The following is a 56,989-nucleotide window of genomic DNA, read 5'->3' as shown; positions in this document are numbered from 1 at the left end:
CACCTCGGGGCAGTTCATGGTGGTCCCGAACCGCTGGGGCGACGAGGGCGACATCACCTTCTACGGCTCGTCGTTCATCTCCGACCCGTTCGGCCGCGTCCTCGTCGAGGCACCACGGGACGCGAGTGTCGTGCTCGTCGCGGACCTCGACCTCGACGCCCGCACGGAGTGGCTCCGGCTCTTCCCCTTCTACGTCACGCGCCGTCCGGACCTGTACGGCACGCTCGTCGCCCCCGTCGAGGAGGAACGCCACGCGTACGGCGCACGCGACGCGATCGACGCGGCCATCGCCGTGGCGGCGACCCCCACCGGACGCGAGGTGCGCGCATGACGTGGGCCATGCCTCCCGAGACCGGGCCGCAGGAACGCACCTGGATGGCGTTTCCGCGGCCCGGGCTCACGCTCGGCGACGACCCGGCGAGCGCCGAGGCGGCGCGTGCCGTCTGGGCGGCGACCGCGAACGCGATCAGCGAGTACCAGGCCGTCACCGTGGTCGTCGACCCGGTCGCGCGCGACGACGCCCGACGCCTCCTGTCCGGCGCCGTGGACGTGCTCGAGGCGCCCCTCGACGACTTCTGGATGCGCGACATCGGTCCGACGTTCGTGGTCGACGACGTGACCGGGGCCCGTGGCGCGGTGGACTGGGTCTTCAACGGCTGGGGCGCGAACCCGTGGTCGACGTGGACGCGCGACGCCGAGGTCGCCGCCACCGTCGCCGCGGCCGCGGGCGTGGAACGGATCCCGTCACTGCTCGTGAACGAGGGCGGGGCGATCCACGTCGACGGGACCGGACGCGTCCTCGTCACCGAGACGGTCCAGCTCGATCCCCGACGGAACCCCTACGCCGACCGCGCGCGGGTGGAGCAGGAGCTGGCGCGGACGATCGGCGCGACCGACGTGGTCTGGCTGCCCCGTGGCCTCACCCGCGACTACGACGGCTTCGGCACCCGGGGGCACGTCGACATGGTGGCGACCTTCGCCGGCGCCGCGATGGACACCGTGCTGCTGCACGCCCAGCCGGACCCCGGCCACCCGGACCACGTCGTGATGCCGATCGTCCGACGGGCGATCGAGGAGGCCACGGACGCCACCATCGTCGAGCTGCCCGCACCCGCGACGCTCGCCGACGCCGACGGACCCGTCGACTGGAACTACGTGAACCACGTCGTGGTGAACGGCGCGGTGATCGCGTGCGGGTTCGGGGAGCCGGCGGCGGACGAGCGGGCGCGGGGGATCCTCGCGGACGTGTACCCGGGGCGGGAGGTGCGGACGATCGACGCGCGCGAGGTGTTCGCGCGGGGCGGTGGGCTGCACTGCATCACGCAGCAGGAGCCCTCGGCGCAGTAGACGTCAGGCCGCCGGCGCCCCGAGCCCCACCCGCGGCTGCAACCAGTCGAGCCCCGCGGCGAGCGCCGCCCGCGCCGTCACCCAGCTGTGCCGCCCACCCGGCACCACCCACGTGGCGACGTGCATCCCCGCTGTCTGCGCCCGCTCGGCCATCACGGGCATCACGGGCCCGTAGGTGGTGTCGAGGGCCCCGGCCGCGAAGAACGCGTTCGAGTCCCGGAACGGCGCACCGGCACGCAGCAGTGCCGCCGGCTGCGCAGCCGCCCACGCCGCGCGGTTCCCACCGAAGCCCTCGTCGACGGTCTTCGTCTCGCTGCCGAGCGTGGGCCCGTCCTCGCCGGAGACGTCGATGAGGTTGCCGAACCGCGAGGGGTCTCCCGCCCCGAGCTGGATCGCGCACGTCCCGCCCTGCGAGAACCCGCCGATGGTCCACGCGGACGCCGCCGTCTGCACGCGCAGGTGGCTCGTCACCCACGCCGGGACGTCCTCGGTGAGGTAGGTCCGGCTGTTGCCGAGCGCCCCGTCGACGCACATCGGGTTCGCCGACCGCGGGCCGAGCTGGTCGGGGACGACCACGATCGGTGCGAGGCCACGGTCGACGGTCGCGAGCGCGTCCATCGTCTGCTCGATCGCCCCGCCGGTCTGCACGTCCTCGGGACCGGCTCCGCGGGACTGGCCGGAGAGGAGCACGTCGACGGGCAGCGCCGGTGGGTCGGTGGTGAGCGCGGCCGGGGGCAGGTACAGCAGGGCCTGGCGTGCGACGAAGTGCGATCGCGTGGCCGGGATGGTCACCCGGAGCAGCCGCCCCTGCGTCGGCAGGTCGGCCGGTGCGGTCCACGTCCTCGCCAGGTCGACGCTCGCCGGCGCGGGAGTGGACCCGGGTGCCTCGGCAGCGGGGATCCCGCCGGCCGCGGTTGCGAACGGGGCGTGCGCGGAGGGGCGGACGCTCGGCACGGTCGTCGCGCGGGCCGTGGAGGCGCGGCTCGGCTCCGCGACGACGGCCCGCCCGCCAGCGGCGGAGCCCGTCCCACCCGCACCGGTCGCGTGGGCGACGCCCCACCCACCGGCCGCGCCGAGCGCGAGGCCGACCACCAGCCCCGCGGCGATCAACCCTCGTGTCCGTGTCATCGGTCGTCCTCGTCCGTCGGCGTCCGGCCCGGTGCCGGTCGTGCCGAGCCGATCGTAGGGAGCCGTGCCGGGAGTGCGCCCGCGGTTCCGGCACCGTGGCTGAGCATCTTCCCGGCCGGTCCCAGGCTCCGGTCGGCAAGCGACACCGCGTACATCCCTGCCTCGCATCGTGTACTCCGTGGCGGGTCCGACGCTGCCCACGGCGTCGGTATCGTCAGCGGATCGGTCCACCCGATCAGGTCCGCGCACCGCCGCGCGGACCCCGGCCCCCGCAGCTCCGGTTGCGAGCAGGAGGAACTCCCCATGGCGTCACCGACCATCGTCACCGCTCCGCCCGGCACCGCGCGCGGTGGGTCCCTGAAGCGGAGTCTCGGGCTGTGGGCGATCGTCGGACTCGGCCTCGGGTACATGACGCCGACCGTGGTGTTCGACACCTTCGGCATCGTCTCCGGCGAGACGAACGGCGCCGTGCCGAGTGCGTACCTCATCGCCCTCGTGATCATGCTCCTGACGGCGATCAGCTACGGGAAGATGGTCCGCGTCTACCCGGCCGCGGGTTCGGCCTACACGTACGTGCGGGAGTCGATCCACCCGAACGCCGGCTTCATGGTCGGCTGGGCGTCCCTGCTCGACTACCTGCTGCTCCCGATGGTGAACGCGCTCATCATCCGCCTGTACCTCGAGCAGGTCTTCCCGGCACTGCCCGCGTGGGTGACGGTGGTCGTCTACACGGTGTTCGTCACGACGGTGATCTGCCTGTCGATGCGCGGGACGTCGAACCTCAACATGGTCCTGCTCATCGGGGCGATCCTCGCGATGATCGCGTTCGTCGTCTTCGCCGTGATCGAACTCGTCGACGGTGCCGGTGCCGGCACGGTGGTCAGCGCCGAGCCCTTCGTGCACGACGGCGTGACGATGTCGGCGCTCCTCACCGGGGCGACCGTCGTGTGCTTCTCGTTCATCGGGTTCGACGCGGTGACGATGTACACGGAGGAGGCGAAGAGCATCCGCATCATGCCGAAGGCGATCCTGCTGACCGTCCTCATCGGCGGGCTCATCTTCCTCGTCTCGGCGTACTTCGCCCAGCTCCGCTTCCCGACCAACGCCCCGTTCGGCGAGTTCACCGACGACCCGCTGCCCCAGATCGGGCTGCTCGTCGGCGGCAGGGTGTTCCAGGCGATCCTCGTCGCCGCCGGGTTCGTCGCCGCGCTCGCCTCGGGCTTGGCCTCGCACGCCAGCGTCGCCCGCATGCTGCTCGTGATGGGCCGCAACAACGTCCTGCCGAAGAAGGTCTTCGGCTACGTGAGCCCGAGGACCCGCACGCCCATCCCGAACGTCGTCATCGTCGGGGCGGTCACGCTCCTCGCGATGACGTTCTCGCTCGACACCATCTCGGCGTACATCAACTTCGGCGCCCTCATCGCGTTCACGTTCGTCAACCTCACGGTCATCGTGCACTTCGCCTGGCGCGAGGGCCGCCGGCGCACCGCACGCGACCGGTTCGCCTTCATCGTCCTCCCCGGGGTCGCGATGCTGCTGACCGGTGTTCTCTGGTCTCAGCTGCACGCCGACGCCCTCATCGCCGGCGGTGTCTGGGCCGCGATCGGCTTCGTGTACCTGCTGGTGATCACGAAGGGGTTCCGGATCCAGCCGAAGGGCTTCGACGAGAACCAGCCCGTCACCGGCGTCAACAAGCAGCTGACCGACCAGGTCTGAACCACACAGGAGACACGATGAACGACACGGCCACCGTCTACGCGGTCACCGACCCGGCCACCGGCCAGACCCTCGCCACGTTCCCGACGATCACCGACGACGAGCTTCGCGCGGCGATCGACACCGCCGACCGCACGCACGCCCAGTGGTCGCGCACGAGCACCGTCGCCGACCGCGCCGCGCTGCTGCACCGCGTCGCCGAGCTGTACCGGGAGCGTCGGGACGACCTCGCCGCCACGATCGTCCGCGAGATGGCGAAGCCGATCGACCAGGCCGTGGGCGAGGTCGACTTCTGCGCCGACATCTACGACTACTACGCGGACCACGCCGAGGAGTTCCTCGCCGACCAGCCGATCACCCTGGCGGACGGCAGCGAGGGCAGCGCGTTCATCCGGAAGTCCTCGATCGGCGTCCTGCTCGGCATCATGCCGTGGAACTTCCCCGCGTACCAGATCGCCCGGTTCGCCGGTCCGAACCTCGTCATCGGCAACACCGTCCTCCTCAAGCACGCCCCGCAGTGCCCGGAGTCCGCACTCGCGATCGAGCAGGTCTTCCACGACGCAGGCTTCCCCGAGGGCGCGTACACGAACGTCTTCGCCACGAACGACCAGGCGGCCGACGTCATCGCCGACCCCCGCGTCCAGGGCGTCTCCCTCACCGGCTCCGCACGCGCCGGTGCCGCCGTCGCCGAGATCGCCGGCCGCAACCTCACCAAGGTCGTCCTCGAGCTCGGCGGCTCGGACCCGTTCGTCCTGCTGTCGACCGACGACCTCGACGCCGTGGTCGGATCAGCCGTCGCCACCCGCCTCGAGGGCAACGGCCAGGTCTGCAACGCCGCGAAGCGCTTCCTCGTCGCCGACCACCTGTACGACGACTTCCTGGCCAAGTTCACCGACGCGATGGCCGCGGTCTCGCCCACCGACCCGACCACGCCCGGTGCCGAACTCGGTCCGCTGTCCTCCCCCGCCGCTGCCGACCGGCTGCAGGAGCAGCTCGCGGCCGCGACCGCCCAGGGCGCCACCGTCGTCACCGGCGGCCAGCGTCAGGGGAACGCCTTCACCCCGACGGTCCTGACCGGCGTCACGCCCGACAACGACGCGTACCGCGAGGAGTTCTTCGGCCCCGTCGCCGCCGTCTACCGGGTCGAGGACGAGGACGCCGCGATCACGATCGCGAACGACACCCCGTACGGCCTCGGCTCGTACCTCTTCACGACCGACGCCGAGCAGGCGCTGCGCGTCGCCGACCGCATCGAGGCCGGGATGGTCTACGTGAACATCGTCGGCGCGGACAGCCCGGAGCTCCCGTTCGGCGGCGTCAAGGCGAGCGGCTTCGGCCGCGAGCTCGGCCCCCTCGGGGCCGACGAGTTCGTCAACAAGAAGCTGATCCGCATCGGCGGCTGACGCCCGCGACCCGGCCCACGGGCGGACGGGAGGCGCGGTGCCCGCCGGCACCGCGCCTCCCGTCCGTCAGATGGTCTAGACCAACGCCGTGAACGACGCGTCGCGCACCAGCACGGTCGACGCGTCGTCGCCGACGGCCTGGTCCGGGTCGCTCGACAGCCCGAGGGACCAGCGCCCGCCACCCGGCTTCTCCGGCAGGGTAAACTCGACGGTGGTCTCCGACGCGTTGAGCAACACCGCCACGGTGTCGTCGCCCTGCTGCAGGACGAGCATGACCGCCCGGTTGCCGCCGTCCGCCCAGTCGGCGTCGTCGAACCCCTTCGCGTCGGCACGGAGCACGTCGACCGTGGACGCCGAGTCGCCCGGGGCCGTGCGGTACCACTCGGGACGCAGGGACACGTGGTCGCGGCGGAACGCGATCGCCTCGGTCGTGAAGGCGAGCAGGTCCCGGTCGGCCGCGGCCCAGTCGAACCACGAGATCTCGTCGTCCTGGCAGTAGGCGTTGTTGTTGCCGCCCTGTGACCGGGCGATCTCGTCGCCGCCGAGGATCATCGGCACGCCCGCCGACAGCAGCAGCGTGCCGAGGAAGTTGCGGCGCTGCCGGTTCCGGTAGTCGTTCACCACGCCGTCCTCGGTCGGACCCTCGACGCCGCCGTTGAACGAGGTGTTGTCGCTCTCGCCGTCATTGTTGTCCTCGCCGTTCGCCTCGTTGTGCTTCTCGGCGTACATCGTCAGGTCCGCCAGGGTGAAACCGTCGTGGGCGGTGACGAAGTCGACCGAGCACAGCGGCGAGCGCCGTGACCCCTCGTAGACGTCCGGGCTGCCGAGCACCCGCTGCACGGCGTCACCGAGGGTGCCCGCATCGCCGCGCCAGAACGCGCGCAGGTCGTCGCGGTACTTGCCGTTCCACTCCGACCAGTCCGCCGGGAAGCCGCCGACCTGGTAGCCGGCGGTGTCCCACGGCTCGGCGATCATCTTCACCTCGCGGAGCACCGGGTCCTGGTGGATGATGTCGAGGAACGCCGAGTGCTTCTCCGCCTCGCCGCCCTGACGGGTCAGCGTCGTCGCGAGATCGAAGCGGAAGCCGTCGACGTGCATCTCCTCGACCCAGTACCGGAGCGAGTCCATGACGAGGCCGAGCGCCGCGGGGTGCGACACGTTGAGGCTGTTGCCCGTGCCGGTCGTGTCGAAGTAGTTCGCCTCGTCGCCCTCGACCAGGCGGTAGTACGACTCGTTGTCGATGCCCTTGAACGAGAGCGTCGGGCCCATGTGGTTGCCCTCGGCCGTGTGGTTGTAGACGACGTCCATGATGACCTCGAGGCCGGCGGCGTGCAGGGCCTGCACCATCGCCTTGAACTCGGCGACCTGCTGGCCGGCGGTGCCGGACGAGGAGTACTCGTCGTGGGGGGCGAAGAACCCGATGCTGTTGTAGCCCCAGTAGTTGCGGAGGCCCTTGTCGGCGAGGGTCGAGTCCTGCACGAACTGGTGCGTCGGCAGGAGCTCGACGGCGGTCACCCCGAGGTCGGTGAGGTGCTTGATCGCCGCCGGGTGCGCGAGTCCGGCGTACGTGCCGCGGATCTCCTCGGGCACGTCCGGGTGCTGCTTCGTGAAGCCCTTGACGTGGACCTCGTACACGACCGTGTCGGCGAGGGCCGTGCGGGGTCGCGCGTCGTCGCCCCAGTCGAAGTCGCGGTCGGCGACGACGGACTTCGGCATCGCAGCGGCCGAGTCGGTCTCGTCGATCCGCTCAGGGTCCTGCATGTCGTGGCCGAACAGTGCCTGGCCCCACTGGTACGTGCCGTCGACGGCAGTGGCGTACGGGTCGAGCAGCAGCTTCGCCGGGTTGTGGCGGAGGCCCTTCGCCGGGTCCCATGCGCCGTGGACGCGGAAGCCGTAGCGGGTCCCCACGGTCACGTCCGGGACGACGTCGTGGAAGGTGTAGCCGGTGCGGTTCGTGAGCTCGGTGCGGTGTTCGGTGCCGTCCTCGTCGAACCGGCAGAACTCGACGCGCTCGGCGGTGCTGGAGAAGAGAGCGACGTTCGCGCCGCCGTCGACGAGTGTCACGCCGAGCGGGGTGCGGGAAGAAGTGGTCATGTCGTCGTTCTACCGGTCGGCGACTGTGTCCCCGGCTCGCCGACGTACCCCGTCGCCGAGCGTGGTGCGCAGCGCAACTCCGGTCCTAGGATCGCCACGTGACCACCGGTGTCCCGCGCTCCCGCCCCGTCCTCGTGACCGCTGCCGTCGTGCTGTGGCTCGTGCTGTTCGCGTGCGACCTGGTCACACGACTCGTGGACCTGCCCGGAACGGTGTCGTCCGGTGGCCCCTGGGCCCTCGTGCCGGTCGCCATCGGCCTGGCGATCCTCGGCTGGTTCGTGTTCGGTGCACTGCGCGTCGGCCGCGGCTCCGGACGCGCGCGGTTCTGGATGGCGGTGCTCGGTGTGGTCGGAGCCATCGGCGCCCTCCTGCCGCCGTACGGACTCACCACCGCGAACGGCGTACTGGGTGCCGTCGCCGCGTTCCTGCCGTACCTGCCCGCTGCTCGCGGGTACTTCCCGCCACGCCAGCGCCCTGCTGCCCGGGTCGCGCAGCCGCGGGTGGTCGGTTGGGACCCGGACACCGGCGAGCCCATCCGCGCCGCCGACTGACGAGGGCGCGGACCGACGCTGTCCTGCTCCCGGTCCTTCGTGGCAACTGGACGAAGCGCAGGAGGACTGGAGGCGCGGTGCGAGCTGACACCGCGCCTCCTGTCCGTCAGCGGGTCGCGTCAGACCGCGATCCGACCACCGTCCACCGGCACGACCGCGCCGTGCACGAACGAGGCCGAGTCGGTGGCGAGGAAGACGATCGCCTCGGCGATCTCCCTGGCCGTGCCCGGCCGGCCGGCCGGACCGGCAGCGGCGAGCTGGTCGAGGCTCTCCCCCATGGCCGCGGTGCCCTCGGTGCGGGTCGGGCCGGGGCTCACGGCGTTGACGCGGACCCCGGCGGGGCCGAACTCCGCCGCCCACGACTTCGTCAGCAGGACGAGCGCCGCCTTCGTCGAGCCGTACAGCCCCATGCCGGCCGCACCGAACTCGGCGACCATCGTCGTGACGTTCACGATCGCGCCCGCACCGCGCTCCGCCATGCCCGGAGCGAGAGCAGCGACCAGGAAGTACGGCGCCTTCACGTTGACGTCGTAGACTTCGTCGAAACCCTCCGAGGTGGTGTCAGCCGTCGCGCCGAAGGGGAAGATGCCCGCGCTGTTGACGAGCACGTCGACCTGGCCGCCTCCGATCGCGAGTGCCGCCTCGGCGAGCTCCTTCGCGCTGGCGGCGTCACGCAAGTCCGCCCGGACGAAGTCGGCCGTGCCCCCGGCCGCACGGATCCCCCGTACGACCTCATCACCCCGCTCGGCGTTCCGGCCGGAGACGACGACGTGCATCCCCTCCGCGGCGAGGCGTTCGGCGGTGGCGCGGCCGATGCCGCTGGTGGATCCGGTGACGAGGGCGGTGGTGGTCATGGTCGATGTCCTAACTGAACAGATCGGTTTGGTTGAACTGCTGGTAACTGTACAGATCAGTGCAGTAAAGTCAAACCATGTCCGACACGTCGACCCCCCGAACCCGCCGCCGACCCGCGTACGAGCGCGCGGTCGCCACGGCCGACCGGCTCTTCTACGAGCAGGGGATCCACGCGGTCGGGGTGGACCAGGTCGCTGCCGAGGCGGACATCTCGAAGGCGAGCCTCTACACGCACTTCCGGACGAAGGACGACCTCGTGCTCGGCTACCTGCAGGGACGGAGCCGGTCGTGGCAGGAGCACGTCGCCGCCGAGCTCCCCGGGCGCGGGAGCACGCCACGCGACCGCGTCCTGGCGGTGTTCGACCTGCTCGGGGAGTGGTTCGCGGCTCCGGGCTACCGGGGCTGCCCGTTCATCAACGTCGAGGCGGAGTACGGCGCCGGGCACCCCACGCACGAGGTGACGCTCGAGCACCGCACGTGGGTCCGGGGACTCTTCACGTCACTGCTCGCGGAGGCCGACGCGGCCGATCCGGACGGCACGGCGCTGCAGCTCTGCCTGCTCTACGACGGTGCGATGGCGAGCGCGCAGGCTGATCCGTCGCGGCCCTGGGCGGCGGCGGCGCGGGCGGCCGCCGAACGGCTCGTCGGCGCCTGACCGGGCGGGATCCGCTGGACAGCACCCGGGGTCAGAGTCGACCCGGCACGAGACGCAGCCGCGGCGGCCGGAGCTGTGCCAGCGTGCTGTCGGCAGCGCACCGGTACCGGATGACGTCGTCGTCGATGGGGGCGGAAGCAGACTCGGCCGGAGCCCACAGCAGCTCGTCCCGGTCGTCCCGACCGCACGGCCGGACCGCTGGGCGCTCGAGGATCGCCGTCCAGACTTCGGAGACCCGCTCGGCGGCCCGACTGTCCAACACCACGCGGAAGCCTCCGGACTGCAGCGAATCCGTCCGCCCACGACGCCGGAGCCCGATCGGCACGTCGAAGGCCGGCCACCGGTCCGAGGCCGCGAGGTGCCGCAGCCAATCGTCCACCGGGAGCCGGTCGATCCACCGGAAGGCGATGGTCGAGTTCGCAGCGACCACGGCCTGGTGGCGGTCGACGCCGTCCACCAGGAACACCCCCTGGTTCCGCAACGGGAACCGCACCCGCCGACGACGAAGTGCGTGTGCGGTCGCCAGCACCTCACGCGATGAGTGGTTGACGAGGCGTCCCGATACCACCACCTCGACGTGCAGGCGCTCGTCACGTGCTCGTCGCGGCGAGACGCCCTCGCCCGGAACGAGGCCGGGGTCCGTCTGGGCGCCGGGCTCCCAGACCTCCGTGTCGGTCGCCCACCGGTACGTGACCGCGTCGAGCACCATGTCGACGGTCGGTTGCCAGGAGCCGACCCACGCGGCGTGCCCGAGCTGGTTCTGCTGATCCGCCGCGCGCTCGGCCGCCCGACCCGCCCGCCATGCGACGACGGCGGACGCGACCGCCACCGGGACACTCACCGTCGCGGCCACCGCACTGATCGCCGCAGCGGTCATCTCGTCCATGCCACGATCATCGCAGGGGCCGCCGACGCCGCGCGGGACGACCAGGGCGGACTACTGCGGGTCGGCCGGCTCGCCGCCCGAGTCGTGGTCGCTGTCCTGCTCCGGGTCCTTCGTGGCGTCGCCCGAGGGCGAGCCGTCCGGCAGGTCCTCGGTGTACTGCCGCTCGGCGTCGGTGGGGTCGCTGGTTCCGCTGGTGTCGCTCATGTCCCGGACCGTACGCGCGCTGCGTCCGGTGTCCGTCCAGGACGGGCGTCGGTCAGCGGACGAGCCGCACGGTGGAGCCGATCGGGCCGAAGCTCGACGTGGCGCCGTCCGGGACGAATCCGTTCCGTCGGTAGAAGGCGTGGGCACGCGGGTTGTCCTCGGCGACCCACAGCGACGCCGGACGGTCACCGAGGACCGCATCGAGGAGCGCTTGACCGCTGCCGTCGCCGTGGGCGCGCCCGAGCACGTACAGCATCGTGAGTTCCTCGGGTCGGACGGCGTCGGGCTCGGTCGACGCCTCCACCGCGGCGAAACCGACGATCCCGTCAGCGCCGTCGGCCACCACGGCCGCGAACGTCCCCTGGGCGAGGTTCGCGCGCCACATGTCGAGCCGCCGGCCGAGGTCGAACCACGGGTCGGTGTCCGGGTCGTCCACGAACCGGCCGTAGGTCTCGCGCCACGATGTGGTGTGCACGCGCGCGATCCCCTCGGCGTCGGCGGTCGTCGCCGGGCGGATCACCACGGCCTCGTCGTGCGGGTCTCCCATGGGACGACCGTACCGGCCGAACCCACACCGATGACGGACGGGAGGCGCGGTGCCAGCCCGCACCGCGCCTCCCGTCCGTCTCGGCGTGGGTCTACTGCACCGCCGGCTGCGGCAACGAGGCGAGGATCTCCGCCGCCGCTTCGCGGCCCATCCGCACCGCCCCGTCCACGTGCTGGTACCCGTGCCCGGCGAGGTCGCTCGACGCGAACCGGATCGGGCCGACGGCAGCGCGCTGGTCGGCGCCGTACCGGACGAGGCCGCCCAGGTCGAAGCTCGCCGCGTACGCGCCGCGGGTCCACTCCTCGGTGCCCCAGTCGCTCTCGTAGTAGACGACCGGTCGACGTGCCTCGTCGCCGTAGTAGTGCGCGAGCGAGTCGAGCACGCGGGCCTTGCGCTCCTCGGCGGAGAGGGCGAAGACGTCGTCGGCGTGCTGGTCGGACACGAACCCGACGAGCGTGCCCTGCTCCTGCCCGTACGAGGTGTTGTCGTACGCCTCGTGCACGAGCTCGTACGGGCTGAACGCGGTGCCGGACAGCCCGGCGCCGCGCCAGAACGGCCGGTCGTAGACGGCGTGCACCTTGATGACGAACCCCATCGACAGGTGCTGGTGCAGCTGGTGCTGGCGACGCGGCAGCGGCGGCTCGTACGAGATGCGGGAGTACAGGGGCGGCGGGACGGCCACGAGTGCCTGGCGGGCACGGACCTCGATGCCGCCGTCGGCGAGCGCTGTGACGCCCTCGTCGTCCCAGCGCAGGGTGCGCACCGGGGCGTTCAGGTGGACGTCCGCACCGAGCCGGGCGGCGAGCCGCTCGGACACCTGCTGCATGCCGCCGACGACGCGCTTGTCGAGGATGAAGTCGGCGTCGACGAGGTTCGAGAAGCTCCCGGCCGAGGCGGCCATGAGCAGGGCCTGCAACGCCGAGAAGGCGTGTGCGGGCTTGGTCAGCATGGCGCCGGCGATGAAGAGCTCGACGTTGTCGGTCGCCACCCGGTCGTCGCTCAGCGTGTGCAGCCAGGCGCGGAACGAGGTCTCGTCGAGCGCGGCGGCGTGGGGTGCTTCCCAGGGGCGTGCCGGGTCGACCGTCGCCACGTACTCGTCGACGACGGCGACGAGCCGTTCGATCTCGGCGGCGGTGGCCTCCGGCAGCGGGAAGATGTCGCCGGTGTACTCGGTGCGGGTGCCGTGCTCGTCGATGTAGACGCTGGAGCCCTCGCGGTAGCGGTCGTACGTCTCGAGTCCGAGTTCGTCGAGGGTCTCGAGCAGGGCGGTCTGGTCCGGGGAGACCCACTGGCCGCCGATCTCGAGGGTGACGCCCTCGATGTCGTTCGTCCACGTGCGGCCACCGACGCGGTCGCGGGCCTCGAGCACGGCCACGCGGTTCCCCTCGGCGACGAGGCGGTTCGCGGCGATGAGGCCGGTGACCCCGGCGCCGATGACGACGACGTCCTTCTCGATGGTCATCGCTGCGCTCCCTTCGTGCGCCCGAACGGGTCGGGCGTCAGCGTGTACATGGTCTCGAGGTACTCGGCGATGCCCTCGCCGCCGCCCTCGCGTCCGAGGCCGGACTGCTTGACCCCGCCGAACGGTGCCGACGCGTTCGAGACGACACCGGTGTTGAGCCCCAGCATGCCCGTCTCGAGCCGTTCCGTGAGGCGCTGTCCGCGCGCGGGGTCCTCGGTGAACGCGTAGCCGACGAGCCCGTACTCGGTGTCGTTCGCCGCCGCGACGGCCTCGTCCTCGGTCGAGAACGTCCGGATCGCCAGGACGGGTCCGAAGATCTCGTCGCGGAGCAGGTCGCTGCCGGGCTGCACGTCGGTGATCACGGTGGGCGCGTAGAACGTGCCGGGGCCGTCGACGGGGTGGCCGCCGGTCCGGAGGGTCGCACCGCGGTCGAGGGCGTCGGTGACGAGCCGGTGCGCCTTGTCGACGGCGCGCTGGTCGATGAGCGGGCCGATGGCGACGCCGTCCTCGGTCCCGCGGCCGACGGACATGGCCGCGACGCGGTCGGTGAGCCGACTGGCGAACTCCTCGGCGACGTCCTCGTGCACGAGGAACCGGTTGGCCGCGGTGCACGCCTGCCCGGTGTTCCGGAACTTCGCGGCGAGCGCCCCCTCGACGGCGAGGTCGAGGTCCGCGTCGGCGAACACGAGGAACGGGGCGTTGCCGCCGAGCTCCATGCTCGTCCGCAGCACGTTCTGCGCCGCCTGGGCGAGGAGGGTCCGGCCGACCGGCGTCGATCCCGTGAACGACAGCTTCCGGAGTCGCGGGTCGGCGATGATCGGCTCGGACAGCGCACCGGCGTGCGTGGTCGGCACGACGTTGACGACCCCGGCCGGCACGCCCGCCTCGACCAGCAGGTCGGCGAACAGCAGGGTGGTGAGCGGGGTGAGCTCGGCGGGCTTCACGACGACCGTGCACCCGGCGGCGAGCGCGGGGGCGATCTTGCGGGTTGCCATCGCGAGGGGGAAGTTCCACGGGGTGATGAGGTACGCCGGGCCGACGGGCTTGTGGCTGACGATCGCACGGCCGGTGCCCTCGGGGTTGGTGCCGTAGGAGCCGCCGATGCGGACGGCCTCCTCGGAGAACCAGCGGAGGAACTCACCGCCGTAGGTGACCTCGCCGTTCGCCTCGGCGAGCGGCTTCCCCATCTCGAGCGTCATGAGGAGGGCGAAGTCGGCGCGACGTTCCTGGAGCAGGTCGAAGGCGCGGCGCAGGACCTCGGCTCGCTCGCGCGGCGGGGTCGTCGCCCAGCCGTGCTTCGCCGCTTCGGCGGCGTCGAGTGCCGCGACACCGTCTTCGGGGGTTGCGTCGGCGATCTCGAGGAGCGTCTCGCCGGTGGCGGGGTCGACGACGCCGAACGTGCCGCCGTCGGCTGCCGGTCGCCAGGTGCCGTCGACCAGGAGGCCCGTGGGGACCTTCGCGAGCAGCTCGCGTTCGGCGTCGGTGCGCTGGGTGGCCCACTGGGTGGTCTGCTGGCTGGTCTGCTGGGTGTCGGTCATGCTGCTGCGAGTCCTTCCAGGACGATGTCGAGCCCCTCGTGGAGCAGGTCATCGTCGATCGCGAGCGGGGGGAGGAAGCGGAGGACGTTGCCGTACGTCCCCGCGGTGAGGGCGATCACGCCGTGCTCGTACGCGTACCGTACGACCCGTCCGGTGAGCGCGGCGTCGGGTTCCCCGGTCGCCGGGTCGACGAGTTCGATCGCGATCATGGCGCCGCGGCCGCGGACGTCGCCGATGCGGGGGTCGGTCGCCTGTGCGGCGCGGAGTCGTCCGAGCAGCACGTCGCCGATCTCGGCAGCGCGTTCGACCAGGCCGTCGTGCTCGAAGGCGTGGATCGCGGCGAGTGCTGCGGCGCACGCGACGGGGTTGCCGCCGTAGGTGCCGCCGAGACCGCCGACGTGGGCGGAGTCCATGATCTCGGCGCGCCCGGTGACGGCGGAGAGCGGCATCCCGCCGGCCATGCCCTTGGCGGTGGTGACGATGTCGGGGACGATGCCCTCGTGCTCGCTCGCGAACATGGCGCCGGTGCGGGCGAACCCGGTCTGCACCTCGTCGGCGATGAACACGACGTCGTTCGCGGTGGTCCACTCCGACAGCGCGGCGAGGAACCCGGGCGCCGGGACGACGAAGCCGCCCTCGCCCTGGATCGGCTCGACGAGCACCGCGGCGGTGTTCTCCGCGCCGACCTGCTTCTCGATCTGACTGATCGCGCGCTTCGCCGCCTCGGCACCGGACAGTCCGCCGTCGCGGAACGGGTACGACATCGGGACGCGGTACACCTCGGGCGCGAAGGGACCGAAGCCGTTCTTGTACGGCTGGTTCTTCGCGGTGAGCGCCATCGTGAGGTTCGTCCGCCCGTGGTAGGCGTGGTCTAACACCACGATCGCCTGCCGACCGGTGTGCTTGCGGGCGATCTTCACCGCGTTCTCGACCGCCTCGGCGCCGGAGTTGAAGAGCGCGCTCCGCTTCTCGTGGTCGCCGGGGGTGAGCCGGTTGAGCGCCTCGGCGACCTCGACGTACCCGTCGTAGGCGGCGATGGTGAAGCAGGTGTGCGTGAACGCCTGGACCTGCTGCTGCACGGCGTCGACCACGCCCGGGTGCGCGTTGCCGACGCTCGTCACGGCGATCCCGGAGCCGAGGTCGACGAACGAGTTGCCGTCCGCGTCGACGACCACGCCCCCACCGGCCGCGACGACGGCGATCGGCACCGCGACCCCGACGCCGGACGCCACCGCGGCGGCCTTGCGTTCGAAGAGCGCTCGGGAGCGGGGGCCCGGCACCTCCGTGACGAGCCGCCGTTCCTGGGGCAGCGAGGGGCCGCCCGCGGCGGCGCTGGTCGAGGGTGCGACGGTGGAGGACATGTCGCGATCGTAGGAGCCACTCCCCCGCGGTGCCGCTGTCCGCCGTGTACACCGGCGGCCACCTCGATCGACGCAGCGGATAGGGTGCACCCATGCCCGCGACCCTGCGCTCCCTGCTCCACCGCGCCGACCTGCGGCTCCGGCTCCTGACGGCCACCGACGCAGCCCTCGATGCGCCGCTGTCCTGGTTGCACAGCTCCGACCTCGAGGACCCGACGCCGTTCCTCGCCGACGGGCAGGGGCTGCTCACCACCGGCACGCAGTTCGGCGACGACTCCGAGGTCACGGCGGCGGTCGCGGACGCCTACGTCGCCCGACTGCTGCGCCGGGGCGTCGTCGCGCTCGGCTTCGGGGACGAGGTCGTGCGCACCGGCACCCCGCCGCAGCTCGTCGACGCCTGCACCGAACAGGGGCTCGCACTCTTCGAGGTCCCGTACGAGACCTCCTTCATCGCCGTCGCGCAGGCGAACGCGGACGCCGTCGCCCGTGACGCCAACGCCCGCAACGCCTGGGCCCTCGCCGCGCAGCGGGCCATCTCGCTCGCGGCCATGCGCCCCGACGGCCTCGGGGCGACCATCGCCGAGCTGTCCCGGCAGCTCGACGGGTGGGTCGGCCTCTTCGACGTCTCCGGACGGCTCGATCGCGGTCACCCGGCCGACGGTGTCCCCGTCGAGGACCTCGAGGTGCTCCGGACCGAGGCGCTCCGGCTCCTCCGAGCCGGCCAGCGGGCGAGCCTGCCCGTGACGACCGAGCACCGCACCGGGTTCTCGCTGCAGACCCTCGGCAGCGGCGGCCACCTCAGCGGCGTGCTCGCCATCGCGAACGGCGGCGCGCTCGACCGGGCCGGCCGCGAGGTCGTCACCGCCGTGATCGCCCTGGCCGGACTCGCACTGCAGCAGAACCGCGAACTCGCCCGTGCGCGCGGGCTCCTCCGCACCGGGCTCCTCACCATGCTGTCGGTGGGCGACCCCGCCGTCGTGGACACGACCTCGCGCGAGGTGTGGGGACCGCTGCCGGCCGAACCCGTCCGGATCGCCGCCGTCGACGTCCCCGACCAGGACCTCGACACCGTGGTCGACTGGCTCGAGCTGTGGGTGCAGGACCGCCCCGGCCGGCTCTTCTTCGCGGCGGACGACGAGCTGTTCCTCTGCGTCGGCGCGGAGGACACCGCGATCGTCGAGGAACTCGTGGACCGCTTCGACCTGCACGCCGGGCTCTCCGACGGCGCCTCGTACCGGTACTTCGGCCGTGCGCGGACCGAGGCGGTGCAGGCACTCGATCGTCGGCGCGAGGGGCGACCCGGCACCACCGAGTTCGGCGACCTCGCCCGCGAGGGGGTGCTCGCCCACCTCGCCCACGTGGACGTCGACGCCGGTGCCGTCGCCCGCGCGTTCCTCGCACCCCTGCTCGACCACGACCGGACGGCCGGCACCGAGCTGACCCGCACCGTACGGACCTGGCTCGAGCAGAACTGCGAGTACGACCGCACCGCCCAGGCACTCGGCATCCACCGGCACACCGCCCGCGCGCGGGTCGAGCACGCGGGACGGCTGCTCGAACGGGACCTGTCGGTGTTCGCCACCCGCGCCGACCTCTGGGCGGCGTTCGTCGTCGAGGGCGCGTGAGGCGCGCCTAGGCTGGCGTCGTGCCGACCACTCCGACCCGCCGGCGCCTGAGCCCGGCCGAGCGGGAGGCCCAGATCGCCGACGCGGCCGTCGCCGTCGCCCGCGCCGAGGGCCTCGCCGCCGTGACCCTGCGCGGTGTCGCCGCTGCGATCGGCGTGGCGCCCTCGCTCGTGGCGCACTACCGCCCGGTGATGGAGGACCTCGTCGGCGACACGTTCCGCACCGTCGCGAGCGCCGAGGTGGCCGAGGTCCGCCGGATCGTGCACGAACGGTCCGACCCGACCGCACGCATGGGGGCCCTGCTGGCCTGCATCGCCGACCCCACCCGGGACGACGTCGCCGCGCTCTGGGCCGACGCGTGGAGCCTCGGCCGGACCAACGGTGCGCTCGCCACCGCCGCGCGTGACGTCATGGACGACTGGCAGGCGCTCGCGACCGGGGTGGTCCGCGACGGCGTCCGCGACGGGGTCATGCACACGGACGACCCGGACGCGGTCGGCCGGCTGCTGTTCGCGCTCGTGGACGCCACGAACGGGTACGCCCTCGTGGACTACCTCGACAGGCCGACGCGCGAGGGCCTCGTCCGCACGACGATCGCCCACGCCGTCGGGCTGGACGCCGCTGCCCTCAGCGCTGCAGGGCCACCCACTGCAGGAGCATGATCGTCTTGCCGTCGGCGACGCGCCCGTCCGCGACCATCGCCAGGGCCTCGTCCAACGGGAGCTCGAGCACCTCGATGTCCTCGCCCTCGTCCTCCAGCCCGCCGCCGGCGTGCACGAGGTCGGCGGGCGTGTAGGCACCGACGTACCCGTGCACGCGCTCGGTCACGGACCCGGGGCTCATGAACGCGTCGAACACCTTCGTGACGGTGCCGAGCCGGATGCCGAGCTCCTCCGCCGCCTCGCGCCGCACGGCCGTCTCCGGGTCGTCCTCGTCGAGGAGCCCCGCTGCCGCCTCGACGAGCATCCCGTCCGGGTGACCGTTGACGTAGGCGGGCCAGCGGAACTGCCGGGTGAGCAGCACGGTGTCGCGCTCGGGGTCGTGGGGCAGCACGGCAGCACCATTGCCGCGGTCGTAGGTCTCGCGATGCTGCCGGTCCCAACGACCGTCACGGCGCCGCACGTCGAGCGTCGTCCGGCGGAGCACGTGCCAGCCGTCCGAGACGACCTCGACGTCACGGACGACCACGTCCGGGTTGCGGTCGAGGTCGCGGCCGACGGCGTCGAGCCCGGTGCGACCACGGGCGTCCGGGACGGTGGTGCCGGGTCGGGGGTCGGTCGTGCGCGCGTCGTCCACGTCGTCACGCTAGCGTCCCGCCGGCGCGGGCAGGCCGCCGGTACGATCGTCACGCCGCACCAGGGAGCGGCGGGGACGGGGAGCACATGACGACGACGGACGACCTGCGACGTTCCCGACCGACCCCGCCTCCGGTCGTCCGGACGGCGGTCGTCCTCTGGGCCGTCTGGCTGGTCGTCGGCGTCGTCTCCACCGTCGTCGTCTCGGTGTCCGGATCGGGACTGACCGGGGTCGGCGGCGTCCTCGCACTCGTGCTGTCGTTCGTCGTCTGGGCCGCCGTCGCCGCTGCGACGATCCTGGTGCTCCGCGGGTCCGCGGTGGCCCGGATCGTGCTCGTGGCGATCGCAGCGCTCCGTGCCGTCCTGAGCATCACCGACGGTGGCCTGTCCACCGTCCTGATCCTGGTCTCGGTCGTCGCCGCGGTGCTGCTCTTCCTGCCCAGCGCACGCCCGTTCTTCCGGCGCGCCGACGGTGTCGAGCCGAGCCGCGCCTCCAGGCCGACGGATCCCGACCACCCTCGGAACTGACGCCGCTGCGGAATGCGAAGAGGCCCCCGGATCTCTCCGGGGGCCTCTTGCGTTGCCTGGTGCGCGAGGGGGGACTTGAACCCCCACGCCGTTTCCAGCACACGGACCTGAACCGTGCGCGTCTACCAATTCCGCCACTCGCGCCAGCCCGAGAACACTACCACGCACAGACGCTGCCAGACGCCAACCACTACCATGCAGAGGTCGACGACCGAGAACACTGGAGACCCATGGGCCTGTTGGACAGCTTCGAGCGAGGGCTGGAGCGCGCCGTGAACGGCGCGTTCGCGAAGACCTTCCGCTCCGGCGTGCAGCCCGTCGAGATCTCGAGCGCCCTCCGCCGCGAGCTCGACACCAAGGCAGCCGTCGTCTCCCGCGAACGCATCCTCGTGCCGAACGAGTTCACGGTGCGACTCGCGCCGCCGGACTACACGCGCATGAACGACATCGGTCGGCCGCTCGTCGACGAGCTCTCGCAGATGGTGCAGCAGCACGCGGTCGCGCAGAACTACTCCTTCTCCGGACCGGTCACGATCCGCCTGCAGCAGGACGGCACCCTCTCCACCGGGATCCTGCAGATCGACTCGACGACGGTGCAGCGCGACGTCGCCTGGGTCGCGGTGCTCGACATCGGTTCGCAGCGGCACAAGCTGCAGCGTGGTCGCACCGTGATCGGTCGCGGGACGGACGCCGACATCACCGTCGCCGACACCGGCACGAGCCGCAAGCACGTCGAGGTCATCTGGGACGGCAAGCACGCCCAGGCCAACGACCTCGGGTCGACGAACGGCTCGAAACTGAACGGTGAGCGCTTCCAGCAGGCCATCGTGGAGCCGGATTCCACGATCGAGATCGGTCGTACCCGTATGGTGTTCCGGGTGATACCCGAGAACGACGGAGGTACCAGGTGACCACAGGGCTGACCCTGCTCGTCCTGCGCTTCGCGTTCCTCGCGGTGCTCTGGCTGTTCGTGTTCGTGATCGTCTTCGCCCTGCGGAGCGATCTGTTCGGCCAACGCGTGCGCACGATCCCCACCGATCCGAAGGCCGGTGCGTCGGGTCCGACGACCCCCGCGGTGCCGGCAGCAGCGGCCCCGGCCGCCGCGTCGGCCGGTGCCTTCACGGACCTCATCGGTCAAGCGACGGGGGCGCAGCAGTCCGCCACGCCGGCTGCGACCCGCCTCGTGATCACCGAGGGCTCGCGCGAGGGCATGGAGATGCCGCTCGGTGGCGGCCCGATCACGATCGGCCGGTCGAGCGAGTCCAACGTCGTCATCCGCGACGACTACACGTCCACCAACCACGCCCGCCTCGACCTCCGGGCCGACGGCTGGCTCCTCACCGACCTCGAGTCCACGAACGGCACGTTCGTCAACGGTCAGAAGGTGACCGTTCCCGTGATCATCGCGGAGCGGACGCCGATCACGATCGGGACGACGACGTTCGAGCTGCGGCGGTAACCCGGGATGACCGCTCGCACGCTGAGCGCCGCTGTGTCCCACGTCGGACGCATCCGCGCGAACAACCAGGACTCCGGCTACGCCGGACAGCACCTGTTCGCGGTGGCCGACGGCATGGGCGGACACGCGGGCGGTGACGTCGCCTCGGCGATCGCGATCCGCCGCATCCGGGAGGTCGACCGCGAGTTCCCGTCGGCGCACGACGCCGAGTTCGCACTGCAGTCGGCGCTGATCGCGGCGAACCAGCTCATCACCGAGACGGTGTTCGAGCACCAGGAGCTCACCGGCATGGGCACCACGGTGTCCGCGATGATCCGGGTCGGCGAACAGATCGCCATCGCGCACATCGGCGACTCGCGCATCTACCGGCACCGCGACGGCGAGCTCCAGCAGATCACGTCCGACCACACCTTCGTGCAGCGGCTCGTGGACAGCGGCCGGATCACGCCTGAAGAGGCCGCGGTGCACCCGCGACGCTCCGTCCTCATGCGGGTGCTCGGCGACGTCGACGCCGCGCCGGAGGTCGACACCGCCATCATGGACATCCAGCCGGGCGACCGCTGGCTGCTCTGCTCCGACGGACTCTCGTCGTACCTGGCCGAAGAGCGCATCCGGCACGCGCTCGCGTCGAACATGGACGCGAACCAGGTCACGCAGCGCCTCGTGAAGGAGACGCTCGACCACGGCGCTCCCGACAACGTGACGGTCGTCGTGATGGACGTCACCGACACCGAGCCCGATGACGACGACGATGCGGCCACCACGGTCGGCTCCGCGGCGGCACCGCTCACGTTCGAGGCGTCGACCGGCCGCAAGCCGATCCGCCTCCCCACGATCCTGCTCCACCCGCTCAAGGTCACGACCGCCCCCGAGGACTCGCACTTCGAGCCCGAGTCCGACCAGTTCTTCGCCGAGCTCATCGCCGAGGACCGCCGTCGCCGGATCCGCCGTCGTGTCTCGTGGACCATCGCGCTCATCGTGGCCGTCGCTGCACTCGTCGGCGCCGTCTTCCTCGGCTGGCGGATCATCCAGGACCACTACTACGTGGGGACCGACCGCGGCACCGTCGCGATCTACAAGGGCGTGCAGCAGTCGATCGGGCCGATCGCGCTGTCCGACGTCTACGAGGACACCGACATCTCGGTGTCCGGGTTGCCGGAGTACACCCGCGAGAACGTCCGCTCGACGATCAACGCGCAGTCGCTCGACGACGCCCGTGACATCGTCGACCGGCTGCGGAAGGCCGCCGAGACCGGGCAGGACCAGGCGGGCACCGGCGGAGACGGCGGATCGCCGTCCCCGACGCCCTCCTCGTCCCCGACGAAGTCGCCGTCACCGTCACCAGGGGCGAAGCGATGAGCAGCGCCACCGCCCAGTCCTTCACGCAGGCGATCACGATCAAGCTGCGAGAACCCGCCCGCGCCCGCAACCTCGAGCTCGTGCTGCTCGTCATCGCGTGCGGCATCTGCGCCGGCGCGATGGTCCTCGTGCAGCTCGGCACGAAGGGCAAGCTGTTCGACACCTCGGTGCTCTGGGTCGGCGCCGGCATCCTCGGGCTCGCGCTCGTGATGCACGTCGTGCTGCGCATCGTCGCGAAGAACGCCGACCCGTTCATCCTGCCGGTCGCACTCGTGCTGAACGGCATCGGGATCGCCGAGATCTACCGCATCGACGTCCACAACGGCCTGACCGGCTGGGGCGCGATCGGCGTGAAGCAGATCGTCTGGACGATGCTCGCGATGGTCCTGGCGATCATCACGGTCTCCGTCGTCCGGAACCACCGGTTCCTGCAGCGGTACCGCTACATCTTCATGTTCCTGACGATCGCGCTGCTGCTGCTGCCGATGCTGCCGGGCATCGGACTCAACGTGAACGGCGCGCGGGTCTGGATCAAGCTCGGCTCGTTCACCTTCCAGCCGGGCGAGCTCGCCAAGATCACGATGGCGCTGTTCTTCGCCGGCTACCTCGTCACCGCACGGGACTCGCTGTCGATCGTCGGCCGGAAGTTCCTCGGCATGACGTTCCCGCGGGCGCGCGACCTCGGGCCGATCCTCGTGATGTGGGCCGCGGCCATGGGCGTCCTGGTCTTCCAGCGCGACCTCGGCACCGCACTGCTCTACTTCGGCCTGTTCCTCGTGATGATCTACGTCGCGACGGCGCGGCTGAGCTGGGTCCTCATCGGGCTGGTGCTGTTCGTCGGCGGCGCGCTCGTCGCGCAGTCCGTGCTCGTCTACGTGCACGGCCGGTTCGAGCAGTGGCTCGACCCGTTCAACCAGGAGATCTTCACCAGGCAGACCCAGGGCAGCTACCAGCTCGTGCAGGGCCTGTTCGGCTTCGCGAACGGCGGGATCACGGGCACCGGTCTCGGCCAGGGGCGTCCGTACATCACCCCGGTCGCCAACGCGGACTACATCATCGCCTCCCTGGGTGAGGAACTCGGCCTGATCGGCGTCTTCGCGATCCTCGCCCTGTTCATCATCCTGGCGTCCCGAGGCCTCCGCGTCGGGTTCATGGCGCAGGACGACTTCGGCAAGCTGCTCGGAGTGGGCTTCGGCTTCATCATCGCGCTGCAGGTGTTCGTCGTCGTCGGCGGCATCACCCGGGTCATCCCGGTCACCGGCCTCACGACGCCGTTCATGGCGGCCGGTGGTTCGTCCCTCGTCGCCAACTGGATCATCGCCGCGATGCTGCTGCGCCTGACCGATGCAATCCCCGCCGAACAGCGCGTGCAGCAGGGTGCGATCCCGGCTGCTCGTGGTCGCGGGACGACCAGGAAGGAGCGCAGCCGGTGAACCGACAGCTCCGCGGTGTCTCGACCGTCATCGTGCTCATGTTCGTCGCACTCTTCGTGTCGACGACCTCCATCCAGTTCTTCTCGGCCGACTCCCTCCGCGCGGACTCGCGGAACTCCCGGACGATCCTCGCCAGCTACTCCACGAAGCGCGGCGCGATCCTCGTCAACGGCAGTCCCATCGCCGAGTCGACCCCGGTGGACGACCAGTACCAGTACCAGCGGAAGTACACGAACGGCGACCTGTACTCGGCCGTCACCGGGTACTTCACGATCGGCCAGGGCAACTCCGGCATCGAGGGCGCCGAGAACACCGTGCTCTCCGGCAACTCCGACGCCTCGTTCTTCCAGAACCTCAACGCGATCCTGACCGGCCAGGACGTCCAGGGCGACAACGTCAACCTGACGATCGACCCCGACGTCCAGAAGGCCGCGTACGACGCACTGGGCGACAACACCGGCGCCGTCGTCGCGATCCAGCCGAAGACCGGCAAGATCCTCGCGATGGTGTCGAAGCAGAGCTACGACCCGAACACGCTGACGTCGCACGACACGCAGAACGTCATCGACCAGTACAAGGCGCTCGAGTCGAACGCCGCGAAGCCCCTGCAGAACCGGGCCATCGGCGGCGACCTGTACACGCCCGGCTCGGTCTTCAAGCTCGTCGTGGCGTCCGCGGCGCTCGAGGGCGGCAAGTACAACCTCGACTCCGAGTTCCCGAACCCGTCGCGGCTGCAGCTGCCCGGGACGAGCACGTACATCAACAACGCCGAGGGCGGCTCGTGCGGCGGCGGCGACAAGGTCAAGCTGCGCACCGCGATCCAGTACTCGTGCAACATCCCCTTCGCGGAGCTCGGCCAGAAGCTCGGCTACGACGCGATCAAGAGCATGGCCGACAAGTACGGCTTCGGCGACGCGATCGAGGTCCCGATGCGCGCCACCGCCAGCCAGTACCCCGACGTCAGCGACGACACCGCGCAGCTCATGCTGAGCTCGTTCGGCCAGGCCAGCGTCCGCGTGTCCCCGCTGCAGATGGCCATGGTCTCCGCCGGCATCGCGAACGGCGGCAAGGTCATGCAGCCCTCGCTCGTCGACTCGATCACGACGAGCGACCTGAAGACCGTCGAGTCCTTCTCCCCGAAGCAGTACAGCGACCCGCTCTCGGCCTCCGAATCGAGTGACCTCACCGAGGCCATGCAGAGCGTCGTCAGCTCGGGGACCGGCACCAATGCCAAGATCGACGGTGTCGACGTCGCAGGGAAGACGGGCACGGCCGAAGGTGGCACGGGCGATCCCTACACACTCTGGTTCACGGGCTTCGCCCCGGCGAAGGACCCGGAGGTGGCCGTCGCGGTCGTCGTCGGGAACGGCGGCGGACTCGGGCAGTCCGGAGTCGGCAACACGGTCGCGGCCCCGGTCGCGAAGAAAGTCATGGAGGCGGTGCTGAACAAATGAGACCCACCAGCGGACTCACCTTCGGTGGGCGGTACCAACTCTCGTCCCGCGTCGCCATCGGCGGCATGGGAGAGGTGTGGCAGGCCACCGACCTCGTCATCGGCCGGACCGTCGCACTCAAGATCCTCAAGGACGAGTACCTCGGCGACCCGGGCTTCCTCGAGCGCTTCCGCGCCGAGGCCCGTCACGCTGCGCTCGTCAACCACGAGGGCATCGCCAACGTGTTCGACTACGGCGAGGAGGACGGCAGCGCCTACCTCGTGATGGAGCTCGTCCCCGGCGAGGCGCTCTCGACCATGATCGAGCGGGAGCACACGCTGCCGGTCGACAAGGTCCTCGACATCGTCGCGCAGACCGCGAACGCCCTGCAGGCCGCGCACGCCGTCGGGCTCGTGCACCGCGACATCAAGCCGGGCAACCTGCTCATCACGCCGGACGGCCGCGTCAAGATCACCGACTTCGGCATCGCGCGCATCGCCGACCAGGTGCCGCTCACCGCGACCGGACAGGTCATGGGCACCGTCCAGTACCTCTCGCCGGAGCAGGCGAGTGGGCACCCGGCGTCGCCGTCGACCGACATCTACTCGCTCGGCATCGTCGCGTACGAGTGCCTGGCGGGCCGTCGCCCGTTCACGGGCGAGTCGCAGGTCGCGATCGCCATGGCGCACATCAACGAGCAGCCGCCGGCGCTCCCCGGGGACATCCCGGAGCCGGTGTCCGCCCTCGTGATGTCGTGCATCGCCAAGAAGCCGGCCGACCGTCCGGCGACGGCGGCGAACCTGGCCCGTGCGGCGCAGGCGCTCCGCCGTGGGGACGTCGCGGCCGCCACCGTCGCCGTCCCGGCCATCGCCGCCGGCGGCACGGTGGCGTTCAACCCGCCGCAGACGCCGGGGAACGACGCCGCGACGGCGCTCATCGGCACCCAGGCCGGTGCGGTCGCGGGCGGTCCGGGCACCCCGGGCTCGCCGGTCGACGGCGAGGACGAGGAACCGAAGAAGAAGCGCGCCTGGATCTGGTGGGTCGTGGGCATCGTCGCGGTGCTCATCATCGCCGGTGTCGTCGGCGCGTTCGCCCTGAACAGCAACGGTCAGCCGGAGCCGACCAAGTCCGCGACGACGCGCAGCGCGACGCCGAAGCCGTCCAACACCCCGACGCCGTCTCCGACCGAGACGCGCGTGACCGTGAACTCGGCGGACTTCGTCGGGCTGTCGGTCGCCGACGCGCAGGCCAAGCTCGAGGCGCTGAACCTCACCTCCCGCGTCGAGGACGGCGACCCCGCCCCGAAGCCCGAGCAGGCGAACACCGTCCAGTCGATCAGCCCCACCGGCAGCCTGGCGCCCGGCTCGCTCGTCGTGCTGCAGCAGTACACGGCGCAGCCGACGGTCAACCAGCCGAACTCGGCGTCCCCGGGTGCGGTGTCCGCCGACGGCGTGGTGACCTTCAGCTGGGCGGCGGCGACGTGCCCGACCGGGTACACCGTGTCGTCGTACGCGTACACGATCACCGGCGGCAAGGACGCCTCGAGCCAGACCTCGGGCACCCTCGACGCCGACCACCGATCGGTCACCGTGCAGATCGACAAGATCGACACCTCGGCCTCGCTGAGCTACACCGTGACGTGCGGCAACCTCGCGGCGTCGGCTGCGTCCGAGGCCGCGTCGAGTGACGCCTGGCAGGCCACGGACGAGCCGACGACCGACCCGACCGACGGCAACAACCCGAGCGCTGGCCCGCAGGACGGCAACTGACCGACCCCCGGACGGGGGCTCGCGACACCGTTGCGTAACGGTTCGGTCGAGCCCCCCGTCACCAGCCTCTCACCAGCGAAGCCTGCCGTACACTTGCCCGGACGGACATTCGGAGGAGTACGTGCCAGAAGGTGTGACCGCGGGGATCACCCTCCTCGCCAACCGCTACGAGATCGGTGACGTCATCGGTCGGGGCGGCATGGCCACTGTGCATCTGGGCAACGACACCCGGCTCGGACGCAAGGTGGCAGTGAAGCTGCTGAAGCCCAGCCTCGCCAACGACCCGGCGTTCCGCACGCGCTTCCGCCAGGAAGCCCAGGCGGCCGCCCGCATGGCCCACCCCACCATCGTCCGCGTCTACGACGCCGGCGAAGAGACCGTCACCGAGACCTCCGGTGCCGAGGTGCAGGTGCCCTTCATCGTCATGGAGTACGTCGAGGGCCGTCCGCTCTCCGACATCATCGGCGAGGGCCCGGTCGCCCCGGACGAAGCCGTGCGCATCACCGAGGGCATCCTCACCGCGCTCGAGTACTCCCACCGTGCCGGCGTCGTGCACCGCGACATCAAGCCCGCGAACGTCATGGTGACGCACTCCGGCCAGGTGAAGGTCATGGACTTCGGCATCGCCCGCGCCATCACCGACACCTCCGCGACGGTCGCCCAGACGACCTCGATCCTCGGTACCGCGTCGTACTTCTCCCCGGAACAGGCCCGCGGCGAGACCGTCGACGCCCGTACCGACGTCTACTCCACCGGTGTCGTGTTCTTCGAGCTGCTCACCGGCCGCCCGCCGTTCCTCGGCGACACCCCCGTCGCCGTCGCGTACCAGCACGTCAGCGAACAGCCCGTCGCGCCGTCGTCCCTCACGCCCGAGGTCTCGCCGGCGCTCGACGCGGTCACGCTGCACGCCCTGGTGAAGGACCGCACGCGCCGCTACCAGAACGCGGCGGAGTTCCGGACGGAACTGCAGCAGGCCGCGGCGGGCAAGGTCCCCGCGTCGACCCGCAAGCTGCAGCAGCAGGCCGCCCACGACGCCTCGACCGTGCTGTTCGGGGTGAACCCCCGGACGACCTCGAACCCCGCGGTGGCCTTCCGCGAGCTCGACGACGACACCGCCGAGCACCGCCCGCAGCGCACCCAGAACCGGCCGCCCGTCGCCTGGATCTGGGTCGGCATCATCCTGACCGCGGCGGTCATCGTGGCGGTCGTGTTCTTCGTCGCGAACCTCGGTCCGGGCAAGCCTCCCGTCACGTCCTCGGTCAGCGTGCCGAACGTCGTCGGTGCGACCTACGACTCCGCGGCCTCCGCGCTCGGCAAGAAGGACCTCGTCCCCGTCAAGGTCGAGGAGAACTCCGACGACGTCGACCGGGGATCGGTCATCCGCACCGAGCCCGGCTCCGGCACGAACGTCGCGCGCAAGCAGAACGTCCGCGTGATCGTCTCGCTCGGCCCCGAACAGGTCGCCGTCCCGGACCTCGCGGGGCAGGCGCAGGACGCAGCGCAGAAGACCCTCGAGCAGGCGGGCTTCGCCGTCGGTGCGATCAACTCCGACTACTCGCCCGACGTGCCCGAGGGGACGGTCATGAGCACCGATCCGGCCGCCTCGTCGCAGCACACCAAGGGCACGGTGGTGAACCTGACGGTGTCGAACGGCAAGGTCGAGTTGCCGAACGTCACCCAGCAGCCGTTCTCCACGGCGAACGCGACCCTCGCCCAGCTGGGGCTGAAGGTCACGCCGGCGCCGTCCTACTCGTGCATCGGCGGTACCGTGACGCAGCAGAGCGCCCCCGCCGGCGACATCGCGCAGGGCAGCACCGTGACGCTCACGTACTGCGCCGGCTCGGCGCAGCCCTCGCAGCCGCCAGCGACGGATGCACCCGCCGACGGTGGTAAAGACGGCGGCGACGACGGTCAGTGACTTGTCCGCGTCCTGACGGATGCTCCGCGGCGGGGGTGCGCCGCGCCTCCCGTCCGGCGTCGTGCCGGCCTGCCTTCCCGGAGGCGCGGCTCGACCCCGCCACGTCCCGACCGTCCCGCAGGGCGGTCGCGTCAGTGGCCCGCCGCTGTCAGGCCCGGTGAGCCGCGATGAGCGGGTTCAGGCCCGCAGCGCGTTCCGCTGCACCGGCGAGGCCGGTCGTCTCGAGCCAGTTGCCGACCATCCGGTAGCCGCCCTCGGTGAGGACCGACTCCGGGTGGAACTGCACGCCGTACACGGGGTGCTCGCGGTGCTGCACGCCCATGATGACGCCGCCACCGGTCCGGGCCGTCACGGTGAGCTCGTCGGGGACCGTGCCGTCGACGATCGCGAGCGAGTGGTACCGCGTCGCCGTGAAGGGATGCGGGACGCCCGCGAAGAGGGGGCTGTCGTCGTGGTCGACCTGCGAGGTCTTGCCGTGCATGAGTTCCTCGGCGTGGGTGACCGTCGCACCGAGCGCCTCGGCGATGGCCTGGTGGCCGAGGCACACACCGAGCAGGGGCTTGTCCGCGGCGATGGCGGCGTGCACGGTCTCGACGGAGACGCCGGCGTCCGCGGGCGTCCCGGGGCCGGGAGACAGGAGCACACCGTCGTACTCGGCGATGCGGTCGGCGATCTCGGACGCGGGGAAGGCGTCGTTCCGGACCACGTCGGTCTCCGCCCCGAGCTGCTGCACGTAGCCGTTCAGCGTGTAGACGAAGCTGTCGTAGTTGTCGACGACGAGGATCTTGGTCATGGTCGGTTCACCGTACTCGTGGGGGATGTGTGAGGCGGGCTGAGAGGCTTCCCACACCCGCGGTCACGGTAGGATACCGGCCATGGCCAAGGACAAGGACCGCACCAAGCCCGCCCGGACGACCCGAGCCGACTCGGTCGACACCGCGGGGGACCAGCCGAACCCCGTGTGGTTCAAGCCGGTCATGTTCGGTTTCATGCTCATCGGCCTCGCCTGGGTGATCGTCTTCTACATCTCGAACACGACCCTGCCGGTGCCGTCCCTCGGTTCGTGGAACATCCTCATCGGCTTCGGCATCATGTTCGTCGGCTTCCTGATGACCACGCGCTGGCGGTAGCACCCCGGCCACACACCTCTCGACGCCCGTCGCACCTGCTGGTGCGGCGGGCGTCGTCGTTCGTGCCGTTGTCCACAGTGAACTCGCCCCGCCGTGGCCCTTGTCCCCACCTCCGCGCGCGTTCTCCACAGTTCTCCACACTCTCCACACACCCATCCACACCCCCGTCCCGGAGTTATCCACAGCGGACTCCACAGTGGGGATAATCACATGCGTGTAACTCACCGCGTTCTCCACAGCTGTGGACAACTCAGTCGTGCACGTGTGGAAAAGCCCCCGGGGACGCACGAACGCCCCGCCGCTGAGCGACGGGGCGTCCGGTGGTGCTGCTGTGCGGCTGTGCGGCTGTCAGCCGATCGTCACCGCGTACCCGACGGCGGTCAAGGCGATGCCCACGACCGCGGCGGCCACGAGCAGTGCGATCTGCAGCGGACGCTGGCGGATGTTGCGGGTCCGTGCGAACACGAAACCGACCACGAAGCCGCCGATGATCCCGCCGACGTGCGCCTGCCACGAGATGTTCGTGCCCGGCAGGAACCCCACGACGAGGTTGAGTCCCATGATGACCAGCAGCTGCACGGCGTTGTTGCCGAGACTGCGCTGCAGGACGAAGAACGCCGCGAACAGCCCGAAGATCGCGCCGGACGCTCCGACCACCCACGTGCCGGGGGCCAGGAACGTCACGAGCATCGACCCGAAGATCCCGGTGATGAAGTAGAGCGCCAGGAACCGCCACGCCCCGAGCATGTTCTCGAGCATCCGGCCGAAGATCCACAGCGCCCACATGTTGAACAGGATGTGGAAGAGGCCCGAGTGCACGAAGAGCACCGTCACCGCTCGCCACGGCTGCGAGGGCAGGAGCAGCGAGTTGTAGGCGAACAGGTTCGTGAAGAACCCGCCCGAGACCTGGTCGAGCAACCAGATCGCGACCGAGACGGCGACGATCACGACCGTCGCCTTCTGGTCAAGCATGGCGAAGCGCCTCCGGGCGACCGTCAGCCCGCTGGGGCCTCCGGACGCCCGACGGTTCGCCTGGAACTGCGCACGCTGCTCGCGCACGCACTCAGGGCAGTGCACCCCGACCGCCGCCGGCGTCTGGCACTCCGGGCAGATCGTCCGCCCGCAGCGCTGGCAGAGCACGAAGCTCTGCCGGTCCGGATGCCGGTAGCAGGTGTTGTTCGGGTTGTACGCCTGATCGGTCACGTGGTGGCTCAGACGTCCTCGACGTCGATGCTCTGGATGACGACGTCCTCGAGCGGCTTGTCACGGCCGTCGGTCGCCACACCCTCGATCGCGTCGACGACCGCGCGGGACTCGTCGTCCGCGACCTCGCCGAAGATGGTGTGCTTGCCCTGCAGCCACGGCGTCGCCACCGTGGTGATGAAGAACTGCGAGCCGTTGGTGCCGCGGCCGCCCTGGATGCCGGCGTTCGCCATGGCGAAGATGTACGGGTTCTGGAAGGTGAGCTCCGGGTGGATCTCGTCGTCGAAGCGGTAGCCCGGTCCGCCGATGCCCTGACCGAGCGGGTCGCCGCCCTGGATCATGAAGTCCTTGATGATGCGGTGGAAGACGACACCGTCGTACAGCTTGTCGGTCGAGACCTTGCCGGTGCCGGGGTGGGTCCACTCCTGCTTGCCCGTCGCGAGGTCGACGAAGTTCTTGACGGTCTTCGGAGCGTGGTTGCCGAACAGGTTGACGCGGATGTCGCCCTTGTTCGTGTGGATCGTTGCGACAGCGGTGTGCAGAGACATGTTCCGATTCTCGCATGTACTGCTGACGGTCAGACGGATCACACAGGTGAGGCTCCGTGACCTGTCAGGCACTGCGGTGGCAGGATGGGGTCACGCCGTTCCGATGGAGGTACCAGATGACGACGATCGAGATCCCGCGCAAGCGCCGGAAGCAGATCAAGAAGCTCAAGGGCCAGACCGCCTCGCTCCTCGGCGAGCAGCGCAAGGTCCTCGAGCACGCGAACGCGATCCTTGCGGAGGCGCGGTCCCACGCCGTGGACACCGCTCGCAAGGACATCGCTCCGCGAGTGCAGAACGCGATCGACAACGGCATCCGTCCGGCTGTCGCCACGGGGGTGCACGCTGCCACGAGTGCAGCGCAGAATGCTTCGCACCGCTTCCAGTCCGAGGTCGTCCCCGGACTCGTCGCGACGGCGGGCTCGGTCCTCAGCGTGGGTGACCTCGCGAAGGACCCCCGCGTCAAGAAGATCGTGAAGAACGCCCAGAAGAAGGGCAAGAAGGCCAAGAAGGCTGCGGAGAAGTACGTGCCGCACCAGAAGAAGGGCATCGGCTTCGGCGGTGTCGCGCTGATCGTGGTCGGTGTCGTGGCCGTGGCGGGCGCCGCCTACGCCGCGTACCAGACGCTCCGCGCGGACGACGACCTGTGGGTCGCCGACGACGCTGACACGGCGGAGAAGCCTGCCGTCTGACCTCCCGGTTCGCACGAAGGGCCCCGGCACGCGCCGGGGCCCTTCGTCGTCCGTGGGCCAGCGGCTCGAGGGCTTGGCCGGAGCGGCGAGCGGGCAGAATACGTCCCGTTCACCGCGCCGAAGCGGCCGTTCGTGCCCGCTCGACGCCCGACGCACGGCATGTCGTGCCCACTCGCCGGCCCGGCGTCGGCCCGGCGATGGACGGGAGGCGCGGGTCGGCCCCGCCCCGCGCCTCCCGTCCGCCGTCGCGTTCGGCCCACCCCGCCACGCGGCGAGGTCGCACGACCCGCCACGCACGTCCACCGGGGTCCACCCGGAGCCGTGTCGCGGTCGCACGACGCGCCGCTCACGTCCACCGAGGTCCCGCAAACGGCCGCCAAGCCGGCGCGAGATGCCACAATCGGCACACCTCGAGCCCGAAACCGACCGGTCCCACGACGCGAGAACGTCGCGCAACGGAACCGATCGCGGAGCGGCGCGCCGAAGGCGCAGACGAACACGACGACCGAACGAGGCGAAGCGAGGAACGAGCGGAGCATCGCTCACGCCGAGGGAGTGGAGCCTGGGAGAATCGAACTCCCGACATCCTGCTTGCAAAGCAGGCGCTCTACCAACTGAGCTAAGGCCCCGTGACACCCATCGTACGGAGTGTCGGAGGAAGTGGTGGGGCTACAAGGACTTGAACCTTGGACCTCTTCGTTATCAGCGAAGCGCTCTAACCGCCTGAGCTATAGCCCCTCAGACCGGATGAAAGCCTACCGTACGGATCTCGCAGAACGAAATCGAGACGGTCGGCCCATCCGGCCCGGGTGTGTCAGTTGTTCGTGAAGCCGACGAGCAAGCCGCCGGTGATCCGCACACTGAGGTTGTAGAGGACACTCACGATGGCGCCGAGCACGGTGCCGACGACCACGTTGAGGATGCCCACGACGATGGAGAACCCGAGCACCTGGCCCAGCGAGAACTGGTCCATGATCGAGTAGTTGTTCTGCCCGGTGACGTCCTTCAGCAGGGCGTCGATCTGGGTGAAGACACCGGTCTGGTTCAGGATGACCCACACCAGCGCGGTGGCGACGACGATCACGATCGAGCCGGCCAGGGCGATGAGGAAGCTGAGCTTCACCATCGACCAGAAGTCGACGTACACGAGCCGCAGTCGCACCTGACGGGTGCCGACGGGCCGCTTCGCCTTCTTCTGGAGCTTCTCGGCGACACTACTCATTGCTTGACTGGTCCTCTCCGGCCACGGTGTCCGTGGGCACTGTGTCGGCGGGGTCGGCGGCCGCTTCGTCCGGGCTGACCGTCTCCACCGGGCCCGCAGGCTCGATCTCGGCGTCGTCCTGGTCGTCCAGGTTCCGCTCTGTGTTCCGGGCCACCGCGATGATCCGGTCGTTCTCCGCGAACCTCGCGAAGACCACACCCATCGTGTCGCGACCCTTGGCGGGCACCTCGGCCACGGCAGACCTTACCACCTTGCCCGATTGCAGCACGACGAGCACCTCGTCGTCCTCGCCCACGATGAGAGCACCCACAAGGTCGCCCCGGTCAGCGGCCAGCTTGGCCACCTTGATGCCGAGACCACCACGGCCCTGCACGCGGTACTGGTCGACCGACGTGCGCTTGGCGTAGCCACCCTCGGTCATGACCCACACGTAGCCGTCGTCCGAGACGACCCGGGCTGCGAGCAGCGAGTCGTCGTCGCGGAAGGACATGCCCTTCACGCCGGAGGTCGATCGACCCATCGGGCGCAGGGTGTCGTTCGTCGCGGTGAAGCGCAGCGACATGCCGTGCTTCGACACGAGCAGGAGGTCGTCGTGCTCGTCGACGAGGAGTGCCTGCACCAGGGTGTCGCCGTCGCGCAGGTTGATCGCGATGATGCCACCGGTGCGGTTCGTGTCGTACTCGGTGAGCGGGGTCTTCTTCACGAGACCGTGCGCCGTGGCGAGCACGAGGTACTGCGCCGCCTCGTAGTCGCGGATGTCGAGCACCTGCTGGATCTGCTCGTCCGGCTGCATGGCGAGCAGGTTCGCGACGTGCTGACCCTTGGCGTCGCGGCTGGCCTCCTGCAGCTCGTAGGCCTTGGCGCGGTAGACCCGCCCCTTGTCCGTGAGGAAGAGGAGCCAGTGGTGCGTCGTCGTCACGAAGAAGTGCTCGACGATGTCGTCGGCGCGCAGCTGCGCACCCTTGACCCCGCGGCCGCCGCGGTGCTGCGAGCGGTAGTTGTCGCTGCGCGTCCGCTTGACGTACCCGCCGCGGGTGATGGTGACGACCATCTCCTCTTCGGGGATGAGGTCCTCGATGGACATGTCGCCGTCGAAGCCGAGCAGGATCTCGCTGCGGCGGTCGTCGCCGAACCGCTCGACGATCTCCTCGAGCTCGTCGCCGATGATCGTGCGCTGACGCGTCTCCGACGCGAGGATGTCCTGGAAGTCGGCGATCTTGCGCTCGAGCTCCTCGGCCTCGTCGTGGATCTTCTGGCGCTCGAGGGCGGCGAGACGACGGAGCTGGAGCTCGAGGATCGCGCGCGCCTGGATCTCGTCGACGGACAGCAGGTCCATCAGGCCGGTGCGGGCCTCTTCGACGTCGGGCGACCGGCGGATGAGCGCGATGACCTCGTCGAGGGCGTCGAGCGCGGCCAGGTAGCCACGGAGGATGTGGGCGCGCTTCTCGGCCTCGCGCAGCCGGAACTGGGTGCGGCGGACGATGACGTCGATCTGGTGGTCGACCCACGCCGAGATGAACCCGTCGAGCGCGAGGGTGCGGGGCACGCCGTCGACGATCGCGAGCATGTTCGCGCCGAAGTTCTCCTGCAGCTGCGTGTGCTTGTACAGGTTGTTGAGGACGACCTTGGCGACGGCGTCGCGCTTGAGCACGATGACGAGGCGCTGACCGGTACGACCCGAGGTCTCGTCGCGGATGTCCGCGATGCCGGCGAGCTTGCCGTCCTTCACGCCCTCGGCGATACGGATCGCGAGGTTGTCGGGGTTCACCTGGTACGGGAGCTCGGTGACGACGAGGCAGGTGCGACCCTGGATCTCCTCGACGTTGACGACCGCACGCATCGTGATCGAGCCACGACCGGTGCGGTAGGCGTCCTGGATGCCCTTCGTGCCGAGGATCTGCGCCCCGGTCGGGAAGTCCGGGCCCTTGATCCGCTGCATGAGCGCGCCGAGGAGCTCTTCACGCGTGGCGTCGGGGTGCTCGAGCGCCCACTTGGCGCCCGCGGCGACCTCGCGCAGGTTGTGCGGCGGGATGTTCGTCGCCATGCCGACCGCGATGCCGACGGACCCGTTGACCAGCAGGTTCGGGAAGCGTGCCGGCAGGATCGCGGGCTCCTGCGTGCGACCGTCGTAGTTGTCCTGGAAGTCGACGGTGTCCTCGTCGATGTCCCGGACCATCTCCATGGCGAGCGGCGCCATCTTGGTCTCGGTGTACCGCGGGGCAGCGGCGCCGTCGTTGCCCGGGGAACCGAAGTTGCCCTGGCCGAGCGCGAGCGGGTACCGGAGCGACCACGGCTGCACCAGGCGGACGAGGGCGTCGTAGATCGCGCTGTCACCGTGCGGGTGGAACTGCCCCATGACGTCGCCGACGACGCGCGAGCACTTCGAGAAGGCCCGGTCGGGACGGTAGCCGCCGTCGAACATCGCGTAGATCACGCGGCGGTGCACCGGCTTCAGTCCGTCACGGACCTCGGGCAGGGCACGACCGACGATGACGCTCATCGCGTAGTCGAGGTACGAGCGCTGCATCTCGAGCTGCAGGTCGACCTGCGAGATGCGGTCACCGGAGACGACGATGTCCCCGCTGTCGCCGTGGACGATCTCGGGCTGCTCGTCGGCGCCGTTCTCGTTGTCGTCAGCCATGTGGCTTCGTTCCCTTTCTGGACAGCCTGGAGGCTGTGGTTCCGTCAGTCGCGCCGGGCGCGACCACAGGTGGTCAGGACTGGTCCGCGCGACTCACGCCGCGCCTCCAGGCCAGGATCAGATGTCCAAGAACCGGACGTCCTTCGCGTTCTGCTGGATGAACTGGCGACGGGACTCGACGTCCTCACCCATCAGCGTCGCGAAGACGCTGTCCACCGCGGCGGCGTCCTCGAGCGTGACCTGCAGGAGCGTCCGGGTGTCCGGGTTCATCGTGGTGTCCCACAGCTCCTTGTAGTCCATCTCGCCGAGACCCTTGTAGCGCTGGATCCCGTTGTCCTTCGGGATGCGCTTGCCGGCGGCGAGGCCGGCCTGCATCAGGGCGTCGCGCTCCCGGTCGCTGAACACGTACTCGTGCGCCGAGTTCGACCACTTCAGGCGGTAGAGCGGCGGCTGCGCGAGGTACACGTAGCCGCGCTCGATGAGCGGCCGCATGTAGCGGAACAGCAGGGTGAGGAGCAGGGTCGTGATGTGCTGGCCGTCGACGTCGGCATCGGCCATCAGCACGATCTTGTGGTACCGGGCCTTGTCCGGGTCGAAGTCCTCGCCGATGCCGGCGCCGAACGCCGTGATCATCGACTGGATCTCCTGGTTGGCCAGGGCACGGTCGAGGCGGGCCTTCTCGACGTTGAGGATCTTGCCGCGCAACGGCAGGATCGCCTGCGTCATCGGGTTGCGACCCTGCACGGCGGAACCACCGGCGGAGTCACCCTCGACCATGAAGATCTCGGAGACCGTCGGGTCCTTCGACTGGCAGTCCTTGAGCTTGCCGGGCATGCCGCCCGACTCGAGGAGGCCCTTGCGACGGGTGGTCTCGCGCGCCTTGCGTGCGGCGAGACGGGCCTGCGAGGCCTGGATCGCCTTGCGCACGACGTCGCGGGCCTGCGTCGGGTTGCTCTCGAACCAGTGGGTGAGCTCGGTGCCGACGACGCGCTGGACGAAGCCCTTCGCCTCGGTGTTGCCGAGCTTGGTCTTCGTCTGCCCCTCGAACTGCGGTTCGCCGAGCTTCACGGAGATGACGGCCGTCAGCCCTTCACGGATGTCGTCACCCGTGAGGTTGTCGTCCTTCTCCTTGATGATCTTCGCCTCGCGCGCGTACTTGTTGACCAGGTACGTCAGCGCCGCGCGGAAGCCCTCTTCGTGGGTGCCGCCCTCGTGCGTGTTGATCGTGTTCGCGAAGGTGTGGACGCTCTCCTGGTAGGAGGTGTTCCACTGCATCGCGACCTCGAGCGCGATCTTGCGCTCCGGGTCCTCGGCCTCGAAGCCGATGACGTCCGGGTGCACCAGGTCGGCCTTCTTCTGGGCGTTGAGGTACTCGACGTAGTCGGCGAGGCCACGCTCGTAGAGGAAGGAGTCGTGCCGTGCCTCTTCACCCTCGGCCGGGGTGCGCTCGTCGGTCAGGGTGATCCGCAGGCCCTTGTTGAGGAAGGCCATCTGCTGGAAGCGCGTGCGCAGGGTCTCGTAGTCGAAGACGACGGTCTCGAAGATGTCGGCGTTCGGCCAGAAGGTGATCGTGGTGCCGTGGCCGTCGTCTTCCTCGTCCTTCGACAGGGGCGCGACCGGGACGCCGTCGGTGTAGCTCTGGCGCCAGACGTGGCCCTGCTGGCGGACCTCGACGTCGAGCTCGGAGCTCAGCGCGTTGACGACCGACGAACCGACGCCGTGCAGGCCGCCGGACACCGCGTACGCGCCGCCGCCGAACTTGCCGCCGGCGTGCAGGACGGTGAGCACGACCTGGACGGTCGAGACGCCCTCGGCAGCGTGGATCCCGACGGGGATGCCACGGCCGTTGTCGACCACGCGGACGCCGCCGTCTTCGCGGATGGTGACGTTGATCGTGTCGCAGTAGCCCGCGAGCGCTTCGTCGACGGAGTTGTCGACGATCTCCTGCACGAGGTGGTGCAGACCGCGGGGACCGGTCGACCCGATGTACATGCCCGGACGCTTCCGGACGGCTTCGAGTCCCTCGAGCACCTGGATCTGGTCTGCGCCGTACGCTGGATCGCTCTGCGGGGTCGCCTCGCCGGACGAGTTCTGTCGGTCGTCGTCAGATCCGGATGTCATTCGAAGGTGCTCCTGCCTGCGCGCGGAACACCCGCGCACTGCACCTCTCAGTCTACCGCAGGACCCCCTCCTCCGAGGGCGGATTCCGGCCGTGGACGGCCTTTTTTCGTCCTCCCGGACGATTTCGTCGCCCTACCCGTAAGTGTCGCGGGGACCGCGCCCCTGAACCGTCCTGGGACCGCGTTTCCAGGTGGGGGCGTCGGGGCCCGAAACCCGGATCGACTGCACCCCCGCCTCGGGGTGCCGCTCGGCGATGGTCGTCGTGACGGTGCTGCGCATCAGTCGGAGCTGGGTCGCCCAGGCCGTCGAGTCGCACCGGATGACGAGTGCACCGTCGTCGATGGTCACGGGTCGGGAGTGCTTCGCGAGTTCCTCGCCCACCACGGCGGGCCAGTCCACGAACAGCTCGGACCGGGCGAGGGGCTCGGTCCAGCCCAGTTCCTGTGCGAGCGAACCGACGACGTCGCCGAGTCCGGCGGGCTCGCGACCGCGACCGTAGGGCACGGAATCGGGGTCGAGTCCCTTCATGCGGCGCCGGCGCGCGTCGACGCCGCGCTTCGAGGGGTCGCCGAAGACGGCGCGGAGATGCCGGTAGACCCGCGAGGGCTCGGTCGGCTTCGACGGCTTCGGCATCAGACGCCGGCTTCCGCCGGGTGGTCGCCCGGGTCCTCGGTCGGACTGCAGGCGCGGCTCGGCTCCGCCTCGTCGGTCACGATCGTGCCCGCTTCGATCCGGACCGTGTGCGCGGCCAGCTGCTCGGGCACGTCACCGAACACCGCCGCGGTGATGAGCACCTGCTCGTAGTCGGCGACCGCCCCGGCCAGGCGTTCCCGACGCGACTCGTCGAGTTCGGCGAACACGTCGTCGAGGATGATGATCGGATCCCCCAGGCTCGACTCGGCGCGGAGGATCGACGCACTGGCCAGCTGCACGGCGAGTGCGAACGACCACGACTCCCCGTGACTGGCGTAGCCGCGGGCAGGTAACCCGTTCAGCTGGAAGAGAACGTCGTCGCGGTGCGGACCGACGAGCGTCAGGCCGCGGTCGAGCTCGTCGCGTCGACGCCGTTCGAGTGCCGCGCGGAACGCATCGGCAGCCGCGGTGACGGTGACCGGCTCGTCGGGTGTCCCGAGGACGGGATCCGTCGCGGCCGCGTCCTCCGGGTCGCCGCCGCGGACGCTCAGGACTCCGGTGATCGACGCCTCGTGCCGTTCGCCGGCGACGGTCGCGTAGGCCTCGGCCACGAACGGGGCGAGCCGCCGGGTGAGGTGGTCACGGGCGGCGATGATCTCGGCGCCGAACGCCACGAGCCGCTCGTCCCAGACGTCGAGCGTCGCGAGCGAACCCGCCTTCGCACCGGTCGCCCGGGCCGACTTCAACAGGGTGTTCCGCTGCCGGAGCGTCCGGTCGTAGTCGGCGAGGACGCCCTGCATGCGCGGGGCGATCTGCCCGAGGAGTTCGTCGAGCATCCGGCGTCGGCCGGCCGGTTCGCCCCGGACCAGCGCGAGGTCCTCGGGCGCGAAGAGGACGCTCGTGCAGTAGCGCGGGAGCTCGCGGGGCTTGATGGCCGAGCGGTTCACCTGCGCCCGGTTCGAGCCGGTGCGGTTGATCTGGACCTCGGCGAGGATGCTGCGGTCCTCGTGCGCGAGCCGAGCGCGGACGATCGCCGCGTCGCAGCCCTGCCGCACGAGTGCCGCGTCCGTCGGGACCCGGTGCGACCCGAGGGTGGAGAGGTAGCCGATCGCCTCGACGAGGTTGGTCTTGCCCTGTCCGTTCCGGCCGACGAACAGGTTCGGCCCGCGTGCGAGGTCGACCTCGGCCTCCCGGTAGTTCCGGAAGTCCGTGAGTTGCAGGTGGTCGACGTGCACGCGGGCCGTGGCCGGGTTGCCCCGGTTGGACTACGCCTTCTTGACGGCGTGGCCGCCGAACTGGTTGCGGAGCGCCGCGACGGCCTTCATCGTCGGGGACTCACTGCCCTGACGCGAGACGAAGCGGGCGAACATCGCCGCGGAGAGCGCGGGCATCGGCACCGCGAGCTCGATCGCCTCTTCGAGGGTCCAGCGACCCTCGCCCGAGTCGTCGACGTAGCCCTCGAGCTCGTCGAGCTTCGGGTCCTCGTTGATCGCGAGGACGAGGAGGTCGAGCAGCCAGGAGCGGACGACCGTACCGCGCTGCCATCCGGCGAAGACCGCCGGGACGTCGTGGACGATGTCCTTGGCCTCGAGGAGCTCGTAGCCCTCGCCGTAGGCCTGCATGATCGCGTACTCGATGCCGTTGTGGACCATCTTCGCGTAGTGACCAGCGCCGACGCCGCCGGCGTGCGAGAAGCCCTCTTCGCGCGGGCCCTCGGGACGGAGCGCGTCGAAGACCGGCATGGCGAACTCGACGTCCTCGGGGGCGCCGCCCACCATGAGGCCGTAGCCGTTGTCCTTGCCCCAGACGCCACCGGAGACGCCGGCGTCCATGTAGCGGATGCCCTTGGCGTCGAGCTGCTTGGCGTGCACCTCGTCGTCGAGCCACTTCGAGTTGCCGCCGTCGATCACGAGGTCGCCCTCGCTCAGGACGTTCGACAGGTCGGTGATCACGTCGTCGGTGATCTTGCCGTGCGGGACCATGACCCACACGAGCTTCTTGCCCTCGGGGAGCGCCGCGGCGAGTGCGCCGAGGTCGGCGACGTCCGAGACGGCGGGGTTCGCGTCGTAGCCGGTGACCTCGATGCCTGCGTTGCGGAGACGGGCACGCATGTTGTTGCCCATGCGACCGAGGCCGACAAGACCGATGTGCATGATTTCCTCTTCTGTTCGTCGTCGCGCTGATGCAGGGATGGCGCGTCAGCGCAGTGTTCGGCTGTTGCGCTTACCGCAGCAGGAGATTGGGCTGCAGCAGGTACCGGTATCCGTCCGCGGCCGGGGCCTCTTGCGAGGTCTGGCCGGTGATGAGCACCGGGCCCGGCTTGTTGGGGTTCTCCGTCTTGGTGAAGGAGATCCGGACGAACTCGGAGTGCACCGCGTTCAACCCGTCCAGGAGGAAGGCGGGCTTCAGCGAGACCACCGTTTCCTCACCGGTCAGCAACGCACTGATCGACTCTGACGCCTGCGCTTGTTCGGAACCGATCGCTTCGAGCGTGAGCCCGTCGACCGTGAAGGAGAACCGGAGGGCGGCTTCGCGCTCCAGGACGAGGGAGACCCGTCGGACCGCCTCGACCAGTTCCGCGGTGTTGATCACCGCGTGGTCCTGGACGGTCTCGGGGAAGAGCCGGCGGACCGGCGGGTAGTTGCCCTTGATGAGCAGCGACGTGACGGTCTTGTCGTCCGCGTGGAACGCGATGAGCTCGCGGTCGGACGAGCCGCTGATCGACACCGAGACGGTGGACGCCGAGCCGAACGTGCGGCCCACCTCTTGCAGGGTGCGGGCCGGGACGAGCGCGTGCAGCGGGTCCGACCCGACGCGGCCGGAGTCCCACGCGATGGTGCGGACGGCGACACGGTAGCGGTCCGTCGCGATCAGCGAGAGGTCGTTGTCGCCGACCTCGAGCTGGACGCCGGTGATCACGGGGGTGACGTCGTCGCGGCTGGCGGCGACGGCGACCTGGGACACGGCTTCGGAGAAGGCGTCGCCGGGGATCACGCCGGTCTGCTCGCCGATCTCGGGGAGCGTCGGGTACTCCTCGACCGGCATGGACAGCAGCGTGAAGTGCGCCGAACCGCAGGTGACCGAGATCTTCGAGTCCTCGGTGGTGAAGGTGACCGGGGCGTTCGGCAGGCGGCTCGCGATGTCGTTGAGGAGCCGGCCGGAGACGAGCACCGTGCCGGGGTCGTCGATCTGCGCGGCGATGGACGTCTGCGCCGAGACCTCGTAGTCGAACGACGAGAGCGTGAGTCGATCGCCGTCGGCGTGGATGAGGACGCCCGAGAGGATCGGGAGGGTCGTGCGCTGTGGGAGGAGCTTCACCGCGAAGGAGACGGCTTCGGAGAAGACGTCCCGCTTGACCTCGAACTTCACAGCTGGAACCCCTGTCGATCGGTTGGACTGTCCGGCCGCCCCATTGTGGCACAGCCCGGCGAGGCCCGGATTTCTTGTCATCCCGCCGTCCACAAGGTTGGCCCGCTGAGATCAATCGTTAACCAGGAGTAATGGTGTTAACGCCTGTGCACACTGTGGATAACCCTGTTAACACCGCTTGTCCACAGGGAACTACACACGTGTGAGTTGTGAGTGGTGTGTGGGAGGTGTCTGGATGAATGAATCTCATCTATCCACTTCCATCCCCAGTCTCCACAGGTGGCCCCTCCGCTGTGAACAACCGACCGGCGTGTCCTCCACAGTTATCCACAGGCTTTCCACACTGTGTGAAGTCCGGCGCATGGAACCGTCTCAGATGGTGGATGCGCGCGGAAGCAGGCCGATCTGACGGTCGTCAGCCGCGCCTCCAGGGCCGTGCCAGATGTGCGCAGCGCGACGCAACGCGACGTGCGTCAGCGGTAGCGGCGGTCCTGCTTGATGCGGCTGGTCAGCTCCGTGACCTGGTTGTAGATCGAGCGACGCTCCTTCATGAGCTCCGCGATCTTCTTGTTGGCGTACATGACCGTGGTGTGGTCCCGGTTGCCGAAGAGCTGTCCGATCTTCGGCAGCGACAGGCTCGTCATCTCACGGCAGAGGTACATCGCGATCTGCCGCGCCGTGGCGATCGCCTGCGAGCGGGAGGACCCGTAGAGGTCGTCGACGGAGAGCTTGAAGTACTCCGCGGTGTGGTTGATGATGTCCGTCGGCGCGATCACGTTGTCGTCGTCGAGTGTGATGAGGTCCTTGAGGACCGTCTGCACCAGGGCCATGTCGACGGCCGTCCGGTTCAGGCTCGCGAACGCCGTGACGCGGATCAGGGTGCCCTCGAGCTCCCGGATGTTGCTCGACACCTTCGACGCGATGAACTCGAGGATGTCGTCGGGCACCTGCAGGTGGTCGGACTGCGCCTTCTTGCGGAGGATCGCGATGCGGGTCTCGAGGTCCGGCGCCTGGACGTCGGTGATGAGGCCCCACTCGAAGCGGGAGCGCATCCGGTCCTCGAACCCGGTCAGGTGCTTCGGCGCGACGTCCGACGTGATGACGACCTGCTTGTTGTGGTCGTGCAGCGTGTTGAAGGTGTGGAAGAACGCCTCTTGCGTGGAGTCCTTGCCCTGCAGGAACTGGATGTCGTCGATCAGCAGGATGTCGATGTCGCGGTACCGCTGCTGGAACTGGTTCGACCGGTTGTTCGCGATCGAGTTGATGAAGTCGTTCGTGAACTCCTCGCTGGACACGTACCGCACCCGGATCCCCGGGTAGAGGCTCTCGGCGTAGTGGCCGATCGCGTGCAGGAGGTGGGTCTTGCCGAGGCCCGAGTCGCCGTAGATGAAGAGCGGGTTGTAGGCCTTCGCCGGTGCCTCGGCCACCGCGACCGCCGCCGCGTGGGCGAAGCGGTTCGACGAGCCGATGACGAAGTTGTCGAAGTTGTACTTGGGGTTGAGTCGGGACTCGGGGCGACCGCTGGTCCCCGGGGAGTCGATCTGGCTCGGGACGAACGGCGCCTCGATGTACTGGCGGGGGGCCGCACTCTGCTCGACGGCTTCCTGCACCGGCTCGGCGTACTCGGGGACGTTGCTGGTGACCTGCGTGTCGACCCGCGGCTCGGACGCCATGTCCGGGTTCACCGTGATGGCGAAGTTCGCGACGGTGTCGTCACCGATGCGGGAGACGGCCTCGGTGATCGGGATGCGGATCCGCTGCTCGAGCATGCCGCGGGTGAGGTCGTTCGGCACCTCGAGGTAGAGGGTGCCGGCGAGCACGCCCTTCGGCTCGACCAGGTTGAGGAAGCCGTGCAGCTGCGGGGTGATGCGGTCGTCCTCCGAGAGGAGTCCGAGGACGGATGACCAGAGGTCCTCGACGGGGTCGGCCGGCATCGTCATGTCGCGCTCGTCTCCTGATGTCGTGTCGTGCTCGTCGCTGGTGCTCGTCTGCACTGGGTGTCCACCGCCGCCGGACGGACCGGCGCAGCGTCGACCGCCGGATCGTTCCTGGCGAGTCGTCGTGAGTCCGGGTGGCATCGTCGACGTCCCGGACGCGTGTCGTCCCGCATGGTGGTCCACAGGGTTGTCCACAGTCTTGTCCACGATCGGCGCGAGCCGCACGACGAGGGGAATCCCCCGTCGTACCGGGCCGCTGGCCGGTCGATCACCCCACTGTAAAGGACTCGAGCGCGTCGTACCGAACGCACGTTTTCCCCAATGTGGATAATGAACGTGCGCACCGCTCCCGCGGTCGGGTCGACGACGGCGTTTGACCTGCTCGCCCCTGTCACGTACCGTTAACCAGTTGACTGCGGCCGTTCGGTCGCGCCCATCTGCGTCGTTCGGCACCGAGCGACTACACATACGTGACGGCTCGCCGCGAGCAGCCGTGTGGAGAACATCATGAGCAAGCGCACCTTCCAGCCGAACAACCGCCGCCGCGCCAAGAAGCACGGCTTCCGCGCCCGCATGCGCACCCGTGCCGGCCGCGCCATCCTGGCCGCACGTCGCGCCAAGGGCCGCACCGAGCTCAGCGCCTGATCAGGCTCCCCGCCTGATCTCGTCCTCCGGTACCGACTCGTGTTGGCCCGCGCCAACCGGATCGTCCGAGGTGACGACTACCGGTCCGTCGTGCGTCGTGGTCGCAGAAGCGCCACGGCGCACGCCGTCGTATCGGTGGTCCGTCGCACCTCGCACGACCCGTCGAGCGGTACCGGTCCGACACGGTTCGGCTTCATCGTCGCGAAGACGGTGGGCAACGCCGTGACCCGGAACCTGGTCAGGCGTCGCCTCAAGGCGATCGCGCACGGGCTGCTCGCCGACATCCCCGTCGGCTACGACGTGGTGGTCCGCGCACTGCCAGCCGCTGCGCAGGCCGGATGGCCTACCCTGCTCGAAGACGTCTCGCGCTCCTGTGCGCGTGGTGTGGAGAAGGCAGCATGAACCGCAACCTGTGGACCCGGCTCGCCTGGGCCGTCGCGTTGCTCCCGCGCAACGTGTGCGTCATCGTGCTGCGCGCCTACCGTGCCGTGATCTCACCGCTCTACGGCAACGTCTGTCGGTACCACCCCTCGTGCTCCCGGTACGCGCTCGAGGCGATCCAGCAGTACGGCGTCGTCCGCGGATCCGCCATGGGTGCATGGCGCATCGCACGGTGCAACCCCTGGGCAGCCGGGGGCATCGACGACGTCCGTGCACGGCGTCGCCCCTACGACGTCAACCGGTTCGGGTTCGTGCTCGCACCGACCCAGCCGCAGCCGCAGCCCACGGGTGGTTCCACCCTGCCGGTCCTGCTCCCCCAGCGCACTCGAAAGGCGTGACAGTCCCCATGGACCTCGGATTCATCGGAACGATCCTCTGGCCGCTCAAGTGGGTGGTCTCGGCCATCCTCGTGGGCTTCCACTGGATCTTCGAGAGCATCGGCATGGACCCCGGAGCCGGCATCACCTGGGTGCTCTCCATCATCTTCCTGACCTTCGTGGTGCGCGCCGCGCTCATCCCGATCTTCGTGCGCCAGATCAAGTCGCAGCGCCGCATGCTCGAGGTGGCGCCGCAGCTCAAGAAGATCCAAGAGAAGTACAAGGGCAAGAAGGACCAGTTCTCGCGTGAGGCCATGAGCCGCGAGACCATGGCGCTGTACAAGGAGACCGGGACGAACCCGCTGAGCTCCTGCCTGCCGCTGCTGATCCAGATGCCGATCTTCTTCTCGCTGTACTCGGTGCTGCACGAGGCGCAGATCAACAAGACGGGCATCGGCCTGCTCACGAACGACCTCGCCGCGTCGTTCGGCAACGCATCGCTCTTCGGCGCTCCCCTGCACGAGACGTTCACGAACGCCTCTGGCTGGGAGGTCCGGGTCATCGCCGGCGTCATGATCGTCGTGATGACCGCCTCGCAGTTCATCACCCAGCTGCAGCTCGTCGCGAAGAACATGTCGCCGGAGACCAAGGAGTCTCCGATGTACCGCCAGCAGAAGATGATGCTGTACATCCTCCCGCTGGTCTTCGTCATCTCCGGTCTGTCGTTCCCCCTCGGCGTCATGTTCTACTGGCTCGCCTCGAACGTCTGGACGATGGCGCAGCAGTACTTCGTCATCCGCAGCATGCCGACCCCCGGCTCCGAGGCCGCACTCGCTCGTGAGGCACGTCTCGCGAAGAAGGCGCAGCGTCGCGGTGCGGCCACCCCGGTCCTCGCCGAGGCCGGCGCCGGGGCCGGTGCCGCCGAGATCGAGGCCGTCCGCGTGACGACCCAGCGGCAGCAGCCGGTCGGCAAGAACCGTGCCAAGAAGAACGGGAAGAAGTAAGTGACCGAGCAGGACACCGCGGACGCCGTGGACACCACCGTCGACACCCCGACCGCGACCGTCGACGACGACGCCCGCGACGAAGCCGACATCGCGGCGGACTACATCGAGGAACTCCTCGACATCTGCGACCTCGACGGCGACATCGAGATCGAGGAGCGTGCGGGCCGCGTGTACCTGTCCGTCACGGACGAGGGCGACGCGCTCCGCGTGCTGTCGAAGCCGGACACCGTCTCGGCCCTGCAGGAGCTCACGCGCATCGCCGTCCAGGCCGAGACCGGCGAGTTCAGCAGGCTGATCCTCGACGTCGGCGGCTCGCGCGATGCTCGTGCGTCCGAACTGCAGCGGCTCGTCGACACCGCCATCGAGCGCATCGAGGCGGGTTCGACCACGGCTGCACTCCCCGCGATGTCGTCGTACGAGCGCAAGCTGGTCCACGACCTGGTTGCCGAGAAGGGCTTCCACTCGGAGTCCGAGGGTGAGGGTCGGGACCGCCACACGGTCGTCACCCGATGACCGAGACCGCGCCTCCCGTCCTCGAGACGGAGCCGGCGGCTGCTGCGACGCTCTTCGGCGAACGCCTCGACCTGGCGCGTTCCTTCACGAACGAGCTTGCTCGACGCGGTGAGGAGCTCGGCCTGATCGGCCCACTCGAACTGCCGCGCTTGTGGACGCGACACATCCTCAATTCTGCGGTGCTCGCTCCACTCCTGGAGGAACGGGGCCGGGTCGCGGACGTCGGTTCCGGTGCTGGACTCCCCGGCTTGGTGCTCGCGATCGCCCGGCCGGACGTGCACCTCACGCTCATCGAACCGATGGAACGGCGAGTGGATTGGCTGACGTCAGAGACCTCGCGCCTCGGCCTCGACAACGTCGAGGTCGTCCGTGCCCGTGCTGAGGACGTCGCCGACGACATCGTGGTCGACCAGGTGACTGCGCGCGCCGTGAGCGCGTTGTCGAAGCTGATCCCCCTGACCGTGCCCTTGGTTCGGTCCGGTGGCCAGCTCATCCTCATGAAGGGCGCCCGCGTCGAGGACGAGATGGAGAAGGCCCGAAAGGTCATCCTCCGGAAGCGTCTCGCCGATGTAGAGGTGCTCGAGCTCGGAGTCGGTGTGGTCGAGGAGACCACGCGCGTCTTCCGGGCTACAGTTGACTGACGCTGCGGCTCGGGCCGGTTCGACCGGCCACCAGTGGCTCCGCGTTCCACGTGAAACACCGAACCGGGGAAGAGGCACTCGTTGAGTTCATCGACCGATTACGACGCGTCGACACCGCTTGCCCGTGAGATCGCTGATCTGAACCGTCGTCGCCGTGCGATCGCGACGCAGCAGTTCCCGCTGCCGCCGAAGACGCGTGTCTTCACGGTGTCGAACCAGAAGGGTGGCGTCGGCAAGACCACCACCACGGTCAACCTCGCCGCTGCGTTGGCGCACGGCGGAGCGCGCGTGCTGGTGATCGACCTCGACCCCCAGGGCAACGCCTCCACGGCGCTCGGTGTCAACCACCAGGCCGAGGTCCCGAGCATCTACGACGTGATCGTCGACGAGGCACCGATCGCGGACACGGTCCAGCGCTCCCCCGAGTCGGACACACTCTGGTGCGTACCGGCCACGATCCACCTCGCCGGCGCCGAGATCGAACTGGTGTCGCTCGTCGCTCGCGAACAGCGCCTGCGGACCGCGTTGGACCAGTACCTCGAGTCGCTGGACGAGCCGTACCACTACGTCTTCATCGACTGCCCGCCGTCGCTCGGACTGCTCACGATCAACGCCTTCGTCGCAGCGCGCGAAGTCCTGATCCCGATCCAGTGCGAGTACTACGCGCTTGAGGGCTTGAGTCAGCTGCTCCGGAACATCGAGCTCATCGAGCGGCACCTGAACCCGAACCTCGCCGTGTCTACCATCCTCTTGACGATGTACGACAGCCGGACGAACCTCTCCAACCAGGTCGCAGCAGACGTGCGGGAGCACTTCGGCGAACAGGTGCTCGAGGCCGTGATCCCCCGATCCGTCCGCGTCAGCGAAGCCCCGAGCTACGGGCAGAGCGTCGTTGCGTACGACGTCAACTCAACCGGCTCGCTCTCCTACCTGGAGGCGGCAGCCGAGATCGCAGCACGAGGAGCGCAGCACTGATGGCACCGAAGCGAACTGGACTCGGACGGGGCATCGGAGCCCTCATCCCGACGGCGTCGGAGCAGCAGGACCGTCCTGTCGACGTGTTCTTCCCGACCGGTGGATCGCCGGCGTCCGCGCCGCTCGTCGACGGTGCGACCGCGGAGGAGCTCGTCGCGGTTCCGGGCGCGCGTCTGGCGAACCTGAACCCCCTCGACGTCGTGCCGAACGCGCAGCAGCCGCGCAAGGAGTTCCGCGAAGAGGAACTGCAGGAACTCGTCCACTCGATCCGCGAGATCGGTGTCCTGCAGCCGATCGTCGTGCGCCCGATCGCCGGCGCCGCTGGGACCGAGCCGCAGTACGAGCTGATCATGGGTGAGCGCCGACTCCGCGCCACCAAGGAGCTCGGGCTGAGTACCATCCCCGCCATCGTCAAGGACACCCCTGACGATGCGATGCTCCGCGACGCGCTGCTCGAGAACCTCCACCGTGCGAACCTCAACCCGCTCGAAGAGGCTTCGGCGTACCAGCAACTCCTGGCGGACTTCGGGATCACGCAGGAGCAGCTCGCCCAGCGGATCGGCCGTTCGCGTCCGCAGATCACCAACACGATCCGTCTCCTGCGACTCCCCTCCCCCGTCCAGCGGCGTGTGGCAGCTGGTGTGCTCTCGGCCGGACACGCACGTGCGATCCTCGCTGCGCCTGACGCCGAGGCCATGGAGTACCTCGCAGAGAAGATCGTCAACGAGGACCTGTCCGTCCGGGCCGCCGAGTCGATCGCGCAGCAGCTCGCGGGGAAGACGCCGGTGAAGCCCAAGGCGGAGCCGTCCAAGCGGCAGGTGCACTTCAACGACCTGGCGGAGCGGCTCGGCGATCGGTTGAACACGCGGGTCAAGATCGCTGTCGGGGCGCGGAAGAGCTCGGTGACGATCGACTTCGCGAACGGGGATGACCTCAACCGGATCCTCGGGGAGCTTGGTATCGAGGACGTCGCGGGCTGACGTTCGGCCGTCTTCTGCCGCGGAGGTCTCTGTGCGGCGCTGTGCGGCTGCCTGCGGGCTCGACGGCGTCGTCGGGTCCGTGGGTCTGACGGCGGGTCTACTGGGCCCTGAGTGAGCCTGCTGTGGCCTCTCGCGTACCCCGCTGTTCAGGGGACTGATCGTGCAGGGAGCGTTTCACGTGGAACATCGAGTCGAAGCGCCGAGGGTGGTTCGTGTCGGCCAGCAGACGCCGTTCTGTCCGATCGTGGCGCCGTGCTCGCGCCTACCGGAGCCGTCAGACCGAGCGATCTGGCCCCTGCACGGAGCGGCCAGGAGCGGCCAGGCGTCGAAACCAGTGGCCCGCGTGTCCCCGCCGTGGCGGTCATCCGGGCCATCTGCTCGCGGTGGGGCAGTCGAGCGGCTGCGGCGCGTCTCGGATCCGGCCTTGTGCCGAGCTGCACGTTCGCACGCGAGATGGGTGGCGGAACATGAGGCGGGATGTCGGATGACCCGCACGATACGAGGCGGAGTTGGTCCCCGGGGTCCCTTCTCGGCATTGGCGCGATCCGTGACGGGCGGGGCGCTCGGGCCGGGCCGCTCCCCTGTTGGGCGATGAGTTGCGAACGATCTTCTCGGCGCTTGGCACGGAGCCCTCGGTCTGCGAGATGCTGCGAAGAGCTCCTGCTCGAGTGCGATGAGATGGGCGCGGGCCAACTGATGGCTCCGTCTCCCTCATGCGTGACGGCCGCACGCAGGGATCCCGTACCCGTCCCTGCATGCATGGAAGTGAGGGCTGTGGCTCCGGGCCGGCTCGCTCTGTGTGCGGCCCTCCGGCGGCGAGTGTGGACCGCGGACAGGTCGAGACCGGCGTCTTGCGCGCGGGCTTGGGCGAATGTTCCACGTGGAACGGGTGGATCAGGCCGGAGGTTTCACGTGGAACACGGCACGAAGCTTCCACAGCCCAACGGCAGCGAACACCGGCTTCAGCAGGCTCATCTCGCCGAACCGGTAGTCATCGGCAGCCACGAGCCGCCCGGCAAGCTCCGGTCGCTGACGCCCGAGGTAGACACGCGCCTTCTCAGCGTGCAGTCCGTTCGATGCGAAGGCGACCCAGTCAGCGGCCTCGATCCACGGCAGCGCATTGCGCACGTTCTCCCACGTCGAACGACTCTCCGACTCGATCGATACCGGGCCATCCCACCCGAGGGACTTCTCGATGTAGTCCCGCAGGAGCACAGCCTCCGCGAACGCCCCGCGCACCGCTCCCCCACTGCAGAGGATCTGAACGGAGGCGCCGACCGCGCGAGCCGAACGTGCTGTGCGGACAGCGATCCGGGCGCGCCACCGATTCACGACGTTGATGCGACGACCCCGATTGCCGAACCCGAGGACGACGACGAGCCCCGCGGAACCCTCCGTCGGTCGTGGAAGCTGTCCAGCCCGACGCGCAGCCCGGCAGTGCACGGCTTCGCCTGCGGCCAGCGTCACGAGGCCCACGGCCGGCAGGACGGCGAGGGATGTTCCACGTGGAACGTGTCGGCACCCCACGATCGCGGTGTCAGGCCCGGTGGTCGCGGATCGCCTGCTCCGCGAGCTCGGCGTAGGTCCACCCCAGGTCGAAGCCCGACGCGGAGAGGGCCTGCGGCACGAGAGAGGTCTCGGTGAGCCCGGGAAGGACGTTCGCCTCGAGGAACCAGGGCGTCCCAGCGGCGTCGACGATGAGGTCGACGCGCGAGATGTGTCGCAGACCGAGGGCCTCGTGGGCTGCCACGGCGGCGGCGGACGCAGCAGCCGCGAACTCCTCGGACAGGCGGGCCGGCGTGTAGAAGGTGGTCTCGCCGGCGTTGTACCGAGCCTCGAACCCGTAGATGCCGTTGCGGGGGACGATCTCGACCGCGGAGAGCGCCACCGGACCGTCGCCGGTGTCGATGATGCCGACCGCGACCTCGGTCCCACGGATGAGCTGCTCGACCACGACGTCGTCGCAGTACGTGTACGCGGTGACCATCGCGCGCGGCAGGTCGTTCACGTCGTCGACGAGGGTGACGCCCTGGGCGCTCCCGCCTCGGGCAGGCTTGACGGCGAGTGGGACCGGGTGCTCGACAGCGATGCTCTCGAGGACGCCGACCGCGCCGAGCTCCCGGAAGACGTCGTGCGAGAGCGTGACCGAGCGCGGGGTCCGGACGCCCGCCCGCGCGACCAGCGCCGACGCGGTGGGCTTGTCCCATGCCAGCCGGGCCGACGTCGAACGTGAGCCGACGAACGGGATGTCCAGCGCCTCCAGGATGCCCCGCAGGGCGCCGTCCTCACCGGAGGCGCCGTGCAGAGCCGGCCACACGACGTCCGGGCGGCTCTCCCGCAGGGTCGGGAGCAACGATGCGTCTGCGTCGCGGAGGTCCACCTGCCAGCCGTACCCGGTCAGCGAGTCGGCCACCCGGCGTCCGGACCGCAGGGAGACGTCACGCTCGTGCGAGATCCCTCCCGCGACGACGACGACGTGACGGCGGGTGAGCTCGGCCATGCGGATGGACCTCCGGTACTGCAGGTGGAACGGTGAAAAAGGCTGATCAGGAGATGTTCGGCGGCGGAGCGCTCACCGACGATGCCGGTCGGACGACCGCGTTGGGCCGCGTCGCGGACCCGAAGGTCTCGACCAGCTCGAGCTCGTCGTTGACGACGTTCGCGAGCCGCTTCACGCCGACGCGGATCTGCTCCGGCGTCGGGTAGCAGAACGACAGGCGGATGTGACCGCCGCCGCGTCCGTCGGCGTAGAAGGCCGTCCCCGGGGTGTAGGCGACGAGCTCCTTGACTGCCCGCGGCAGCATCCCCTTGGAGTCGAGCGACTCGGGCAGGGTCAGCCACACGAAGAAGCCACCGTTCGGCTTCGTCCAGGACAGGTCCGGCAGGAACTCCCCCAGCGCGGACAGCATGGCGTCACGACGCTCGGCGTAGAGGCCCCGGAAGGTGTCGACCTGACCCTTCCAGTCCGCGGCGTCGAGGTAGGCGTTCACCACGTACTGGCCGAAGGAGTTCGGCGCGAGGACGGCCGACTCGTTGGCGAGGACGAGCTTCTCGCGGATGGCGTGGGGTGCGAGGGCCCAGCCGACGCGGAAGCCCGGCGCGAGCGTCTTGGAGAACGAGCCGAGGTAGACCACGCCCTCCTCGTCGATCGATCGGATCGCCTGCGGCGCCGGCTCGTCGAACCAGAGGAGGCCGTACGGGTTGTCCTCGAGCACGAGGATGTTGTTCGAACGGCAGATGTCGAGGATCTCGATGCGACGCTCGCGGCTGAGGGTCACACCGGCGGGGTTGTGGAAGTTCGGGATCGTGTAGAGGAACTTGATCCGCTTGCCCTGGGTCCGCAGGTTCGCGATCGCTTCGCGCAGCGCTTCGGGGACGAGACCGTTCTCGTCGGTGGTGACGTGCACGGTCTCGGCCTGGTACGACCGGAAGACCCCGATCGCGCCGACGTAGGACGGCGATTCGGCGAGCACGACGTCACCCGGGTCGATGAAGAGTCGGGTGACGAGGTCCAGCGCGTGCTGCGACCCGGTGGTGACGACGACGTCCTCGGCACTGGCACGGATGCCCTCGAGGCTCATCACGTCGACGATGTGCTCGCGCAGGGACCGCAGGCCCTGTCCCCCGCCGTACTGGAGCGCCATGGCGGCGTCCTCGGCCATCACACGGTCGAGGGAGCCCGTGACGAGCTCACGCGGCAGCGCGGAGACGTACGGCATGCCGCCGGCGAGCGAGACCACCTCGGGCCGCGACGCGACGGCGAACAGGGCTCGGACCTCGGAGGCGCTCAGCCCGGCGGTGCGCTGGGCGTAGGAGTCGTACCAGGGGTCGAGGCTGTTGCCGTTCGTCATCTTGGCTCCGTTCCAGCGGGACCTGCCCGCCACTCACATTCCCGCCACACTACGACATCGACCCCGGGAACCCGGGCCCCACGACAGAGCCGATCCTGAACCGGTGGCCCGGAACCGCGAGCGGCCCCGCACCCGGTGGGGTGCGGGGCCGCTCGGTGGGGCAGGTGCCTACGCGAGGAACTCTGCGAGGTCGGCCTCGAGCGCCGGCTTCGGCTTCGCGCCGATGACGGTCTTGACGACCTCGCCGCCCTTGAAGACCTTCATCGCCGGGATCGACGTGATCTGGTAGTTCATGGCCGACTGGGGGTTGTCGTCCACGTTGAGCTTCACGATCTCGATCTTGCCGGCGTGCTCTTCGGCGATCTGGTCGAGGATCGGCGAGACCGCGCGACACGGGCCGCACCACTCGGCCCAGAAGTCGACGAGGATCGTCTTGTCGGACTTGAGGACCTCGTCCGAGAAGGTGGCGTCGGTGACTGCCTTGGCGTTGGACATGTGTGCTCCTTCGAGAAGTCGATCAGTGGGTGCAACGCCCGGGGCGCTGCGGTATTCCGTGGATCAGGCGTGGGCGGCTTCGACGTCGACCGTGACGGGCGACTCCGGGGTCACGCCCTCGGCCGGGCCGGTCAGCGCGTCGTCGAGCTCGGCGAGGTACTTCTCCGCGTCGAGCGCCGCGACGGTGCCGGAGCCGGCGGCCGTGATCGCCTGGCGGTAGGTCGGGTCGATGACGTCACCGGCGGCGAACACGCCGGGCAGGTTCGTCTTCGAGGAGCGACCCTGGACCGCGATCGTGCCCTCGGGGGCGATGTCGATCTGGCCGTGGATCAGGTGCGTGCGCGGGTCGTTGCCGATCGCGATGAAGAGGCCGTCGAGGGCCAGTTCGCTCTCGGTGCCGTCCACCGTGTCGCGCAGCGTGACGCCGGTCACCGCGGAGTCACCCGTGATGCCGGTGACCTCCTTGTTCCACGCGAACTCGATCTTCGGGTCGTTCATCGCCCGGTCCTGCATGATCTTCGACGCGCGCAGGGTGTCCTTGCGGTGGATGACCGTCACCTTGTCGGCGAAGCGGGTGAGGAACGTGGCCTCTTCCATCGCAGAGTCGCCACCGCCGACGACGGCGATGTTCTTCTGGCGGAAGAAGAAGCCGTCGCAGGTCGCGCACCAGCTGACGCCGTGGCCGGACAGCCGCTCTTCGTCGGCGAGGCCGAGGTGGCGGTACGCCGAGCCGGTCGCGTAGATGACTGCGAGGGCCTCGTACGTCTCGCCGGAGCCGACCGTGACCTTCTTGACGTCACCGGTGAGGTCGACCGACACGGCGTCGTCGTACAGGACCTCGGCGCCGAACTTCTCGGCCTGTTCCTGCATCTTGATCATGAGGTCCGGGCCTTGGATCCCCTCGGGGAAGCCCGGGAAGTTCTCGACCTCGGTCGTCTTCGTGAGCTCGCCGCCGGTCTCGACGCTGGAGGCGACGATCAGGGGCTTGAGCTCCGCGCGTGCCGCGTAGATGCCGGCGGTGAACCCGGCCGGGCCGGAACCGATGATGATGAGCTGGCGCATGCCTCGCTGCCCTTCCGTAGATAGCTGACCGGGTCAACACATGCTACCGGCGTGGCATTCCGCATCACCCGGGAGCGCGTCAGCGACCGAGCCGCTTCCGCAGGATGTCGACGGCGCCCCTGATCTCGCCGTTCTTCGCGACGACGAGCGCCCCGAAGTAGACGAGCACCATCACGGCGCCGGTGAGGGCGATGGTGATCAGTGCGCCGGAGACGTCGGACATCGCGAACCCGTCGGCCGAGAAGCCGCCGAAGAAGTTGACGACGACGAGCCCCACGACGCCGGAGATGAGCGCGGCGATGACGAACTGCACGTGCGACCGCGTGACGATCGGCCCCTCGATGCCGTTCAGACGCTTGCGGACGAGGACGAGCGCGATGATCGTCTGCACGGTGCCCGCGACGGTCGTGCACACCGCGATCGAGACGCCGATCACGTTGCCGGGGAAGGTCGCGACGGCGAGGGCGCCGATGACGAACAGCACCGACTGGACGCACTGCATCAGGAACGGCGTGCGGTGGTCGTGCAGGGCCCAGAACACCCGCTGGATGATGAAGAGCATGCTGAACAGCACGAGACCCGGCATGTAGGCCCACAGGACCTCGGCCATCGCCTGGGTGTGGTCGAACCGGTTCTCCCAGATCCGGGCGAACGGCATCGCGAGCACGATGAGCGCGACGCTCGCGAACACGGTGAACAGGCCGACGATCCGCAGCGAGAGCGAGAGGTTCCGGCGCACTGCTCCGAGGTCGCCGCGTTCGGCGTCGTGGCTCATCCGCGTGAAGTACGCCGTCGCGATGGAGACCGCGATGATCGAGTGCGGGAGCATGAACAGCAGCCACGTCGTGCCGAGGGTGGCGATGCCGGCGCCCCCGGCGAGCGACGCGACGCGGGACTGCACGATGCCGGCGAGCTGCGTCACGAGGATCATCGCGAAGAGCCACCCGGCGGCCGTCCCGGTGGAGCGCAGCCCCACGCCGCGCCAGCGGAAGTCCGGTCGGAAGGTCAGTCCGGCACGCCGCCAGAAGAACGGCAGGAAGGCGGCCTGCGCGAACACGCCCAGCGACGCGCTGCCGGCGAGGACGGCGATCTTGATCGCCGTCCACCCCTCGGTGGAGGAGTTGACGTCGCGACCGCCGAACAGCGCGATGAAGACGATCAGTCCAGCGATCGCGATGACGTTGTTGAGCAGCGGCGCCCAGGTGAAGGGCCCGAACACCTGCTTCGCGTTGAGGACCTCGCCGAGGAGCGAGTACATCGCGTAGAAGAGGATCTGCGGCAGGCACCAGAACGCGAAGGCGACGGCCAGGTCCGTCTGCGCGTCGGTGAAGCCCTTGCTGTCGCCGGACGCCTGCTGGCTGTACACGGAGACGAGGAACGGTGCGAGGAGCGTCGCGACGATCGCGATGACGACGAACACCGACCCGCCGAGCGTCACGATCTTGTTGACGTAGGCCACGCCGCCGTCGGTGTGCTGCTTCATCGAGCGGACGATCTGCGGGATGAGCACGGCGGACAGCAGGCCGCCGGCGATGAGCGCGTAGATGTTGTTCGGCAGCTGGTTCGAGATGCCGAAGGCGTTCGCGGCGTCGGAGCCGGTGTTGCCGATCGCGAAGGCGAGGACGAAGGTCTTCGCGAAGCCGAGGATGCGCGACAGCATGGTGCCGGCGGCGAGCATCGCGCTGGCACGGCCGAGACTGCGCTCGGCGGCCGGCTCCGCGTCGACGGACGGCTCGGGCTGGGTGGCGCTGATGGTCGGCTCCTCGGGGTCGGCTGTCGGTGCGTCGCGCACCGCGGTGTCGGACTGGAGGAACGGTGCCCGCCGGTCGTGCGGCGATGCGGCGGGCACGGGGTCCCCACCGACCACCGGCTGGACCTCGAGCAGCCGGTTCGGGTCCTCGTCGTCGTCCTCGTCGACGTCGCCGTTCCGGCGACGGCGACGCTTCCGGATGCTCCGGAAGATGCCGAACCCGAAGATCGCGACGAGCGCCACCGCCGCGGCC

53 protein-coding genes and 3 tRNA genes (2 of these 56 cut by a window edge) are annotated in these 56,989 nt (G+C 69.7%); 26 read left to right on the top strand and 30 right to left on the bottom strand.

Annotated features, from left to right (window positions below; translation table 11 throughout):
- On the top strand, positions 1-331 hold the final stretch of the coding sequence (locus BIV03_RS00740) for a nitrilase-related carbon-nitrogen hydrolase (RefSeq protein WP_071294253.1). It extends 704 nt beyond the left edge of the window; 331 of the gene's 1,035 nt are visible here — the last part of the coding sequence; the start codon falls outside the window, past its left edge; it ends in the stop codon at positions 329-331.
- Entirely contained in the window at positions 328-1,347 is a 1,020-nt protein-coding gene (locus tag BIV03_RS00735) for an agmatine/peptidylarginine deiminase (RefSeq protein WP_071294252.1), read from the top strand. The genes BIV03_RS00740 and BIV03_RS00735 overlap by 4 nt, the downstream gene beginning before the upstream one ends.
- Positions 1,348-1,350: 3 nt before the next feature.
- Here the strand turns inward: BIV03_RS00735 and BIV03_RS00730 are convergent, their stop codons facing one another.
- Complete coding sequence (locus BIV03_RS00730; protein WP_139201808.1) at positions 1,351-2,475, bottom strand: esterase family protein; 1,125 nt, start codon at positions 2,473-2,475, stop codon at positions 1,351-1,353.
- 303 nt (positions 2,476-2,778) lie between these two features.
- On the opposite strand from BIV03_RS00730, the gene BIV03_RS00725 reads away from it, so the two are divergent.
- Together BIV03_RS00725 and BIV03_RS00720 are read left to right on the top strand one after the other, a co-directional pair.
- Positions 2,779-4,191, top strand: coding sequence for an APC family permease (locus BIV03_RS00725; protein WP_071294250.1), 1,413 nt, complete (start codon positions 2,779-2,781; stop codon positions 4,189-4,191).
- A gap of 17 nt (positions 4,192-4,208) precedes the next feature.
- Positions 4,209-5,594: an NAD-dependent succinate-semialdehyde dehydrogenase gene (locus BIV03_RS00720; protein WP_071294249.1), complete on the top strand. Its 1,386-nt coding sequence runs from the start codon at positions 4,209-4,211 to the stop codon at positions 5,592-5,594.
- Positions 5,595-5,669: 75 nt separating this feature from the next.
- Here BIV03_RS00720 and glgX read toward each other — a convergent pair whose 3' ends face one another.
- On the bottom strand, positions 5,670-7,688 hold the full coding sequence (gene glgX / locus BIV03_RS00715; RefSeq protein WP_071294248.1) for a glycogen debranching protein GlgX: 2,019 nt from the start codon (positions 7,686-7,688) through the stop codon (positions 5,670-5,672).
- Positions 7,689-7,786: 98 nt separating this feature from the next.
- Between glgX and BIV03_RS00710 the strand changes: the two genes are divergently transcribed.
- Positions 7,787-8,239: a hypothetical protein gene (locus tag BIV03_RS00710; protein ID WP_071294247.1), complete on the top strand. Its 453-nt coding sequence runs from the start codon at positions 7,787-7,789 to the stop codon at positions 8,237-8,239.
- A gap of 119 nt (positions 8,240-8,358) precedes the next feature.
- Here BIV03_RS00710 and BIV03_RS00705 read toward each other — a convergent pair whose 3' ends face one another.
- Positions 8,359-9,093, bottom strand: a complete 735-nt coding sequence (locus BIV03_RS00705) for an SDR family NAD(P)-dependent oxidoreductase (protein WP_071294246.1) — start codon at positions 9,091-9,093, stop codon at positions 8,359-8,361.
- Positions 9,094-9,170: 77 nt separating this feature from the next.
- On the opposite strand from BIV03_RS00705, the gene BIV03_RS00700 reads away from it, so the two are divergent.
- Entirely contained in the window at positions 9,171-9,749 is a 579-nt protein-coding gene (locus BIV03_RS00700) for a TetR/AcrR family transcriptional regulator (protein ID WP_071294245.1), read from the top strand.
- 31 nt (positions 9,750-9,780) lie between these two features.
- On the opposite strand, the gene BIV03_RS00695 is transcribed toward BIV03_RS00700, so the two are convergent.
- The 6 genes from BIV03_RS00695 to gabT form a co-directional block, all read right to left on the bottom strand.
- Positions 9,781-10,635, bottom strand: a complete 855-nt coding sequence (locus BIV03_RS00695; RefSeq protein WP_071294244.1) for a hypothetical protein — start codon at positions 10,633-10,635, stop codon at positions 9,781-9,783.
- A 51-nt stretch (positions 10,636-10,686) separates the two neighbouring features.
- Positions 10,687-10,839 carry a hypothetical protein gene (locus tag BIV03_RS19365; RefSeq protein WP_175475652.1) on the bottom strand — a complete coding sequence of 51 codons (153 nt, stop codon included), beginning with the start codon at positions 10,837-10,839 and terminating at the stop codon, positions 10,687-10,689.
- A gap of 52 nt (positions 10,840-10,891) precedes the next feature.
- Positions 10,892-11,386, bottom strand: a complete 495-nt coding sequence (locus BIV03_RS00690; protein ID WP_071294243.1) for a GNAT family N-acetyltransferase — start codon at positions 11,384-11,386, stop codon at positions 10,892-10,894.
- 91 nt (positions 11,387-11,477) lie between these two features.
- Positions 11,478-12,848 carry an NAD(P)/FAD-dependent oxidoreductase gene (locus tag BIV03_RS00685; RefSeq protein WP_071294242.1) on the bottom strand — a complete coding sequence of 457 codons (1,371 nt, stop codon included), beginning with the start codon at positions 12,846-12,848 and terminating at the stop codon, positions 11,478-11,480.
- The gene (locus BIV03_RS00680) at positions 12,845-14,386 is read right to left on the bottom strand and encodes an NAD-dependent succinate-semialdehyde dehydrogenase (RefSeq protein WP_083403103.1); all 1,542 of its coding nucleotides are present in this window, start codon (positions 14,384-14,386) and stop codon (positions 12,845-12,847) included. The genes BIV03_RS00685 and BIV03_RS00680 overlap by 4 nt, the downstream gene beginning before the upstream one ends.
- Positions 14,383-15,747, bottom strand: a complete 1,365-nt coding sequence (gabT, locus tag BIV03_RS00675; RefSeq protein WP_071294241.1) for a 4-aminobutyrate--2-oxoglutarate transaminase — start codon at positions 15,745-15,747, stop codon at positions 14,383-14,385. Before gabT ends, BIV03_RS00680 begins: the two co-directional genes overlap by 4 nt.
- Before the next feature lie 92 nt (positions 15,748-15,839).
- Here gabT and BIV03_RS00670 point away from each other — a divergent pair, with 92 nt between their 5' ends.
- Positions 15,840-17,372, top strand: coding sequence for a PucR family transcriptional regulator (locus BIV03_RS00670; protein WP_071294240.1), 1,533 nt, complete (start codon positions 15,840-15,842; stop codon positions 17,370-17,372).
- Between the two features lie 20 nt (positions 17,373-17,392).
- Positions 17,393-18,034, top strand: a complete 642-nt coding sequence (locus tag BIV03_RS00665; RefSeq protein ID WP_071294239.1) for a TetR family transcriptional regulator — start codon at positions 17,393-17,395, stop codon at positions 18,032-18,034.
- Here BIV03_RS00665 and BIV03_RS00660 read toward each other — a convergent pair.
- On the bottom strand, positions 18,000-18,668 hold the full coding sequence (locus BIV03_RS00660; RefSeq protein ID WP_071294238.1) for an NUDIX domain-containing protein: 669 nt from the start codon (positions 18,666-18,668) through the stop codon (positions 18,000-18,002). The genes BIV03_RS00665 and BIV03_RS00660 overlap by 35 nt on opposite strands.
- An 86-nt stretch (positions 18,669-18,754) precedes the next feature.
- On the opposite strand from BIV03_RS00660, the gene BIV03_RS00655 reads away from it, so the two are divergent.
- Positions 18,755-19,195, top strand: coding sequence for a hypothetical protein (locus BIV03_RS00655; RefSeq protein ID WP_071294237.1), 441 nt, complete (start codon positions 18,755-18,757; stop codon positions 19,193-19,195).
- A gap of 57 nt (positions 19,196-19,252) precedes the next feature.
- Here BIV03_RS00655 and BIV03_RS00650 read toward each other — a convergent pair.
- Positions 19,253-19,339: transfer RNA gene (locus BIV03_RS00650), tRNA-Leu, on the bottom strand.
- Positions 19,340-19,425: 86 nt separating this feature from the next.
- On the opposite strand from BIV03_RS00650, the gene BIV03_RS00645 reads away from it, so the two are divergent.
- The 7 genes from BIV03_RS00645 to pknB all read left to right on the top strand — a co-directional run bounded on the left by BIV03_RS00645 (position 19,426) and on the right by pknB (position 28,566).
- On the top strand, positions 19,426-20,106 hold the full coding sequence (locus tag BIV03_RS00645) for a DUF3662 and FHA domain-containing protein (RefSeq protein ID WP_070417451.1): 681 nt from the start codon (positions 19,426-19,428) through the stop codon (positions 20,104-20,106).
- Positions 20,103-20,654, top strand: coding sequence for an FHA domain-containing protein (locus tag BIV03_RS00640; protein ID WP_070417452.1), 552 nt, complete (start codon positions 20,103-20,105; stop codon positions 20,652-20,654). Before BIV03_RS00645 ends, BIV03_RS00640 begins: the two co-directional genes overlap by 4 nt.
- Positions 20,655-20,660: 6 nt before the next feature.
- A complete protein-coding gene (locus tag BIV03_RS00635; protein WP_071294236.1) occupies positions 20,661-22,013 on the top strand; it encodes a Stp1/IreP family PP2C-type Ser/Thr phosphatase in 1,353 nt (450 codons plus the stop codon).
- A complete protein-coding gene (locus BIV03_RS00630; protein ID WP_070417454.1) occupies positions 22,010-23,446 on the top strand; it encodes an FtsW/RodA/SpoVE family cell cycle protein in 1,437 nt (478 codons plus the stop codon). The genes BIV03_RS00635 and BIV03_RS00630 overlap by 4 nt, the downstream gene beginning before the upstream one ends.
- Positions 23,443-24,900: a penicillin-binding protein 2 gene (locus BIV03_RS00625; protein WP_071294235.1), complete on the top strand. Its 1,458-nt coding sequence runs from the start codon at positions 23,443-23,445 to the stop codon at positions 24,898-24,900. Before BIV03_RS00630 ends, BIV03_RS00625 begins: the two co-directional genes overlap by 4 nt.
- Positions 24,897-26,648, top strand: coding sequence for a protein kinase (locus tag BIV03_RS00620; protein WP_071294234.1), 1,752 nt, complete (start codon positions 24,897-24,899; stop codon positions 26,646-26,648). Before BIV03_RS00625 ends, BIV03_RS00620 begins: the two co-directional genes overlap by 4 nt.
- A gap of 121 nt (positions 26,649-26,769) precedes the next feature.
- Positions 26,770-28,566: a Stk1 family PASTA domain-containing Ser/Thr kinase gene (gene pknB / locus BIV03_RS00615; RefSeq protein ID WP_302847769.1), complete on the top strand. Its 1,797-nt coding sequence runs from the start codon at positions 26,770-26,772 to the stop codon at positions 28,564-28,566.
- A 148-nt stretch (positions 28,567-28,714) separates the two neighbouring features.
- Here the strand turns inward: pknB and BIV03_RS00610 are convergent, their stop codons facing one another.
- Positions 28,715-29,359 carry an aminodeoxychorismate/anthranilate synthase component II gene (locus tag BIV03_RS00610; RefSeq protein ID WP_070417458.1) on the bottom strand — a complete coding sequence of 215 codons (645 nt, stop codon included), beginning with the start codon at positions 29,357-29,359 and terminating at the stop codon, positions 28,715-28,717.
- An 82-nt stretch (positions 29,360-29,441) separates the two neighbouring features.
- On the opposite strand from BIV03_RS00610, the gene BIV03_RS00605 reads away from it, so the two are divergent.
- Positions 29,442-29,696: a cell division protein CrgA gene (locus BIV03_RS00605; protein WP_070417459.1), complete on the top strand. Its 255-nt coding sequence runs from the start codon at positions 29,442-29,444 to the stop codon at positions 29,694-29,696.
- 348 nt (positions 29,697-30,044) lie between these two features.
- On the opposite strand, the gene BIV03_RS00600 is transcribed toward BIV03_RS00605, so the two are convergent.
- Entirely contained in the window at positions 30,045-30,899 is an 855-nt protein-coding gene (locus tag BIV03_RS00600) for a rhomboid family intramembrane serine protease (RefSeq protein ID WP_071294232.1), read from the bottom strand.
- Positions 30,900-30,907: 8 nt separating this feature from the next.
- Complete coding sequence (locus tag BIV03_RS00595; RefSeq protein WP_070417461.1) at positions 30,908-31,447, bottom strand: peptidylprolyl isomerase; 540 nt, start codon at positions 31,445-31,447, stop codon at positions 30,908-30,910.
- A gap of 116 nt (positions 31,448-31,563) precedes the next feature.
- Between BIV03_RS00595 and BIV03_RS00590 the strand changes: the two genes are divergently transcribed.
- Complete coding sequence (locus tag BIV03_RS00590) at positions 31,564-32,136, top strand: hypothetical protein (protein WP_083403102.1); 573 nt, start codon at positions 31,564-31,566, stop codon at positions 32,134-32,136.
- A 556-nt stretch (positions 32,137-32,692) separates the two neighbouring features.
- Here BIV03_RS00590 and BIV03_RS00585 read toward each other — a convergent pair.
- The 10 genes from BIV03_RS00585 to dnaA form a co-directional block, all read right to left on the bottom strand.
- Positions 32,693-32,765 (bottom strand) — tRNA-Ala (locus BIV03_RS00585).
- A gap of 32 nt (positions 32,766-32,797) precedes the next feature.
- Positions 32,798-32,874: transfer RNA gene (locus BIV03_RS00580), tRNA-Ile, on the bottom strand.
- Between the two features lie 76 nt (positions 32,875-32,950).
- The gene (locus tag BIV03_RS00575) at positions 32,951-33,358 is read right to left on the bottom strand and encodes a DUF3566 domain-containing protein (protein WP_070417462.1); all 408 of its coding nucleotides are present in this window, start codon (positions 33,356-33,358) and stop codon (positions 32,951-32,953) included.
- Complete coding sequence (gyrA, locus tag BIV03_RS00570; RefSeq protein WP_070417463.1) at positions 33,351-35,999, bottom strand: DNA gyrase subunit A; 2,649 nt, start codon at positions 35,997-35,999, stop codon at positions 33,351-33,353. The genes BIV03_RS00575 and gyrA overlap by 8 nt, the downstream gene beginning before the upstream one ends.
- A 117-nt stretch (positions 36,000-36,116) precedes the next feature.
- Positions 36,117-38,120 (bottom strand): DNA topoisomerase (ATP-hydrolyzing) subunit B, encoded by a 2,004-nt coding sequence (gene gyrB / locus BIV03_RS00565; RefSeq protein WP_070417464.1) that lies wholly within the window; start codon positions 38,118-38,120, stop codon positions 36,117-36,119.
- Between the two features lie 132 nt (positions 38,121-38,252).
- Positions 38,253-38,753: a DUF721 domain-containing protein gene (locus tag BIV03_RS00560; RefSeq protein ID WP_071294231.1), complete on the bottom strand. Its 501-nt coding sequence runs from the start codon at positions 38,751-38,753 to the stop codon at positions 38,253-38,255.
- Positions 38,753-39,988 carry a DNA replication/repair protein RecF gene (gene recF, locus BIV03_RS00555; protein WP_071294230.1) on the bottom strand — a complete coding sequence of 412 codons (1,236 nt, stop codon included), beginning with the start codon at positions 39,986-39,988 and terminating at the stop codon, positions 38,753-38,755. Before recF ends, BIV03_RS00560 begins: the two co-directional genes overlap by 1 nt.
- Before the next feature lie 30 nt (positions 39,989-40,018).
- Positions 40,019-40,906, bottom strand: coding sequence for a phosphogluconate dehydrogenase (NAD(+)-dependent, decarboxylating) (gene gnd / locus BIV03_RS00550; protein WP_099051919.1), 888 nt, complete (start codon positions 40,904-40,906; stop codon positions 40,019-40,021).
- Positions 40,907-40,976: 70 nt separating this feature from the next.
- On the bottom strand, positions 40,977-42,122 hold the full coding sequence (dnaN, locus tag BIV03_RS00545; RefSeq protein WP_071294229.1) for a DNA polymerase III subunit beta: 1,146 nt from the start codon (positions 42,120-42,122) through the stop codon (positions 40,977-40,979).
- 473 nt (positions 42,123-42,595) lie between these two features.
- Positions 42,596-44,056: a chromosomal replication initiator protein DnaA gene (dnaA, locus tag BIV03_RS00540; protein WP_254789475.1), complete on the bottom strand. Its 1,461-nt coding sequence runs from the start codon at positions 44,054-44,056 to the stop codon at positions 42,596-42,598.
- Between the two features lie 510 nt (positions 44,057-44,566).
- Between dnaA and rpmH the strand changes: the two genes are divergently transcribed.
- The 8 genes from rpmH (at position 44,567) to BIV03_RS00500 (ending at position 49,578) form a co-directional block, all read left to right on the top strand.
- Positions 44,567-44,704: a 50S ribosomal protein L34 gene (gene rpmH, locus BIV03_RS00535; protein WP_058724833.1), complete on the top strand. Its 138-nt coding sequence runs from the start codon at positions 44,567-44,569 to the stop codon at positions 44,702-44,704.
- Between the two features lie 39 nt (positions 44,705-44,743).
- Positions 44,744-45,106 carry a ribonuclease P protein component gene (rnpA, locus tag BIV03_RS00530; RefSeq protein WP_071294228.1) on the top strand — a complete coding sequence of 121 codons (363 nt, stop codon included), beginning with the start codon at positions 44,744-44,746 and terminating at the stop codon, positions 45,104-45,106.
- The gene (gene yidD / locus BIV03_RS00525) at positions 45,103-45,483 is read left to right on the top strand and encodes a membrane protein insertion efficiency factor YidD (RefSeq protein ID WP_071294227.1); all 381 of its coding nucleotides are present in this window, start codon (positions 45,103-45,105) and stop codon (positions 45,481-45,483) included. Before rnpA ends, yidD begins: the two co-directional genes overlap by 4 nt.
- A gap of 8 nt (positions 45,484-45,491) precedes the next feature.
- A complete protein-coding gene (gene yidC, locus BIV03_RS00520) occupies positions 45,492-46,466 on the top strand; it encodes a membrane protein insertase YidC (protein ID WP_070417471.1) in 975 nt (324 codons plus the stop codon).
- 27 nt (positions 46,467-46,493) lie between these two features.
- Positions 46,494-46,982 (top strand): R3H domain-containing nucleic acid-binding protein, encoded by a 489-nt coding sequence (locus BIV03_RS00515; protein WP_071294349.1) that lies wholly within the window; start codon positions 46,494-46,496, stop codon positions 46,980-46,982.
- On the top strand, positions 46,979-47,623 hold the full coding sequence (gene rsmG, locus BIV03_RS00510) for a 16S rRNA (guanine(527)-N(7))-methyltransferase RsmG (RefSeq protein WP_071294226.1): 645 nt from the start codon (positions 46,979-46,981) through the stop codon (positions 47,621-47,623). Before BIV03_RS00515 ends, rsmG begins: the two co-directional genes overlap by 4 nt.
- An 81-nt stretch (positions 47,624-47,704) precedes the next feature.
- Entirely contained in the window at positions 47,705-48,598 is an 894-nt protein-coding gene (locus BIV03_RS00505) for a ParA family protein (protein WP_071294225.1), read from the top strand.
- On the top strand, positions 48,598-49,578 hold the full coding sequence (locus BIV03_RS00500; protein ID WP_071294224.1) for a ParB/RepB/Spo0J family partition protein: 981 nt from the start codon (positions 48,598-48,600) through the stop codon (positions 49,576-49,578). The genes BIV03_RS00505 and BIV03_RS00500 overlap by 1 nt, the downstream gene beginning before the upstream one ends.
- Before the next feature lie 894 nt (positions 49,579-50,472).
- Here the strand turns inward: BIV03_RS00500 and BIV03_RS00495 are convergent.
- From BIV03_RS00495 to BIV03_RS20065, 6 genes are all read right to left on the bottom strand, one after another.
- Positions 50,473-51,021, bottom strand: a complete 549-nt coding sequence (locus BIV03_RS00495; protein ID WP_302847770.1) for a YdcF family protein — start codon at positions 51,019-51,021, stop codon at positions 50,473-50,475.
- Between the two features lie 94 nt (positions 51,022-51,115).
- Positions 51,116-52,078: a D-alanine--D-alanine ligase gene (locus BIV03_RS00490; RefSeq protein WP_071294223.1), complete on the bottom strand. Its 963-nt coding sequence runs from the start codon at positions 52,076-52,078 to the stop codon at positions 51,116-51,118.
- Positions 52,079-52,124: 46 nt separating this feature from the next.
- Complete coding sequence (locus BIV03_RS00485) at positions 52,125-53,429, bottom strand: PLP-dependent aminotransferase family protein (protein ID WP_071294222.1); 1,305 nt, start codon at positions 53,427-53,429, stop codon at positions 52,125-52,127.
- Between the two features lie 168 nt (positions 53,430-53,597).
- Positions 53,598-53,924, bottom strand: a complete 327-nt coding sequence (trxA, locus tag BIV03_RS00480) for a thioredoxin (protein ID WP_017887828.1) — start codon at positions 53,922-53,924, stop codon at positions 53,598-53,600.
- Positions 53,925-53,987: 63 nt separating this feature from the next.
- Positions 53,988-54,986, bottom strand: a complete 999-nt coding sequence (gene trxB / locus BIV03_RS00475; protein ID WP_070417477.1) for a thioredoxin-disulfide reductase — start codon at positions 54,984-54,986, stop codon at positions 53,988-53,990.
- A gap of 79 nt (positions 54,987-55,065) precedes the next feature.
- A protein-coding gene (locus BIV03_RS20065) for a DUF6049 family protein (protein WP_254790658.1) crosses the window boundary here: on the bottom strand, positions 55,066-56,989 show its end. It continues 2,081 nt past the right edge of the window; the window shows 1,924 of its 4,005 coding nt (coding positions 2,082-4,005); the start codon falls outside the window, past its right edge; the stop codon is at positions 55,066-55,068.

It is taken from the genome of Curtobacterium sp. MCBA15_016 (assembly GCF_001865105.1).
GTDB lineage: Bacteria > Actinomycetota > Actinomycetes > Actinomycetales > Microbacteriaceae > Curtobacterium.
The sequence above is the reverse complement of the archived record's forward strand: the minus strand, read 5'-3'. Positions and strand labels throughout refer to the sequence as shown.

Bases quoted from the DNA above. Each gene is read 5' to 3' on its own strand.
- yidC (WP_070417471.1), top strand. From the start codon at position 45,492: ATGGACCTCGGATTCATCGGAACGATCCTCTGGCCGCTCAAGTGGGTG.
- BIV03_RS00655 (WP_071294237.1), top strand. From the start codon at position 18,755: ATGACGACGACGGACGACCTGCGACGTTCCCGACCGACCCCGCCTCCG.
- yidD (WP_071294227.1), top strand. From the start codon at position 45,103: ATGAACCGCAACCTGTGGACCCGGCTCGCCTGGGCCGTCGCGTTGCTC.
- BIV03_RS00730 (WP_139201808.1), bottom strand. From the start codon at position 2,475: ATGACACGGACACGAGGGTTGATCGCCGCGGGGCTGGTGGTCGGCCTC.
- BIV03_RS00490 (WP_071294223.1), bottom strand. From the start codon at position 52,078: ATGGCCGAGCTCACCCGCCGTCACGTCGTCGTCGTCGCGGGAGGGATC.
- BIV03_RS00620 (WP_071294234.1), top strand. From the start codon at position 24,897: ATGAGACCCACCAGCGGACTCACCTTCGGTGGGCGGTACCAACTCTCG.
- BIV03_RS00590 (WP_083403102.1), top strand. From the start codon at position 31,564: ATGACGACGATCGAGATCCCGCGCAAGCGCCGGAAGCAGATCAAGAAG.
- BIV03_RS00700 (WP_071294245.1), top strand. From the start codon at position 9,171: ATGTCCGACACGTCGACCCCCCGAACCCGCCGCCGACCCGCGTACGAG.
- BIV03_RS19365 (WP_175475652.1), bottom strand. From the start codon at position 10,839: ATGAGCGACACCAGCGGAACCAGCGACCCCACCGACGCCGAGCGGCAG.
- gnd (WP_099051919.1), bottom strand. From the start codon at position 40,906: ATGCACATCGGTCTTGTCGGCCTCGGTCGCATGGGCAACAACATGCGT.
- BIV03_RS00500 (WP_071294224.1), top strand. From the start codon at position 48,598: ATGGCACCGAAGCGAACTGGACTCGGACGGGGCATCGGAGCCCTCATC.
- glgX (WP_071294248.1), bottom strand. From the start codon at position 7,688: ATGACCACTTCTTCCCGCACCCCGCTCGGCGTGACACTCGTCGACGGC.
- trxB (WP_070417477.1), bottom strand. From the start codon at position 54,986: ATGCGCCAGCTCATCATCATCGGTTCCGGCCCGGCCGGGTTCACCGCC.
- BIV03_RS00720 (WP_071294249.1), top strand. From the start codon at position 4,209: ATGAACGACACGGCCACCGTCTACGCGGTCACCGACCCGGCCACCGGC.
- BIV03_RS00575 (WP_070417462.1), bottom strand. From the start codon at position 33,358: ATGAGTAGTGTCGCCGAGAAGCTCCAGAAGAAGGCGAAGCGGCCCGTC.
- rpmH (WP_058724833.1), top strand. From the start codon at position 44,567: ATGAGCAAGCGCACCTTCCAGCCGAACAACCGCCGCCGCGCCAAGAAG.
- gabT (WP_071294241.1), bottom strand. From the start codon at position 15,747: ATGTCCTCCACCGTCGCACCCTCGACCAGCGCCGCCGCGGGCGGCCCC.
- BIV03_RS00605 (WP_070417459.1), top strand. From the start codon at position 29,442: ATGGCCAAGGACAAGGACCGCACCAAGCCCGCCCGGACGACCCGAGCC.
- BIV03_RS00635 (WP_071294236.1), top strand. From the start codon at position 20,661: ATGACCGCTCGCACGCTGAGCGCCGCTGTGTCCCACGTCGGACGCATC.
- gyrA (WP_070417463.1), bottom strand. From the start codon at position 35,999: ATGGCTGACGACAACGAGAACGGCGCCGACGAGCAGCCCGAGATCGTC.
- BIV03_RS00560 (WP_071294231.1), bottom strand. From the start codon at position 38,753: ATGCCGAAGCCGTCGAAGCCGACCGAGCCCTCGCGGGTCTACCGGCAT.
- rsmG (WP_071294226.1), top strand. From the start codon at position 46,979: ATGACCGAGACCGCGCCTCCCGTCCTCGAGACGGAGCCGGCGGCTGCT.
- BIV03_RS00670 (WP_071294240.1), top strand. From the start codon at position 15,840: ATGCCCGCGACCCTGCGCTCCCTGCTCCACCGCGCCGACCTGCGGCTC.
- BIV03_RS00680 (WP_083403103.1), bottom strand. From the start codon at position 14,386: ATGACCGACACCCAGCAGACCAGCCAGCAGACCACCCAGTGGGCCACC.
- trxA (WP_017887828.1), bottom strand. From the start codon at position 53,924: ATGTCCAACGCCAAGGCAGTCACCGACGCCACCTTCTCGGACGAGGTC.
- BIV03_RS00735 (WP_071294252.1), top strand. From the start codon at position 328: ATGACGTGGGCCATGCCTCCCGAGACCGGGCCGCAGGAACGCACCTGG.
- gyrB (WP_070417464.1), bottom strand. From the start codon at position 38,120: ATGACATCCGGATCTGACGACGACCGACAGAACTCGTCCGGCGAGGCG.
- BIV03_RS00690 (WP_071294243.1), bottom strand. From the start codon at position 11,386: ATGGGAGACCCGCACGACGAGGCCGTGGTGATCCGCCCGGCGACGACC.
- BIV03_RS00705 (WP_071294246.1), bottom strand. From the start codon at position 9,093: ATGACCACCACCGCCCTCGTCACCGGATCCACCAGCGGCATCGGCCGC.
- BIV03_RS00695 (WP_071294244.1), bottom strand. From the start codon at position 10,635: ATGGACGAGATGACCGCTGCGGCGATCAGTGCGGTGGCCGCGACGGTG.
- BIV03_RS00630 (WP_070417454.1), top strand. From the start codon at position 22,010: ATGAGCAGCGCCACCGCCCAGTCCTTCACGCAGGCGATCACGATCAAG.
- BIV03_RS00645 (WP_070417451.1), top strand. From the start codon at position 19,426: ATGGGCCTGTTGGACAGCTTCGAGCGAGGGCTGGAGCGCGCCGTGAAC.
- BIV03_RS00485 (WP_071294222.1), bottom strand. From the start codon at position 53,429: ATGACGAACGGCAACAGCCTCGACCCCTGGTACGACTCCTACGCCCAG.
- BIV03_RS00610 (WP_070417458.1), bottom strand. From the start codon at position 29,359: ATGACCAAGATCCTCGTCGTCGACAACTACGACAGCTTCGTCTACACG.
- BIV03_RS00725 (WP_071294250.1), top strand. From the start codon at position 2,779: ATGGCGTCACCGACCATCGTCACCGCTCCGCCCGGCACCGCGCGCGGT.
- BIV03_RS00685 (WP_071294242.1), bottom strand. From the start codon at position 12,848: ATGACCATCGAGAAGGACGTCGTCGTCATCGGCGCCGGGGTCACCGGC.
- BIV03_RS00595 (WP_070417461.1), bottom strand. From the start codon at position 31,447: ATGTCTCTGCACACCGCTGTCGCAACGATCCACACGAACAAGGGCGAC.
- dnaA (WP_254789475.1), bottom strand. From the start codon at position 44,056: ATGCCGGCCGACCCCGTCGAGGACCTCTGGTCATCCGTCCTCGGACTC.